The organism is Aliikangiella maris (genome assembly GCF_040719265.1).
In the GTDB taxonomy this organism is placed as follows: Bacteria; Pseudomonadota; Gammaproteobacteria; order Enterobacterales; family Kangiellaceae; genus Aliikangiella; species Aliikangiella maris.
This window is the reverse complement of record NZ_JBFDAH010000020.1, coordinates 1-57,671: the sequence shown is the minus strand read 5'-3', so window position 1 is coordinate 57,671 and position 57,671 is coordinate 1. Positions and strand designations below refer to the sequence as shown.

Sequence of the window (57,671 nt, the reverse complement as noted above, 5' to 3'; positions counted from 1 at the left end):
AACCGCGGCAACATTTCCTGACCCATCGGCCACGAATATTTTTTGATAGGCATAAACCGGTGACAATTTTACGGTTTTATCATTTGTGCCATCACCAATACTGGTTTTCCATAATACTTTAGTTTCAAACTGGTTATCTAAATCAACCAGCGGATCGGGCTCGTAAATATCAACTTCATCACTACAACCGGCAACAATCAACGCAGTCAGTAACAATAAGCAGCGTATTACTGAATTGTTAACCAACGCCATTACTGCAGCTCTCCTGCTTGCGCTTGAGAATTAGCAGTTTGTTGCTCAGAAGCACTCTCATTATTGCTGTCTGAGTCAGTAGTTTCTTCTGCCGATGAGGGGTTCTCGCTGGAATCACTGTCAGTTGGAGTAGTAGTCGCAGCAATTGAAACCATCACCGCTTCTGTCGACGGCTGGCTGAGTTGATCAATTTTAAATTGTAAGCTTGGGTGACGTGAAACAACCTCTTCATCAGTTTTGGCTATTTTATACGCCGTTAATGCTTCATCTTTTTTGCCAAGCGCCAACAGAGCATCACCTTTTACCAAATGAGCCAATTCGTAATAACCGGACTCATTATTCGCATCAAGCAGTTTAAGCGCGTCGTTGGCTTTATCTTGCTGAATATAAATTCTTGCCAAACGGATTTTAGCGATATTGGCCAGCTCATTATCAGCATGTTCTTTGATAATCCAGTTTAACTCATTGATTGCTTCATCTAATTCTTCTTTATCAATCGCCAATTTTGCTAAATGCAAAGCTGATAAAACCGCATAGCTTGAATCTGGATATTGATCTTTTACCGCTTGGGCGCGCTCGGTTAATCCATCTTTTGTGTCAGTTTTCAGTGTTTCTGTCACTTTAATATACATGTCAGATGCAGCAGCCTGATAGGTGCTTTGTTTTTCATCCCAGAATTTCCAACCAGCAAAACCAGCCAGCCCTAATACGGCACCTATAACCAGTGGTGTACCATTTTCACTCCACCACTCTTTTAATTTTTCAATTTGTTGTTCTTCTGTGTCGTAACTCACTTGAAACTCCCACGCTTAATCAATAAATTCATTAAATAACAACGGCAGCTGCTCACTTAACAAGGACTGCGCTATAGTTTGTTGCGGCTTTTCAACTCGCAAACATTTGACACTAACCGCTTGATTAGTTGCCTCTTCGTCACCAATAATCAGTGCAATTGTCGCTTGTGATTTGTCTGCTTTTTTCAACTGCTTTTTAAAATTACCACCACCACAATGCAGTTGAATCTTCAATTCAGGTAAATCATCGCGTAATTTCTCAGCTAACATACTGCCCTGCGTTTCGGCATTTTCACCCAAAGTGCAAATGTAGACATCAACCGGCGCAGAAAGTTTTGCAGCTAAATCAGGCTGAGACTCTAACATTAAAATAATTCGTTCTAATCCCATTGCAAACCCACAGCCAGGTGTGGCCTGTCCACCAAGCTGTGTTACCAGACCATCATATCGCCCACCAGCACATATGGTCCCTTGAGATCCTAAGGTTTGAGTTACCCACTCAAAAACCGTACGGTTATAATAATCAAGCCCACGCACCAGGGTAGGATTGACCGTATAGTTTATGCCAAGCTGCTGAAGCTTTGCACACAAACGCTTAAAATGTTCTTGAGATTCGTCATCTAAATGCTCGGTTAATTTAGGTGCATGACCAATCAGCTCTGCCATTTGCGGATTTTTACTATCTAAAATACGCAATGGATTTGAATTTAAACGACGTTGGCTATCTTCATCCAACGCTGAAAAATTAGCATTAAAATACTCAACTAACAGCACCTTATAAGCTTCACGAGCTTGGTTACTGCCTAATGAATTAATCTGCAACTCAACTTGATCAGCAAATCCAAGCTTTTTCCATAAACGAGCGGTTAAAGCGATTAACTCAACATCAATATCCGGTCCGTCAAAACCAAAGGCTTCCGCACCAAACTGATGAAACTGACGATATCGCCCCTTTTGAGGTTTCTCGCGACGAAACATTGGCCCCATATACCACAAGCGTTGTTGCTGGTTATACAACAGACCATGTTCAATACCTGCACGCACACACGCCGCAGTACCTTCAGGCCGCATTGTCAGGCTATCTTCACCTTTATCCACAAAGGTGTACATTTCTTTTTCAACAATATCAGTTACTTCGCCAATTGAGCGGCAAAACAGCTGAGTATTTTCAATAATCGGCGTTCTGATTTCTGCGTAACCATAACTGGCTACCAACTCACGCAGGCAATTTTCTAGGTAATGCCAAATGGGAGAAGTTTGTGGTAGACAGTCGTTCATGCCTTTTACGGCCTGAAATGCTTTGCTCAATGTACTATCCTGACTGATTAACGATAAGGTTTAAAAAATGCACTCAAAATCGAACGCGCAATTATAGCCTAATTTCTACTCGGAAACAGGGGCAATTGGGGTTTATTTCGCGAAAAATTCCCATAATTTAGTTACCGACAGGCCAACTATCATCCACTACAAAGCCAAAGCCAATAGATACGAAGGATTCATCTGGAGTGGTGCAGAGTAAATCCTCGATTGGTTTGGCATGATTTTCAACCAGTTTCAGTGGAATAAAAAGGGCAATAAATTGAGGGATAGTCGATTTACTAAAATGTGTAATCAGGTGTTGCAGTAAGGTGTCGGTCGTTAACAGCTCATCGTGTTTTTTTCTATGTGGCGCCATCCAGTGTGGCTTGGCAATTACGGCCCATCGCAAATGCGTGTTGGCAGAAAATGCATGAAAATTTTGTATCATCAGATATTTTTCAATAGCGATGCGGCCTAATGAGGTTAATTCTGAGGATTTTAGCTGAGAAGCCTTTAACCAAAACCCTCGGTTGTGCTGACTATGACTGGATTGCGGCGGTAACATGGGGGCGGTGAAAGCAACATTTTTATCCCACTCTCTCGCAGAAGTTTTTTTGTTTATCCGATGAGGATAAAACAAATAGCCCAATAAGCAAATTTGTGGGCTAATTTGCTTGATGCCCAGCATTTTAAGTTGTTCACGCCCGGCGCTAGTGGTTGATAAACGCGCTTGTTTTATTCCCAGTTTATGGAATTTTTTATCCAGCCTATCAACCAAACCAGGGCCTATCCACTGGTTCATTCGCGAATAATTGACCTTCTCGCTGATTGTCGGTGAGGATAACAGTCCATTAAGTTGCTTTTCAGTATAGCCATTATTATAACTATGATTATTATAACCATGATTATCGCCATTATTGGCTTGATTTTGACTAACAGCAGACGCAGCCAACACTCGCTCAATCCCCAAATAATATTTAACCGCGACCTCAAGGTGAAAATATTCATCCGTAGGTTCAAAGTAGACAATAAAGTCAAACTCACCAATTGTCGACTGACCATCTCTAACTTGTAAATTTTTAGCAATTAGCTGAAAACCAGGATAATTTAAAAAAAAGAATTCCCACAGTGCTTCAAAATAAGGACCAAGCATTTTTAAATTTTTATCACTCAAATGAGCAATAAGTGGCTCGGGAAAGCAATCAAGTGCGGTTATCCACTGATTTATATTGTGTCTGGCAATTTGTGCAAATGGCGGTGTAAAAATCGCTTCATCTATCATTGCTGGTGAATTGAATATCCAGGCCAGTTCTCTGACCCACGGATTTTTCAATGACATTAAAAAGCGGTGCATCAGCCTTAAAAACTAGTATTCTGCGGTTACTTCATACGAAGTAAACTTGCGAATATTAATAACGCCAGTGTCAAACAATAAGTACTGTCCTTTGATGCCCTGTAAAATACCTGCCACTTGTGGATTTTTATCAAAATTATGCGAGACAATTTTGCTAGGAAAAACATTCACTGGATAATTAATTTCAACCACCGACTCATCAACCACTTCGATTTCATCTTGCCCAAATTGCGATATCAGCTTTTGGATACTCTCGGTGAGTGTTTGCTGTAAAGTTTGTGCCTCAGCCTTTAAATCAACAGGCTCGGGATTCCCTTTAAGCAGCGCACGCCAATTTGTTTTATCGGCAATTAACGACTTGAAGGCGGTTTCCACAAATCCTGACTGCTGGCGAGTATTTACTTTAAACATAATTACTGCCTGTGTTGCGCCTTGATCAATCCAGCGAGTAGGTATTTGAGAATGGCGGGTAATACCAACCTTAAGACCAGAAGTGTTTGACAAATAAACATAATGCGGAACAAAACAATTTCGCTCGCCCCATTCTGGTTCGCGACAAGTACCTAAATGATAATGACAAGTTTCAGGCTTCATAATACACATATCGCAACGAGCCAACTTTTTCATACAAGGAAAACAGTAACCTTGAGAAAAGCTTTTTTTTGTCACGTTTCCGCAATGCTGACAAAATATCCGACCTGAAAAATTTAAATTTAATGACTGGCCAATTAAATCATTTAACGGCAACTCATCTTCACCAAGTGGTAAATAATAATCTACCTGAGTATTTAATTCTGAACGCATTTTGTCTAGACAACCCGTTAGCATACTTGTTTAACCTGTTTTTTTGTGGATATTATTCATGCGGCTAATTGTAACAGTTGCAGCAAATAATTTGAGAATTCTTTTGACTGGTAAGCTTGATTCAGTTCAAATTCAGCTTAATGTCGTTAAGCTAGCAAGTAATTGACCTTAATCTGTCCAAAACACCAAGCGCATCAACAGACAAAAAGTTTCCCTTCATATACTAAGGTGGAATACTCTGTTGCACAAACAAGCGAGCGCTTTGTCGGTAGATTTATTGTCGGCCAGTATTTACTAAACAGGTGAGTCATTTCATGAAATTATACTCGTTCAATCTAGCCGTATCGATTTTATTGTTATCATGCTTGAGTTTTACACGACAAACCCAAGCAACAGAAATCCCCCAAGGTATGCTCTATTACAGCTTTGAAGCAAATGGAGAGGATTATATTGCAGGAATTGGAACGGGTTTAAAACTTTATGATGAGGACGCGCCGATTGGCGTCATTTTAACCACTTCGTTAAATTATGCCGAAGTTACCACAGAGCGAGGCTATACTGAAAACTATACGGCTTGGGAAGCCGCCTTTAAGGTAGGTCACTTTTCAGATTTTTCAGTTTACCTTGAAGCAGGATTCGATCTGTCAGAATTAATTTTTCATGATTTGCGCTACTCAGATGATCATATTTTCTATACCAACGATTCTCATCATGATCATGATCACTATGATGACAATATAGACGCTTATGTGGGTATTGGTGCAGGCTTTCGACTGGGCGGCCTAGGTATTGAAGCGTTCAGTAAATTGCGTGAAATTGACAGCCGCAATTGGGAAGCTGAAGCTGAAGTTTTTAGCGGCATAACATTTTCTATAAACTTTTAATCGACTTCTCGACCATTTCCTTATCTCTTAAAGTCGGTTATTGAAAGACTATTTTTGTTGTCAGATTAAATAACCGATTGAACCATTTCAATCTCCAAACTGATTTAATTTTAAACAACGCATTCATTTAATCACTTTGCCTTTGATTCACCAAACTAATAGTAAAATACTTATTTATATTAGCAATAACTAAATTTTTTACTCTGTTTCACAAATTTGTCATGTTATTCCACCAGACTAAAACCATATCCGTGTCCCTATTTACTGCAGTTAAAATTGTTTGATGTAGCCCAATGAATGATTCATTAATCCGCCTTGAATTAGAAAAAATACTCAGCCGTCAAAATATCACTTCTGTTTTTCAACCCATTGTTAACGTGAGAAGTAAAAAGATATTAGGATTTGAAGCATTGACTCGTGGCCCCTCAGATAGCCCATTACATTCTCCAGAACAACTTTTTCAAGCGGCAACTCGGCTTGGTCGCTTGCCAGAACTCGAATTGCTGTGTCGTGAAAAAAGCATTGATGCCTTTATTGAGCGGCAGTTCGATGGCTTACTGTTTATTAACATCAGTCCAATGGCACTCCTAGAGCCTAATTATCCTAAAGGTGAAACAATTCGCTTGGTAGAAGAGACGCCGCTCTCCCCTAATCAGATTGTCATAGAGGTTTCAGAAAAATACCCAACGCTCGATATTGGTGCGCTCAGACATGCACTTAACTATTATCGTTCACAAGGTTTCAGAACGGCAATTGATGACTTGGGCGCAGGTTATTCCGATTTAAGATTGTGGTCAGAGCTGCGTCCTAATTTTGTCAAAATTGATCGCCATTTTATTAGTAGCATCGACCGCGACTCAGTAAAAAGAGAATTTATAAAAGGCATCAGCGATATTGCCAAAAGCCTCGGATGTGAAGTCATCGCTGAAGGAATAGAAACAGAAGATGAAATGACAACCGTAAAAAATATTGGTATTGAAATTTGTCAAGGATATTACATTGCTAAACCCAGCAACAATCCACCGGTAGAACAAATTACGACTAATTTGGTTGAGATGCCTGAAAAAATTTCCCCCAAAACTTACTACGAAACAATACAAAGTCTTTGCCAGCAGGTTGAACCACTTAACAAAGAAGAAAAACTCGCCAATATCTGGGAGCTATTCCAAAATCCATCAACCCATACGACCTTACCCGTTGTAGATCAGGGTAAAGTTTTGGGCCTCATTCATAAATCAAGAATTATGGAATTATTTTCTACCGATTATGGTCGGGCACTACATTTTAAAAAGCCAGTTGGCGCCTATGTTTTACCTGCTGCAATCATTGTCGACAAAGAAACCTCTCTTGAACAAGTGAGTGAATTATTAACGAATGAAGATGAAAGTTATGTGAGACAATATTTTGTCATAACGCATAATGATCATTATATTGGTATGGGCAGTACTCGCCAGTTATTAAAAAAAATCACCACAATCAAATTAAATAATGCGCGCTATGCCAATCCACTGACTATGTTGCCAGGTAATGTGCCAATCAATCAGCATATAGAACAACAAATCAAATTAAAGCGGGATTTTTATCTCGCCTATTTTGATATTGATAATTTCAAGCCTTTTAATGACGTTTATGGATACAGTAAAGGAGATCAAGTCATTCAGACTTTAGCGAATATCATTCTAGAAAATAGCAACCCCAATATTAACTTTGTGGGTCACGTTGGTGGAGATGACTTTATTGTAATTTTCCAGGAAAGCAATTATCACACCAGTTGTCAGCAGGTAATCGAACAATTTAATGCCAGTCAGCATTTATTTTATTCCGAAGAACATATTAAACAAGGCGAGTTAACGGGCTATGATCGCTACGGTATTAAGCGTCAATTTCCCCTGGCCCAGATTTCAGTTGGTATTGTTAAATCAGATAAATCGATTAACTCGGTTGAACACTACTCGGCATTAGCCAGCGAAGCAAAAAAACGTGCCAAACAAGATCAACAGCGTAGTATTCATGAATATAACCAGTCAAGCCAAACAAAACGCGAAGCCAGCTTAACCCGATGATGTTTTCATTTATTGGTCAGTTCCAGTATATCAACCGATATCATTAATCTACCAATATTTACGATCTCGCCTGATTAGCACCTTATCGAGATTAACCAAACAAGTGTCTACCGAATAAACGCCAATCGTACAAGTGCCAATAGAACAAATAACAAGCAATTAATAGACAACTCGACAAAATGAACGAGCTTTCACCACAGGAAATCCCAAATTCCCCACAAATTCGGCATAAGTTACTTGAACTTAGCCACAAACTATTGGTATTTTGTCTATCGTCTAAATAGAGTATGCCTTGATCGCGGCTAGTCGGGTGTAATAGCGAGAACAAATACCACTTTTTTTAGTTAGTAAACAGGCCATTCACAAAATTAGTTGAGTAACACTTTGTACAGATAACAACCATGCACAATTATCCTATTCGTATTCTCTTCGTGCTATCGCTCTTCTTAGTGGTCCTGTCTGGCTGTACCAAAGAAAATACCGTCACCCCGAGTGAATCGGAACAAAAATATCAATACCAGATTCCCGAAGCCACCAATGACGGATGGACAATTGGTCATTTAGCCGATTTTGATATTGAAGAACCCCGCATCAGTCGAATGGTTCAACAAATTATTGATGGTGTTTACCCCGGCATTGACTCTATTTCAATTGTACGCCACAACACCTTACTGCTTCACCAAGACTTTCGAGATGAACTCAGCCAATATGACGATTGGGTAGGTAATCGCGATTTAGAGCGTCATTTAATGCATTCAACCAGTAAAAGTGTTGTCTCAGCCTTGTTTGGCATTGCCCATGATCAAGGCTTCATACCCGACTTATCCGCTCCCTTATTAAAGCAATTTAACTATTCCTTTTACCAAAACTGGAGCGAGCAAAAAGAAAATATCACTCTCGAAGATACGCTTACTATGCGGTTAGGATTGCAGTGGGATGAATGGAGTTACCCGTTTGCTGATGCCCAAAACAGCTTGACTGACCTTTCTGAAAATAACAGTGACTTTGTTAAAGCACTGCTCGACTTACCGATGGATTCATCGCCAGGCACAACCTACGCCTATAATACGGTCGCTTCAATTGCACTGGGAGCGGTCATTCAAAATAAAACAGGCATTCCACTGAAAGACTTTGCACAAACCTTTTTATTTGATCCACTGCAAATCAATCGAGCAGATTGGCATATGACGCCGACCGGGCTTGCCAATACCGGAAGTGGGCTGTTTTTAAAAACTCGTGATATGGCTAAATTTGGTCAACTTTACCTTAACAATGGTCAATGGAACGGCATGCAGCTTATCAGTAAACAGTGGGTTGAAAAGTCGCTACGTAAGAGCGTCGATCTGCATCTCGACTATGCCTCCGGTTATGGCTATCAATGGTGGCTTGGTGAGTTTGACGATACCGACCATAAAACAAGTTTTTATTCGACTCGTGGACATGGTGGCCAGTTCATTATCATCATTCCTAACTATGATTTAATTATTGCCTTTACCGGACATAATTACACAAATGATTTGCAAAACCTGCCGTTTAAACTGGTGGAGCAATACATATTACCTAGTATTCAGTTTTAATATGAGAGTGTTAATTTTGTTTTACCACAAGATAAGTTATGTTCATTCACTTTAAGAAAAACGACTCAAAGCCAAATTAAATATTCTTCTTTAAATCACTCATTTTTATTCATTAATTACTTGGGCATACCCAATTAATAAATCCGCCTCCTTCATTGACCTACACAACCTCCGTGTAACAAAAATATCGACTGCCAGCCAAAAATAAAAAATTCAATTTTTTTCACTTTATTTTTAAATAAAGAATCAATATATAAAAATTCCAGCAAACAACATAAAAACAATAACAACACAATCGTCATTTTTATTTTTTTCAAAAAATATTTTTTTCTATTTTTAAACATAAAAAACGCCAACAATAAAAACGCCAATTCTCAGCAAACTCCAATAGCGATTAAAACAAAAACAAAAACTCTTAGACAAATAAGCAATCGAAACCTTTTGTGAACCATTTCGCTCTATCAAAAATCAAACATATTTAGATTAAAAATAAAAGTTAAAAACATTTACACGACCAACCTGTCATGCAAGTCGTCAAGAACACGAAACAGCAACGCCTTATTTTTTTGGATTTAAAAATCAAACTTTTTGAAATAAAACATTTCAATTAAAAAATTTAGTAATCACAAATTTTAAAAGGTTAACAATCGACGAGCAACTTAAAATCAAAAATTTACAATCCAACATTTAATATTATTTAGCTAAACATAGCTAACACTTGCGGACTAATTCATATATGACATTATTAAAGAGGTTATCAATGGACAATTTAGCTGAAGCCGCAGAAAAACTGGGCTTACGTATTACCAATCAAAAAACAGAAAGAAACAAGCTGGTTAAACTAAGTGAAAATTTAATTTCTCAGGATTTAGAGAGCATAATCATTACATTTAATAATGGATTTACGCCAGTTTATAATCATGCGGAACAAAATTTGAGTTTACAAAACCGAGCTATCGATGAATTTCCGCTTAGTGATATTCAATATGCATTTATTATTGGCAGGACAAGCAGCATCGAGTTAGGCGGTATACCTAGCTGCATGTACCAAGAAAAATACTTAAACAATATTGATATTGCAAAACTTGAGTCAAGCTTAAGACAACTTATTCAATTGCATCCAATGCTTAGAGCTGCAGTACATAACAATCAGTCACAACGCATACACAATAACTTACCTGACATATCCGTCGAGCTTATTCCTATCGAAGACTTAACTGAAATCGAACAATCATTAAGCCTACAAAAAACTCGTTATGAAATGGAAAATCAAGTGCTATCGCTTGAGCATCCGCCATTAATTCAAGCTAAAGTATCCAAATTAACAGCACAAAAGGTTTGTTTGCATTTATATTTTGACTTAACCATGATTGACTTTAGGAGTATTCAAATACTGTTAAGAGATTGGCATCAACTTTATCAACACTCTCGCTTGGTGCCTATTAATCGAGCTAACTTCTCACATTATATTGAAGAAGAAAACACTATTAAAAACTCTGTGAAATATCACCAAGATAAAATATTTTGGTTGGAGAAGCTAAGTCAAATTGGCCAATCACCTGAGCTGCCAATCAGTCAGGCCGCTGAACAAATTCGCCAGCCTGCTTTTTATCGAAAAACAAAAAATTTATCCAACCAGCTTATTGAAAGACTTTCAAAAGTATGTGCTAAAAAAGGCATCACCCTCGAAGTTTTATTTTTAGGTTTATATATTGAAGTCATTCGCCAATGGTCAAAAAACCAAAACTTTACCATAACCTGTTCACAGTTCAATCGACGAAATGCCATTGATGGAATTGAAAATACCGTAGGTAATTTTTTATCACCTTTATTAATCACTACCAATGCTCAAGCAGAAACTTTGTTAATTGATCGATTAATTCAATTACAGAGTGAATTATTATTAAATCGCTGGCACTCCAGCTTCAATGGTATTGAAGTTATTCGAGAGCTTAATAAAAACAGTGACAGCAATCGCACCATTGCATTTCCAATTGTTTTTAGCAATACGCTGGATGCCAATTTGAAAAAAATTATCGATGATTATGAGTGGCCAGAAGAATTTGCCAGTACCGTCAGCCATAAAACCCCCCAAGTCTGGATAGAAAATCAGTTATTATCAATTAACAATCAAACCTGTATTCATTGGAATTTTATTAACGGTTTATTTCCTGATGAAATGATTGAGCAAATGTTTGATAGCTATATTCAACTCATTCATCAATGTGGTTTAAATGATAATATTTTTGAGCAACACAACCAATTTATAAATTTACCATTAAGTGATCAAATTGAGCAACAATACGCTAATGCAACAAGCCAATACATTAAACCGCAACTATTGCAAAACCTGATAAAATCTGCATCAATTAAATATCCAAACGCCACCGCGATAGTTCAAGGTAATGAGTCAATTACTTATAACGCGCTCGTTGACCGAGCCAATCAATTAGCTAAACGTATATTGACTGAAGTCTCAATAATACCCGGAGATATTATCGCCGTTTCTTTTACCCCCGGCATTGATTTAATTGTATCAATATTAGGCGTACTTAGTGCAGGTGCAGCTTATGTTTCAATTGATCCGTCACACCCATTAGAACGCAAAGATACCATTTTACAACAATGTGAAGCGAAAGCCTTACTCGTTAATCAGCCTCAAGATAACGCCCTATACAATAACCAATTTCCTATCATTAATATTCAACACCCTGTCACACTTGATCGAGTTGACGAAGTCATTTTGCCTATTCAACATCAGGATGATTTGGCCTATGTAATTTTTACATCCGGCTCAACCGGAAAGCCCAAAGGCGTAATGGTTTCCCATCAGAATGCCGCCAATACGATATTGGATATTAATCAAAAGTTTTCGGTCAACGCTAATGATGCCGTTCTTTCATTGGTACCATCAGGCTTTGATTTATGTGTTTATGATTACTTTGGGTTGCTCAGTGTCGGTGGAAAACTGGTTTTTCCTGATCCCGCAACAAAAAATGAACCTTACGGCTGGTTGTCTGAACTGGTACGACACAAAATCACGATTTGGAATACGGTTCCTGCACCAATAAAAGCAATGGTTGATACTTGTGAGCAGGCTATTGCCGAAAGCCAACTTCGTCTAGTGTTATTAAGTGGTGACTGGATCCCAGTTGATTTACCCGAACGAATTAAAAGCTACTTACCACAAACTCAGGTCATTAGCCTTGGCGGGGCAACCGAAGGTTCTATCTGGTCAATCTATTATCCAATCGAATCAGTAAGCACAGAATGGAAAAGCATACCTTACGGCAAGCCACTCGCCAATCAACGGTTTTATGTGTTAAATGAATGGTTATCCAACTGTCCTAAATGGGTGATTGGTGAGCTTTATATTGGCGGAGATGGTGTTGCCAAGGGTTATATCAATGATCCGGCCAAAACGGCTGAACGTTTTATTTATCATCCGGTAACCAACGAATATCTATATCGAACCGGCGACTTAGGACGCTACATTGAAGACGGTTATATTGAAATATTAGGACGTGAAGATGGTCAGGTAAAAATTAATGGCTATCGCGTCGAGCTGGGTGAAATAGAGTCAACACTCTTAAAAACAGATAGTGTGAATCATGTTGTCATTCATGCCCCTATTCATCCCCATACCAAACAACGCCATATAGTTGCCTATTATGTTGCTAAAGACAGCAATGCATCTGAAGAGGCTATTGCCGAGCGTTTAAAACAGTTTTCAACAGAATTTTTACCTTCCTATATGGTACCCACTTATTTTGTCGCTATGCCAACTATCCCATTAACCAATAACGGCAAAATTGATCATAAGTCATTCCCTTCACCGTGGACACTTAATCAAGACAATTCAGGCGGTCAGCAACCAGGTAATCCTGTTGAAGAAAAACTACTTGCCTTGTGGCAAGCGCAACTTAAACATACCGACATTAACATTCACCAGGGATTTTTTGATGTTGGTGGAGACTCACTGCATGCGGTTAGTATTTTAGGCAGCATTCGCACCGAGTTCGATATTCCCTCTTCTGCCGAACAGGAAATTATTGAGGGATTATTTATTAATGCCAACATTCGCGAGTTTGCACAAATAATTATGCGCTTAAAGCCCGATTATGCAGACTTAACAACTCAAGCGTCACAACTTGAGCAAACGCCTGACACAGAGTTTGCCTAATGGACATTTCAGTGAATCAAAACTCGGTTACCGAATACGACTATATAATTATTGGCGGCGGCTCGGCAGGCTGCGTAGCTGCCGCTCGCTTGTCGGCCAATCCAGCGAAAAAAGTACTTCTGATAGAGGCTGGAGGTGCATCTGATGTGAATCATCAAAGCAGTCCGTTAAGAGATGCCTCACGCTTGGTTTTGGAGGGGTACAACTGGGACTACACCGCTAATATTCGTGACAAGCATTTAAATATCGAAAGTTTTACAGAATTTAAAAATCAACTAACCCAAAACTCATCGAGCAAAAAAATATTTAACTATCGACTTGGTAAAGTGATGGGCGGTTCATCGGCAGTTAATGGTGCTGTTGCGCTGCGAGCCTTTCCAAGTGACTTTGCTTTGTGGGAACAGCAAATAGGAAAACAATGGTCTTGGGAATCCGTTCTCCCTTGGTATAAACAATTAGAACATGATTTGGATTTTGCCGAACATCAACTGCACGGCAGCCAGGGACCAATGCGCTTACGGCGTCCACAACCTGAAGAAATTCATCCTCTGGATGCCACTTTCGCAGATATCAGTGTTAAACAAGGTTTAAACTATGTTGACGATTTAAATATTGGTGAAGCGCCAGGTGTTGGGCTGGTTCCTTCAAATGTTGCACCTAATGCCGAACGAATTGATGTATACCGGGCATATTTAGAGCCGCTCAAATCACGCGAGAACCTAAGTGTCATCACCGATGCACTTGTCGATAAAGTCAAACTCGAAAATCAGCAAGTCATTGGAATTACCATTAAGGTTGATGACAAAGAATATTACTTACAAAGTTCTGAAGTGGTATTAAGTGCTGGCGCAATTGGATCAGCCGCAGTATTACAACGTTCAGGTATTGGCGATCCGGATCATCTTGGCGCGTTAAATATTCCGTTGAATCAAGCGCTGCCCGGAGTTGGAAAAAATCTGCAAGACCATTCCTCACTGGTAGTATGGTCAGTACCTAAGCCAGGCGTATGTCAAAGCGGTATGCCGTGGCGGCAATTTGCAACACGTAGCCAAAGTGGTGTAGATCAGCAAACAGATATTCAAATTGGTCTATTAAACAGTATTGACAGTACGACAGTTCCCGGTTTTCAGGACATCGCCCATCCCGCTTTAGTCGGCATCTCGGTCATGCTTATGCGTCCTCAGGCAAGAGGCAAAATAAGTATTCAATCCACCAATCCCCAACAGCGACCGCTTATTTATTTACCCATAGCTCAAGACCAGCAAGATATTTTGCGCATGGTAGCAGGCGTTAGAAATATTTGGCAGACACTACAAGCACCTACTATTCGCCAATATTTACAAGAAACCTTATTTTGGTCTGAAACCATCATTAACAACGATAAGGTAATGCAAACTGTTGTCAGTAATTTAATTAATCCCGGCTGGCACGCCAGTGGCACGCTAAAGATGGGCCGCAAAGAAGATCCGGATGCTGTTACTGATGAAAATGGATGCGTTCATGGAATAAACGGGTTAACCGTACTCGATGCTTCAGTATTTCCCGCTATTCCTTCGATGCCAACAAATTTGACCACTATCATGGTTGCTGAAAAATTATCAGATCAGCTAATTCAAAGGAGTCAATCATGAATCAACCGCGACGTATCATTTATGCTTTTTCACATGCTGGTGCAAGTGCTTCAAGTTATCAGCCTTGGATAAATCAACTGGCAAGTGATTCGCTCATTCGGTTTATTCCGCTGGAAAGAGCGGGCCGTGGAAAACTCATTCGTGAAAAGACATTTGCGTCATTATCTGAACTCAGCAAGTCACTGGCAGATTATATCTATCAGGATTTTCAACATCAGCAACCCAAAGGAGTAAAAGACTGGATTACTTTTGGTCATAGCTTTGGTGGCGTACTCAGCTTTGCGGTCACGAATATACTCCAAAAACTTTATAAGCTGACTCCCACTTACAGTATTATTTCAGGGTCGCTTGCGCCAAGTATTCAACAGCCAGATGATATGCATCTTTGGAGTGATAAAAAAATTCTTGAGCGAGCCAAAGCCGATTCAGCAACGCCAGACAAATTACTGGCAAACCCCAGCTTTGCTAAAGTCATCATTAATCAACTTAGAGCAGACTATACCATTCGCGAGCAGTTTTTAAATTTAAAATCATGCAAAGTTAACCAGCCTTTCGTTCTATTTAATGGTACACGAGACCCGCATGTCAGTATGGATATGATTAAAGCCTGGCAAAATCATACGACTAGTCAAACAAGACTCATTGAGATAGAAGGTGGGCATTTTTCAATTTACCAACGATGGGATCTGGTTTATCAAGCTTGCCTTAAAAACCTAATCGAGCCCCCACTTTCTGTCAGGTCATCAATGTTTGATTCGTTATCGGCTCAATCCGCAACTCAACTCAAAACGCATACAGTATGAAACCAAAGGACCTCATTCGTGAATAAAGAAACTGAAAAACAACAAATATTTCGTAATGCTTGCCGTGACTTTTTACATAAAGAGGCCATTCCGCAAATCAATGATTGGGAAAGCAATGGAATTATTGATAAGTCATTTTGGTTAAAAGCCGGTAAAGCAAAAATGTTGGGCATAGGTGTTGCTGAAAATTTTGGTGGTCAAGGTGAATCAGATTATCACTATCCATTAATTGTAATCGAAGAAATGCTTAAGTCGGGCGTCGATGTACCAGGTTTTGTATCCCATAATGATGTGACTGCAAGCTACATTGCAACTTTAGGTAACGATAGCCAAAAGCAGCGCTGGTTACCAGCATTATGTAGTGGCGAACTCATTGCCGCAATTGCCGTCACAGAACCCGATGGTGGTTCTGATACAACGAACATAAAAACTCAAGCCGTTTTACAAGGTGATCATTATCTGGTTAATGGTTGCAAGTCCTACATCACCAATGGCATCAACGCGGACCTGGTTGTCACGGCGGTTAAAACTTCTCAGCAAGAGCAAGGTCGCGGAATCAGTCTATTAGTGATTGAAAGAGGACTTGATGGATTTACCCGTGGTGAAAATTATAAAAAACTCGGCTGGCCTGCCAGTGATAATTCAGCGCTGTACTTTAAAGATTGCCGCGTACCTAAAGAAAATCTGCTTGGCAGAGAGAATCTGGGTAACGCTTACTTTATGGGGGCCATGCCAAGAGAAAGATTAAGTATTGCCTGTGTTGCCGTCGTTTTTGCAGAATTAATTTTTCAACAAACACTCAACTATGTTAAACACCGACAAGCTTTTGGGCAAGCTATCGGCCACTTTCAACACAATCGCTTTTTACTGGCCCAATTAGATACCGAATTAAAAATTGCCCGTATTTATTTAGAAAGCTCAATTGATAAATTTAATAAAAACCAACTCAGCGTAGTAGAAGCCGCGCAAGTAAAACTATGGACCACTGAATTACAATTTAAAGTCGCAGATCATTGCCTGCAACTTCATGGTGCATCGGGCTATCTTCAAGACTCACCTATAGGAAAAGCTTGGTCAACCAGTCGAGTACAAAAAATATATGGTGGCACCAGTGAAATTCTCAAAGAAATTATCAGTAAATCTTTAGGGCTATAACAACCAATTTAATCGAACGGGAGAAATAAATGAGTACCTCAGTATTACAAAACGAAGAATGTCAGGTAGCACGATGTACCTTTGAACAATGGAAAGCTCCTTTACAATGGGCAGCCTATGAAAAGTGGGATCTGGGTCATAACGATCATTATTGCTTTTATCATACCGACCCTGATGGCTTTTTTGTTGGCTTTGTCAATGGACAACCTGTCGCATCAATTTCCTGTGTTCGATACGGTGATCACTATGCCCATATGGGACATTATCTTGCTGAGCCCAACCAGCGAGGTAAAGGATATGGACTTAAAACCTGGGAGTATTTTCTAAAGTTTTTCGATGATTTTGTACTCGCACTAGACGGTATGCCAGAGCAAACTGAAAACTATGCCAAGTGGGGATTTACCACTTATTACAAAAACTTCAGGTTTAGCGGTCAAATTAGACAGCAATTATTAGAAGACTACCCGATTAATAATAAACATATTTCAACAATTAACTCCACCATGCTGCCCGGCATTTATGAATACGATTTTCAATGCATGGGATTAAGACGCGAAAAATTTCTGCAACATTGGTTTACCTATGAAGACAACACCGGATATGTTTATCAGACGCCAGCAGGCATTCAAGGATTATTAGGCATACGTCCATCGACTGATGGCTACCGCCTTGGACCAATTTATAGTGATAACGAAGAAATCGCCAACAGTCTGGTTATAACCGCATTAAAATCACTTCCAGACAATAGTCGAGTTACCGTTGATATTGCTGAGCGTAGTCACTCATTAATCGCTCTGTTAATTAAACTCGGAATGTCAGAAATATTTTACACTAATCGAATGTATCGAGGCACGCCCCCAACAGGCACGCCAGAAAAGATAAAAGCAATCGCTTCATTAGAGTTAGGCTAATCAGAAACTAGCTTTACTTGACATTAATTAAATAAATGAGGATTGAACTGTGGAACAAGCAACAGAAACTGATGTAAAGAATGAAAATTCAGAACCTATATTAGCACAAGAATTTGATGAAAAATCATTTCCAACCTTATTCGAATGGTTAGGAGGAAGAGATGTATTAAGAAATCTAATGAAAACATTTTATGCCAAGGTTGTCGTGGATGATTTGTTAGAACCACTATTTACCAAAATGAAAGATGACCACCCCGATCACGTAGCGATGTGGTTTGAAGAAGTGTTAGGTGGTGCCAAAATTTATACAGAAGTACGTGGTGGTTTCAAATCAATGATTGCTCGACATAGAGGTCGTAGAATACGAGCCGATCAAAGAGAGCGTTGGGTCAAGTTAATGATCGATGCAGCAGATGAAATTGGTATGCCCAGCGACCCCGAGTTTCGTTCAGCGTTTGTTGGATATCTGGAATGGGGCTCACGTCGCGCATTTAGAAACTCTCAACCCGATGCGCCGCCTTCAAAACGTACAACGATGCCCAAATGGGGTTGGGGTGAAGCGCCTCCAGGCACCTTGTAACTCAACTTCTATTAATGCATATTAAAATTATTTTCGGTAAGGGCAAGTGGTATGTGCATTGTAGATATACACCCACTTGCCAATACACTGCCAATAAAAGACAAACAATTTTTTAGTGTCAAAATATCAGTGTCAAAATAAAAGAGACAAAACAACTAGCATCAACAACATTGAATTTATCGACATTCAAGGATCATTTACCATGCAAGCAACTGAGAAAAAGATGAGTAAACCAAGAATTTTAATCGGTACTACAGGGTCAATTGACATTGTAAAACTGCCCGAATATTTAAATGCGATAAAAGAAGAAATTGATTGTCATCTTAGCGTATTAATGACTCCAACAGCACTTACATTTTTTCCTGCAGAAACGATGGCAATCTATGCCGACAGAGTGATCAGCGGCGACCAACCTGTAGACTGGCCGACAGATAAACCCTCTAAAATTGTTGCCGATCACGACATTTTACTGGTAATACCGACTACGGCGAATACACTTTCAACTGTTGCTAATGGCGGTGCGACAAATCGACTCACCACTGTCATTTTGGCAGCCGAATATCCAGTTATTTTTTTCCCTGTTATGGGCACCAGCATGTGGAATAAACCCGCCGTAAAAAGAAATATCAAGCAAATTAGAGAAGATGGTTATGAGGTTGTTGAGCCAACTAGACATGAGCATTTTGATGCAGCATTGCAACGATATGTTGGCTACCCTTCCCTGCCAACAAAAAAAGATTTCCTTGACTTAATTAATAAACGATTAAATAATCTTCGCGCGAATACATAAATATTGATAATGTATCTAAGCGTTATTAAATTAAAATTAGTTTTTAAAATGTATAATATATTTTTTCAATTTATGTAGTGCTCAATTTAAATTGTTTATGGAGGAGTAGAGTGATCTTTAATTCAGATCTATTGTTCGATACAGTCATTATTGGTGTCATAGCTACCATCGTTATGGATTTATGGGCTTTTTTACAAAAAAAAATCTTTAATATTCCCTCACTTAATTATGCCTTGGTTGGACGCTGGTTTTTATATTTTGGAAAAGGTAAATTTACCCACAATAAAATTATAGACTCAGCACCAATGCCGGGCGAAATGATTTTAGGTTGGATCATTCATTATTTAACAGGAATTATTTTTGCGGCAGTCCTGTTAATACTGGTTAATCAGTCATGGTTAAGCCAGCCAACCCCCATATTGCCGATTACCTTCGGCATTATGACCGTATTATTTCCCTTTTTAATTATGCAACCTGGATTTGGATTTGGTGTCGCAGCATCTAAGACACCAGCCCCTAATACCGCTCGGCTGCGCAGTTTAATTGCGCATACATCGTTTGCCGTGGGTTTATATCTTGCTGCGATTTTAAATAGCCTACGTTACGCAGCATAAATTCGTCCACACTATAATACACTGCACAGAATGAAGTTGCATTTTCATTCTGTGTCACCAAACGAATACCTGAATAATTTATGTGAATAGTTGAATATTTTTAGTGTAATTTTTTACGCTTTATTTTTATTCTCAGCAAATTTCAAATCAATGCTTTTTATTTCTAGTATCACTTCAGATTTATAATTTGACCTCTACATTAAAGATTATTACATGCGTATTAAATAGTTTAGCCTTCAACTATTTTATCTAATCAAACTGTAGTGTATTTTTTTAAGCTAGATTAAATAATGTATCCCCGATAAAAAAGTGGTTAATTTCAAGTAAGTTATGGATTTAAATAATTTAATTAGAAATCAATAAAATCTCGCCTAATTCAAATGTACAAATACACAAAAATAATGTGAAAGACGACACCTTTTGTCGTTATCTTACTTGTTAGACTTTTTGGAATATTTATTCTCTCTTTTCGATATTTAAAATGGAGTTAAACGTGCAAACAATCGGTCACTTTATTCAGGGGAAAATTCATCTTAATCTGGAGCAAAACAAATTACCGGTATTTAATCCAGCGATAGGTGAGCAGGTTTCACAAGTTATAATTGCCGACGAACACCAGATTCAAAGCACTATAAAAACAGCTCAGCAGGCTTTTGCATTATGGTCACTAACCAGTCCAGCAAAGCGTGCACGTGTTTTATTTAAATTTAGAGAACTTCTAGAAAAAAATCTCGAGCGTTTAGCGGGAATCATTACACAAGAGCATGGTAAAACATTTGCCGATGCGAAAGCAGAAGTGATTCGTGGACTCGAAGTTATCGAATTTTCATGCGGCATATCGTCGCAGCTTGGCGGGCAGTTTTCAGATAATGTTAGCACTCAAGTTGACTGCACTGGTTTCCGTCAGCCGATCGGGGTTTGTCTGGGCATAACACCATTTAACTTTCCGGTAATGGTACCATTGTGGATGATTCCGGTGGCGATTGCCTGTGGTAACTGTATGATACTAAAACCCAGTGAAAAAGTTCCTTCTGCCAGTTTGGTATTAGCCGAACTATTACAGCAGGCGGGATTACCTAACGGTGTATTTAATGTATTACAAGGTGATCATACAACCGTTAAACACTTATTAGCACACCCCGAAATTAGCGCTGTCAGTTTTGTTGGTTCCACCCATGTTGCACAATCGATTTATCAACAAGCAACCCTTAGCAATAAGCGAGTACAAGCACTCGGTGGTGCTAAAAATCATTTAGTTGTTATGCCCGATGCCTCTCAGCATGAAGTTGCTGACGCGCTAATTGGTGCGGCATTTGGTTCAGCAGGTGAACGTTGTATGGCTATTTCTGTCGCCGTTGTAATCGGAGAGGACAATGCCAATACGCTAAGTAAAATATTGGTTGACAAAATCAATCAACTGAAAGTTGCTCCAGGAGATCAGTCAGATACCGATATGGGACCATTAATTACTGCGGAACATTTAAACAAAGTCAAAAACTACATTCAGTCGGGTGTTGAACAGGGAGCAAAACTAGTCGTCGATGGTCGTCAAAAAACTTTTGCACCAACCAATACCGGATTTTTTATTGGCGCTACGCTATTTGATGAAGTGACAAGCGACATGTCAATTTATCAAGAAGAAATATTTGGCCCAGTATTATGTCTTGTTCGTGTTAACGATCTGGATGAAGCAATTACACTGATTAATCAACACCAATATGCCAATGGTACTTCAATTTACACCCAAAGCGGACAAGCAGCCCGACATTTTTCGCGGAATATTCATGTTGGTATGGTGGGAATTAATGTTGCTATTCCGGTTCCTGTTGCCTTCCACTCTTTTGGTGGCTGGAAAAGTTCACTATTTGGCGATCATCACATTCATGGCGAAGAAGGCGTTCGCTTTTATACTCGATTAAAAACAGTTACCAGTAGGTGGCAAACTGCTGGTATCGCATCATCAGAAGAACACTCAGCTTTTATTATGCCGACATCCCGTTAAATAAATTGAGAAAACATCTTCTTTTAAAAATAGATAACAATAAATGACAATGAATAGCATAGCAGCCAGTTACGATTATATTATTGTTGGTGCAGGGTCAGCAGGTTGTCTGCTGGCTAATCGCTTAACAGAAGATGCAAAGACTACCGTACTGCTAGTTGAAGCTGGTAAAGATGATCGATATCCGTGGGTGCATATTCCTGTAGGCTATCTGTATTGTATGAATAACCCGCGAACTGACTGGCAATTTAAAACAGAAGCCGAACCAGGTTTGAACGGACGTGTTTTAAATTATCCACGAGGAAAAGTGCTGGGTGGCTGTTCATCAATTAACGGTATGATTTACATGCGCGGACAATCTGAAGATTATGATCATTGGCAACAACTGGGTAATCCAGGCTGGAGCTGGAAAAATGTTTTACCTTACTTTATTAAATCACAAAATCATTTTTTAGCTGATGACAAATATCAGGGAACCGATGGTGAACTAAGAGTTGAAAAGCAACGCTTGTCATGGGAGATTTTAGATGCGTTTGCCAATGCTTGTGAGTCTATTGGTATTCCCAAAATTGATGACTTTAATCGAGGAAATAATGCTGGCGTAAGCTACTTTTTGGTGAATCAAAAATCGGGTTGGCGCTGGAGCTCTGCAAAAGCCTTTTTAAAACCAGCCGCCTATCGTGACAACTTAACTATCTTAACCCAAGCTCAAGCAGAGAAAATATTGTTTGATGGTAAATCTGCTCGCGGTATCCAAATCAATCAGCATAATCAGCGACGAGAATTTTCGGTCAATAAAGAACTGATATTATCTGCAGGTGCAATTGGTTCACCGCAATTATTAATGTTATCGGGCATTGGTCCCAGCCATCATTTACAATCGTTTAATATCCCGGTGGTTCATCATTTACCTGGTGTAGGTGAAAACCTGCAAGATCACTTACAAATTCGCTGTAGTTTTCGAGTCTCTGGTGTAAAAACGCTCAATCAGCAAGTAAACAGCTGGTGGGGAAAATTGAACATTGGTCTTGAATATTTAATCAAACGCTCAGGCCCTATGTCGATGGCCCCCAGTCAACTTGGTGTATTTGCCAAATCGGATCCACAACTGAGTAGACCGGATCTGGAATATCATGTCCAACCATTATCCTTAGAAAAATTTGGTGATCCGCTTGATCCATATCCCGCATTTACCGCGAGCGTTTGTCACCTTCGACCAGAAAGTCGGGGCAACATTCAATTACAATCAGATTCGCCATATATACAACCCAAAATAAAATTAAATTACCTGTCTGCCGAACGGGACCGAGTAGTTGCCGCCAATGCAATACGTCTTACCCGCAAAATTGTTGCTCAACCCGCACTGTCAGCCTATCGCCCAAAAGAGATAAAGCCAGGCATCGAATTTTTAAACAATGAACAGTTAGCGCAAGCTGCTGGTAATATTGGTACAACAATTTTTCATCCAGTGGGTACAGCCAAAATGGGTGATGATCCCATGGCTGTCGTTGATAGTCGCTTAAGAGTCATTGGCATTGACAAGTTGCGTATAGTTGATGCTTCGATTATGCCCACCATCACTTCAGGCAATACACACGCCCCAACAACGATGATAGCAGAAAAAGCAGCGGATATGATTCGAGCCAGTAGTTAAATAAATCGGTATTTGATATTCAGCGTAACAATGATACTTGTATTAAAGATTGATGATTGAGGCTTCAACTCGCGAATAACTTTATCGCTAATCTGAGCATTTACTTTTTATTAAATCATACATATTGATTAGGTTATATGCTTTAATTATTTTAGTTGTGTTAGATTCTTTACTAACAGCTTATACCAGAAATTTTAAATTTTCTGGCATAAGTTTAGTAAAAAATTAAGCCCACTTAAAAACGATATTTGTATTCAACAAAAACTTCTCGTCCAAATGCATTGTAAACTCCGGCATTGAAATACGGAACCACCACCGAGGTTGTATCAACGGGCGCTTCTTCATCGGTCAAATTATTAATAATCAACTCCAACTTGGATTGTGCATCTATCTGATATCCCAAGTTCAAGTTATAAGTTGTCCAAGGATCTATCATTCCAGTTTCATCAAATAAAGCCGTCTCACCTATACGATTGACAAACAAATTGATATCAAATGAGGCCATTGCCCATAATACTGAAAAACGCAATTTTTCATAAGGTTCAAATTGTTTGCGAATATCTTCAACCGGATCATCAGAAAACTCTTGTATATTGTAATCCAGAATATAACTGTAACTCAGTTCTGCACGCCATAGTCCCGAGTCGGCAGTTGGTAAGGTGTACCGAATATTGGCATCAACACCATTTTGTTCTAAAAATGAATTATTGATCGGCTGCAAACTAACACCAGTTAAAAACCCATCATTCGTGCGAATAGTTCTATTGAGCGCATCGGTACATTCTGCTGAGGAGCTATCAACCGAATCACCATTTTCTTTTTGACCAATTAAACAATCGGCTTCACGCGACAAGAGCTTTTCAACATTCATAGAGACGACAATATCTTCTAATTCTAACTCATAGTAATCGAGAGAAACCGAAAAGTTTTCGTTTGGCTGTAGCACTAAACCGACACTATTTGACTTCCCTTCTTCTTCTTTGAGCTGTTTAGATCCACCTGAAATAATATCCACCGATTGACGAAATGGGCAATCATCTCCAAAACCATTTAAGCGACATAAATAGGTATCTTGAGAAACACCAAATAACTCGGTTTGCTCAGCAAAAACATAGTGCATGTCAGGAGCTCTAAAACTGGTTGCCGTTTTAGCCCGCAATAAAAGCATTTCCGATGGACGAAACTCAACACCGACATTATAGGTTAATGCATCATCAACATCGGTTTCATCATCATACTTATCGTAACGCAAAGCGCTGGTTAAAATGACTTGCTCACCAAGCGGCGATCTCACTTCAAAGCCAACAGCATAACGATCACGTTCGCCACCGCCAATAGTTGACCCCATAAAATAAAATGGGTCATCACCAGTACTAAATAAATTAGGATCTGGGTCAATATCATATTTCTGGCTAGCATATTCTACCACTAAAGCATATCCAGCAGGTTCCGTCGCACTCTCATACAACTCACCAGAAAGAATTGCTTGTAGCGTTGTCGAGTGTGAATCCGCATCATTATAATACTCACCCGATAAAGTCTGATAAATTTCAGGGGTCAGTGGTTTATCAAAATTTTCTCGATTAAGTGGATAATAGGGATCAGTGACGGTGTCATTTGATAAAAAATATTGATTAACCGCATTGGTTTTAAATGCAAAGCCCGTATTTTTAAACTTGGCAATACTATGCGAGAGATTAATTTCATAGTCATTAGTCTCACCAAAAGTACCACGCATCCCCGCAGAAATATTAAAGCTGGATTCATCAAATTTCTCACTGCGCGTACCTAATTCATTAATTGAAAATAAGCGACGTGCGTCAATTTGTGGTGTCTGAAAAAAATAAAACCGCTCCCAAGGAATCGATTCAGAAGTATTATCCCATAACATAATAGTCGCATAAATTTCGCGATATTCGCCTAAGTTATGGCTCACGTTAAAAAACGCATTAAGCCATTCTCTTTCGTTACGTAAACTATTTTCACCAATATTGTCATAATCACAATAATACCCACCATAGGGTAATGGTTGACCGGGCTCACCTGGTGCTGGAAATAATACACGGTTGAACGAGGAAAATTGCTCACAAATTCCAGCAGGATCAACAAAGGGATACCCGTCACCATCTGCATCTTGAAAAGGCGTATTAATCAGCCAGCCCAAGCCATAACCGTCGTTAGCATTAATCGCAGGAATATCATCGATACTATCAAGATAATCTCGATCATCACCCGTGATCAGCCCGGTATTAAAATACTCCAGTGCATAAGTCATATTGGTTTTAGCGAAATTTTTTCCACCAGAAAATTGAATACGATAAGTGTCACCACCACCTTCAGTTGTAGTACCAGCTCTTAAACTGATTTGATGGTCACTCACGGCAGTTTTGGTAATAATATTAATAACCCCTGAAATAGCATCCGATCCATAAATAGATGATGCGCCACCGGTCATTATCTCAATACGCTCAATGATCCCTGCAGGAATTTGTGCCAGATTAACAAAGTTACTCTCGCCACCAAATGGCATTGGATAGTCAGAAATACGCTGACCATTAAGTAAAACCAGGTTTCGTCCTGGCCCAAAACCTCTTAAATTGACCGCATAAGCATTTTGTACTGTTGCGGCAGCCTGTTCAGATTCAACAAACCCAGTTGCCTGCGAAAGTGAACGCAACGCTTCGGCAACTGTTGAAAACCCTTGTGCTTGAATATCTTCAGCGGTCAAGGTAATGACCGAAGAAGATCCTTCAAGTTCGGTTCTGGCTATCCTTGACCCCGTAATAATGATTCGTGAGTTCTCATCCGATACGTTAGTATTATCTTGCGCAACTATTGAACTTGGTGTAAGTGTACTTAGCAACATTAAATGTGCTGCACTATATGTGAATATATTTGTTTTCATTGTTTTATGAATACCTCTAATCAATCTTTTAGAGTAAACCGCTTGTTACTCCACCCAAAATGTTAAAGCATTTTACTGATTGAAGACCAATGAAAAACCATACTGATAAAACTAAACAAGTTATACATTTTAAAATATGACTTGCTTATCAAAAACTTACCAGTGCAATAAAAATGAAAAAATTCTCAGCATAATTTTACTTTTTTGCAAACCCAAAAATTAACAACATATCTGTGTAATAACTCCCTCAACAAAAATGATTTATCTCAAAAACAGATTGATGCGCTCAATATAATTGATATTGAATTTTTCCGTTCAGGCCGCAAAAAACAAAATTTAACTTTAAATTTATTTGATCTGATTGATTTAACACACACCTCAAATCGGTTAAGATGCCGAGTCATAATAGCAAGATGTTTTCATCAAGCTATTGACAATCATAAGTTTGACAAAAAGCTCTGTTTAATAAAAAACATCAAAGGAAATGGAAAAATGAAATTGCTATACGATTCAAAACTGTTGCGTACCCTACTCACAGCTTCAACTTTAGCATTGTTATCAAACACTGTCGTCAGTAAAACCGGTGAAAATGCTCATAACCAAACAGAAAAGCACCGACCAAAACAAGCACATCAATTCACTCAATCGGCCAACTTGATTGAAACACTGTCTCCTCAGCTACAACTTTTACTCAAACAAGAGATGCAAGCCATCCAAAAAGGTGTACAAACAATTATCTCAGCGTTTGCCGCTGGTGAGTTTGCAACAATCAAGCAGACGGCTCAACAGATTAGCGATAGCTTTATTTTTAAGAAAAAACTAACGGCATCACAAATTGACGAACTACACAACAATTTAACTCCTGCCTTTATCCAACTAGACAACAACTTTCATTACTATGCTGGCATGTTGTCACATGTTGCCGAAAAGGAAAAAGCGGAACTCGTTAACTTTTACTTGGGTAAACTGACCGAATCCTGCTTTGCCTGTCACTCCCAATTTGCCACACACCAATTTCCAGCTTTTAAGAACAGTCAAACCGACGAAAAACACCATCACCAAAATAATAATCAATCACACCATTCCCATGAATAATGAATAGGTTAAAGTTGATTACAAGATAGACAGTTTATTGGCGGATATAAATAACTGATTGATAACCTCAAAATCCTTATTGAGGTTATCACAAGAAAGTGATTAGCTACTAATCATTAAAATCCAGGAAAAGCAGTAAACCAGTCAGTCGCGGTAGCAGATTTTCCTTTGCTGTTAGTAACGGTTACTTTAACGCGAATGGTTTGCATCGAAGCAGGATTAGGTACCACAATATCAATTTCTTCCAAATTAGGATTTGGAATACTCGCATTACCACTAACAATCTCCCAACGATAAGTTAAAGCTAAAGGCGGATTATTACCGTCACTAGAATTAGCGGCACTGGCGTGAATTGTGTCTGCACCAAATGTAAAAAAGCTACTTAACCGAATACTGGCCGTTGGCGGATTAGCAGGACCATCATCTTTTGGCTTATGCACCACAGAAACGGTAGTAGTATCTGATTTACCAGCACTGTTAGTAACAGTCAGTTCAAGAACAACTGTTTGCTGAGTTTGTGTATCACCAAAGCTCACATCAACAATCTTATTTTCGGGACTACTAATTTTTGCGTCACCCTGAGAAACTCGCCAAGCATAAGTTAAAGATAAAGGCGGATTATTCTGATCACTTGATCCTTCAGCGCTAGCTTGAATAACACCCTCGCCAATAATTTCACTTTGACTAACACTCGCGTTAGCTATCGGAGCTTCAACTGGCGTATCATTATTGGGTTTGTGAACAACCGTTGCAGTTGCGGTATCCGACTTACCTTCACTATTAGTTACAGTAACCTCTAAAATAACCGTCTGTTGAGTCTTGGTTTCAGCAAAATTTACATCGACTTGTTTTTGATTAGGACGATCAATACTTGCCAGACCTTGAATAACTCGCCATGAATAAGATAACGCTAATGGCGGATTATTTGGATCAACAGAACCTTCAGCGTCAGCTTTAATTGTTCCCGTACCAATAATTTCACTTTGACTGACACTGGCTTTAGCAATAGGTGCCTCGACAGGCGAGCCATCTTTTGGTTTATGCGTGACTTCAACCGTTTCAGTTGAGGTACGAGGATCATTAAAGACAAATCCATCATATACCGTAACTTCCAATACAACTTTTTGGGTCACATTGGTATCCGAAAATTCAACCGTTGTTGTCATCGATTCAGGTGATAAAATTGTTGCCTCTCCTTCAATCACTGCCCAAGAATATCTTAAGAAAAAGTCAGTATTTCTTTCTCGATCTTCAGATCCCGCAGCAGAAGCAATAATAGAACCTTTGCCTTCAATAACTTCTTGATCAACACTCGCCATAGCGATAATTCCATTCGCTGGAATTTCAGAAGATGGCTTATGCTTGATACGTGCAGTAGCAACGGCAGACAGCCCCTTGCTATTGGTTACCGTGAGCTCAGCAACAACACTTTGCTCAGTTTGGCGATCTTGAAAAATCACTTCAACATCCTGTTGATTCGTATTGCTTAATGTCGCCACACCTTCTGTAATACGCCAGCTATAACTAATATCAAGATCGGGATAATTTGTATCAGTAGAACCAGAAGCACTTACTAATACTTTACCAGCACCATAAACTTTACTTTGGCGAGCTTTAGCAATCGCTAACGGTTTTAGTACGGTATCAGACGTTTGTACAACAAATACTTCATCGCCAGATACCTTATTATCACTATTAGTCACTATTAAACGAAACAGAATTCGTTGACCACCCAAGCGTTCATCGATTTGTACATTTGTCGTTTCTGCGGTTGGATTGTCAATCGTGACATTTTCGCCTTCAATCACCGACCAATTGTAACGCAGTGCTAAATTATTAGGATCAGTCGAAGCGGAACCACTTAAACTGACGGTTGCACTCCCATGAATTGTATCAGGCGTTGCTGTTGCTTTTGCTACAGGCGCATCGGGATCGGCTTCACCAGGACCAGTGTACAGTAAGCGGTTCGGAGAGTTGGCACCAATTCCCGTTAACTTATCTTTAGCCGACATGGCAATCATACGATCGATGATTTGATGTACACTGTCATTAGGATATCGTTGCCATAATAAAGCCGCCGCACCAGCGATATGAGGCGTAGACATTGAGGTGCCAGTCATACTGGTATTGCTGGAATTATCACGAAAGTTAGCCGAAACAATATAAGTGCCAGGTGCCCACATATCAATACACGCACCATATTGCGAACTACTACTGCGTTGATCATCTGCGGTCGAATTTCCTGCGGTAACTATTTTACGCGCACTACCAGGCGAATCGCAGCCTTCGTGCCCGGCATTACCCGCCGCAGCAACCACAAACACACCAGCATCAATAGCGGCATCCGAAGCATCATCAAGCGCCTGATCATGCTCAGAGTCACCTAAACTCATATTAATAATGGCAGGTCTTTCACCATTTTGTACTACCCACTGAATCGCATCAATGATTCGATCATTGGGTCCTGAGCCAGCACAGTTTAATACACGAACAGCGTGAATTTTTGCTTTTTTGGCAACCCCATATTCAGTCCCTGCGGCAATACCAGCAACATGCGTTCCGTGGCCCTGACAATCAATACCATTTTGGCCATCGTCAAATACATCTAAATCAATCTGCACCCGTCCAGTAAATTCTTGGTGGTTTGGATTAATACCAGTATCTAATACATAAATATGAACCCCAGTACCATCATCACCATACGTATAAGATTTTGATAGTGGCAAATCTTCCTGATCGATTCGATCTAATCCCCAGTTTTTTGGATCAGTTTGTGTTTGAGGTGCTAACGTTGTAGCATTATTCACATTAACATCATACTTGTAGCTATCAGAAATTCTGGAAGTCCCATTAGCTTGAATATATGCAACATTAGGATCATTGGCCAGCGTTTTTAACCCCGCTTCATCTACAGTTGTTGAAAACCCATTAAATCCAAAGCTATAAGTACTACCAAGTTTACCACCTGCTTTTTCAGCCAGACTCGATGCCATTGCACTAATACTGGCACCACCACTGGCGGTGGCCTCATTTTTCTTGAATACAACAATATAGCTACCGGGTACTTTGTTGGTTTTATTTAATCCGTATACCGGTGTTTCTCCCATAATAGTGACAGAGTTATCTGCACGAAGTGTGAATGAAAATATGAGTGCAATAAAAATTGCAAACAAAGTGATATTGTTCCTTAAATATTTTTTGCCATACATAATATAGGCCTCTTTAAATTTTTGATTTGTTTATGACGTATTAACTTTTATATTGCCAATATAATTTCATTAATAGTTTTTATTTTTTTAAAGCTGCGTCCGTATGCACTAAAAAAGCCGTTCAACTACAACCAATAGTCTGATTAGCTTTTTCGGGCGTTAGATTACTCGGTTATAACAGGCGTTTCAAGTTAATTAGTTACTACTAATTATTCTCTAATTCTCTTCGTCAACCAAGCAAATCCCACAAAAATAAGAAAATAGTTTTCAATAAAATTTAAAACTACTCACATAAAACTTTAAAGTACACAACTACCTTACTAAAATATTTTTTAACCCTTTTATTTAAAACTTAATCAAACAGAATTGGCACCACACTCAGTCCCACAATAATTGCAAATGCAAAAATGTATTTTTAAAGCAAGTGATTTTTTAATATTGAGAAGCAAGAATATGCAAGCAAGCAGCGCTTGAAAAATCGGACAGAAAAATCGCTTTTTCTTTCAAAAAAACAATCAAAGATAAAAGACAGAATCAGAAAGTAAGACAGGTTTTTACTGCAAAAAAATAAAAACCTGTACATAAAAGTTAAGCAAATTAATCATCCATGAGTCATTGTAAACAATTCGCCTAATCCTATTGGACTACCTGAACAGGTCTATTGCTGAGAAGATTAGCAACAACATCATCAAGCAAATAAAGCAAATCTGCTTGAGGCATTACGGCTGACAAATATTGATGCATGTTGATACCTTCTTCCGGAATCCCAAACTGTTGCCATATTTGAATCAACTCTTTATTTCCAATTTGTTGTTGCGAAAGCGATATGGGATTATGCCGCGAAGAAATAGCTGCCAACTGTGCAATTTTATCGCGCCAAATAATGAACTGGCTGTCAATCTGATCAACTGCCTCTCTGAGTTTTTGTTCGACCGACTCGATGATGTTAACTGCTTTGAACCGTTCTGCTTTTCTTTTACTTAAACCAGGATTATCTAAATTGCCGCCTTCAACAGTCGCTAACAACTTACCTCTCTCAGCGGCAATCATACTTGATAACGGATGTCTTAGCCGAGCTAATTCATCATCGATTTTGATTAGCCATTTTAAAGTACTGGAAATAAAGTTTGCACTATTGGTTTGATATTGATTTATTAATTTTTGGCTTTCAATTAATGCATCAACAAGTTTTTCTCTGATATAAGCTTGCATAATGTTAATAGCCTCAAGTTATTCTGGTGAGAGAAGATTACTTGTACTACCATCATCATGCTCAATTACCCCCCACTCCAAACCTTCTTCGCGCAAAGTCAGTTTAATACGCGCAGAGTTAGCTGGGGTACTTTTATCTTTGATTTCCGAAGTAATAACATTAACGTTTAATTTAGAAATCCCGGCTTGTCGCTCAAAAGCAGCATCGCGTGCATCATGGCGAAGATTACGTTGAACATCTCTGGTCGACTCGACAGAAAGCTTTAACTTATTTTTTCTAACTAGCTGAATAAATATTCTTTCAGATACTCTGCCAACCGTTTCTTTAGAAATTAACTTACCAGCCCGACTAAACTTATTGAGTTTTTCCAACTCAACCAACATGGTTTTCTGATATTCATTTAAAAAGGCTTTACTCGGATTAAAGTCTTTTTCCTGTTTAGCACTTTCATTAAGACTAGTCAGTAAATCTTTAACAATCAGTTCTTTCGGACGAAGCTCATTGGCTTGTTTTTCTTGGTGTGATTCAATTAATACAGGTATATCGATTATCAATTCTGGAATTCTAAGGCGCGGCACCGACATACCGGCTAATAAAGGGTTTTCTTTATAGTGTTCGGCAATATTTGCACTTTCTTCGTCAGAGATTCGTCTTGCATGTGAAACACCTGACAGTATCATTCCCAAAAAATCGTCTAAATCTGCCATTTTAAGTTCCTTTACTCTTTGCTATTACGCATCGATTTAATTGTTAATTTTTTTAATTATCCATATCTACCACTTTGTTGAATAATCAATTTATATTTCTATGCTAAATATTCGAATTTTTAAATTATAAAAATATATTCAAACAAAATAGACTGCGATAAAAAACGCAGTCTATCTTTTACAATTTATTTTGTTGTAGTTGCGGGTACTTCTTCAATTGCATTTTCTAAAATACCCAGTAGTCGCTCTGTACCTGCAGGCAATTCATCTTGAACGGCACGTACATGAACTTTCATTGAATAAGTCCGTTCAGCTTTAGAACCAGAAGTTGACTGTTTCTGAAAAGAATAACCCACTTTCAGTTTAGCAGAAACAGGTCCCCAACCGCCTTTAGCACTTAAGCTACTATTGAGTTTATGGTTTGATGAAGTAGTGCTTTCTTGAACAGAATTAATTTTTGCATTGAAATCAACAGTCGTTTCTTCAACACGAATAAAAGGAATCGGTAGCATAGTTAACAAAGGTACTGTCAGTTTGAATTTTTTAGGTGTTAAAACCGTGTTACCTGATTTGTCGGTCTCCTCTACAGCCTTCATATATTCAAAGTCGACCATTTGAGGTGCATAGTCAGCTTTACCTTCTTCACCTTGAAACCCAACCGATTTAATAAAATCAACTGAAGTTATCGCCGATTGTGTTTGCGCTCTCACCACTGCATTGAGAGGGCCACCAATCATTGACTCAAAATCTAAGCTTGCTAGTTCTTGGCCGATTGCCATGTTGCATCTCCTTAAAACAGTTGTCCCAACATAAAGTTATTCGACAGACCTGTTGGGAGGATCAAATGTCCGCCGAGCTCTTGAAACGTTGTGGTTAATTACAGCAAAAATTAACTCTCCTGAGTTAAGTATAAAAAAAGAGCCTTTTCAAATCGAATATCTATATACATCTCAATTAGTAGCGATCATCAATATCAACTTAAAAAACTGTTTAAAAAAAATCGAACTCATAATATTTTTATATATCAACGATAATAGCGCTTGCATTTCATATAATTTAATGAGATATCTCATTTATAAATATTTATGTTAGGCAGTATGATATTATGCAAAAAGAAAATTGTTCAGATAAATGCGCAGAGCGTTATGTAGAAATTAGTCCACAACAAGCTGAGTGGTCACAGTCTCACACTTTAGGTAGTCAATTACCTTATGTTTTTGAAAATGGTCTCCAATTTAATGGTTTTAATGCAAAGTGCAGCGGTTGCATGAACCAGGTTGAATCCGCCAACCTAAGAGGAAGCCTCACTCATGTCAGTGATAATCGCTGTGTTCTAGTTGCCAAAGGTTATTGCCAACCTTGCAATGGCATAACCAGTTATAGTTTCATTTTAACCGCTGGTGATGAACTGAAAGCGGAAATATTTGATGCTGATATTATGCCAGGTAGCGGTGGATTGAATTAGCTCAAATAAACAGATACCACGCACGCAGCAAATTAATAAAATATTGTTACCTAAAATGTTAATAATCAGTTTTTATTTGCATCAACCAAACAAGTTATTTATTCATCACAATTGTTATCAGGTTCAATACTAAGGTGAATTAAGTCACCTTAGTCTATAAAAATAAACTCAACATACAATCGAACTTTTGTGAAGTTGATTCTTGTTTTTGTCAATATAATCCTATAACCTCCTACCAGTTTAAATCGACTCAAATATCAACTCGGTTTGGTATAAAGCATAATGAAAAAATATCGCCTGCTTTAAGGTAGGTTTTAGTCATGGATGAATTTACTTATGAATGAATTTACTTATAGACAAATCTCATCATAAGTTAACATAGTGGCGGTATACTTAATTCAAGTTGCATCCACTCACCGCGTCGGCAATAAGCCAGGCCGGTAGAGATAATCAACAAATAATAACGTTGTAAGCATTGTAATTTAGGGCACTACTGCATATGGCATTTTTAGATGGCTTTCAATTTTACTTATTCTCTGCATTAAAAGGCCGAGTTCATAATAATGGCACCCCCTTAATTGGTGCGCGATTAACCCGAACAGCACTAGACACTTACAATAATAAAACTTACACCGATATTACGCAAACCGACGAACAAGGTTTGTTTTCATTTTCACCTGTTAAAATCTGGATTTTTCGCCCGCTGTTACATCATGAGTCTAGGCAAACTATAAACATTGAGTTTCACGGACAACATAAACTTGCCTGGAAAATGACTAAAAACTGCTTGCACCACGGCGGAGAAATTGCTTATCAAGAAGATGCAAAAATGACACCGATTGAAGTAGATTGTAATTGGGCAAACGATGAAGATAAAGAACAAGGCATTATTAAAAAAGTAAAAATTTCAATGGTATTAACTGGTATTGCAACAATTATTAATGTTAAAAACTCAAGCTAAAAATTTACATTAAGGACTGACTAATGGTTAAAAGTAAATTAACTCCTGACGAAGCAGCAAGCGCTGCACAAGCAGCTTACAGCTTTAAAACAACCAGCAACATTAGTGAAGTATTTAAGGAAAGAAGTCTTAAGGAGCTATTTTCTTCAGCGGAAGAAAGCAGCGAAAGATTCAAGGGAAAATCAGGTGCATTCGGCTTTAAAACATTGATTGGCTTTGGGGTGATCGCCATGGGTGTTGGACGATTTGAGAATCATGCTTTATTAGCATGTCGTGGTACGAAGACTTTTCAAGATGTTTTAACTGATATTAATCCTGCACTACGTGGCACGGGTTCGGGCTCATTGGTTCATAGTGGCTTTGTCAGAAATTTTGCCACTTTCAAAGATAATATTCACCGCTTTATTACCGCCAATCGTCCTGAAGTAATTCACTGTGTAGGTCATAGTCTTGGCGGGGCACTGGCAACCTTAAGTGCTGACAGCATTATTCATAGTAATCAAGCCAAACAAACGGTGTTATATACATTTGGTTGCCCAAGAGTTGGAACTCACGGTTTTGCCAGCAAGCTAAGTTCTCACAGTTTATTGGGCGTTAATAACATTCATCGAGTCTATCACTCTAATGATCCAGTAGCGATGTTTCCCTTATGGCCATTTGTCCATGCACCAGTACCAAGAGGCGAATGCTATATTGGTTGCGAAGGATTTTCTTTACATCCTGGTAAACACTCAATGAATGTTTATGAAAGCAGCGTCGAAGGTAAAACTTGGAGCGATCTTCGTCGACCTCATCCAACCTGGAATAGTCGTCATCAAGATTGGGTGGAAGCAATGGAGAGGTCAGGCAACTCAGGCTTGTCGTTGGCAAAATTATCTATTTTAAATGTCGCCTTAAATTATATGTCACGCAAAGTGTTTAAAGTAACGTTTACTGCGCTTCAATTAGGTGTCATGGGCGTAACAACTGTTCTTGACCAGATATCTTATATGCTTGATAAAGCCGCTAATATGTCAACAGAAAATAAGGGGCTCGTTTCCAAAATCGTGAACTTTGTTTTAAGAATATGTGGCCAATCAGCCCGAGCAATTCCAACAATTACCATTGCTACTATTTATCATGCATTCCGTAGTTTAATTAAAATTGCTGCCGGCACAGCCAATTTAGCCTTAAATGCAGCCAGATAATTTTATTCTCATTAATCTAACTAGGAGCCCAAGTTAAAATTTCTATATTGTGATATTTAGCTGGTGGCTTCTGACTTTAGAGATCGTGTTGGAAGATTAATGTTCATCAAATTCAACTCTTCGCGAAAATATAACCGCATTAACACTAACCCAATATATTGAAAAAAATTAATCATTGACAATTAACCCACTAGTTATTAATTAGCAAATATTTATGCAGCTTAGTAGTTTTTTCCCACTTAACTCACCATTTTTCGAATAAAAATAAGTTTCAAAGTAACTCAAATTTATATTTCAACAGTCAAAATAAATGACAAAATTTTCAGTTTTTTTCTCTCGAAGTTCATGGTGGCAATTTGAATGTAGCTTTATTCCAATTGATACGAAAAAACTGTTTCATGGAGCATGATTTTAATGTTTGCTAAGGCAACAACAATCACAAAAACAGCTAATACATAGTAGTTAACTTAAGTACACTCAAGATGTTTATTTAAGCATCATCATAATTAAATAAACTTAAGTTTCAAAGGGGCTTTCATTGACAAGTGTCATTCCAATATCCTTATCCGCTATATTTTTTAATTAATACTATTAAATATATGATGACTTCGTTACAAATCAAAATACCATGTTAACAAACAACAGGTCTTGCCATATAATCTGCTCCATATTTATCGCATAAACTGTTATTTTTAATATCTACTTAAAGCTATATGGCAGAGTTTATCTCTTAATAGTTAAAGCCTTAAAAAATAGCAAATATAGATTTTTTAAATTAGATTAATGCAGGGAGAGAGAAATAGATTGATTGAGTTATCTCATATTTGCTTGGCAGTCAAAATAAAAACTGAAGGCGTTATATATTCATTTCAACAATATATAAACAGTATTTTTCAGTTTAATTAAAAAATATCCATCTAAAAACTGAGGTTTAATTCGATAAGTTTGAAGCAAAAAATATTCATTCTATTTTTATGCTAATTTTTCGAGAATATATTTTTAATAATTAGAAATTTTAAAAAGGAGCGATAACCAGCTATAAAAAGCACTGCTCTATTTCTTTCAGAAGGAAAAACAAAAGCAGCTTCTTTAAAGAGATATTATCTATAAAACTTTCTAAAAAATTTCTAAAATAAAATTTACTTTTTTAAAGTTATTTTTAGGTAATTCCATTTTAAAATTTTTTTATTTAAATGATATTACCTTTAATGATATTGCCTTTAACGATTTTATCTTTAACGGTTTTATTTTTAATCATTTTACTTTAAGAGAGTATCTATAGAATAACAATCTACGTTGCCTATTATAGGTTACATGGCATAAATTTAAAAGTAAAAAAATGCTAACTATTGAGAACAAGCTATGAATACAGAACAGACACTAGATTTAAAGGGTTTTACCTGTCCCATTCCACTTTTAAGAACAAAAAAAGTACTAAAGCAAATGGCTGCGGGCGACGTGTTAAAAATACTTATTACCGATCCAAATACAAAAGGCGATCTCAATCGTTTTTGTCAACGCGGTAATTACGAAATGATCGATGAAATATCGCAGGGAGATCATGATGTATTTATTATTAGAAAATGCGACAAGGAATAACTATGCAAAATTTCATTGAAGAACTCGATTTGACCAGCGACTTTCAAAAACTCAACGAACAGATTGCTATTGCTCAAGCAAATAGCCAACGACCTGAGGTTGCTGTGCTTGCAGGACATTATTGCTTATCGCCAGAACTAACAGATTTATCAAGCGAGGGAGAAGCTGAGATCTTTTCTTTTTGCTTAGGCGTTGCTTTATATAAAAGCCTTAAGACTTCAAACAAACCAGCTAGATTGATCTTGTGGGTTAATGACATCGGCATTGACACTCAACAACGAGAAGAGATCAAGTCAAATTATCAGATCCCAGACAATTATCTTAGAGTATTAGAAGAGCAGACAATCCCATTAAGCGAATTAGAAGTTGTTTTTGAAAGTGCCTCAAGAAATAAGGCCTCAACCTTGCTGCGAAAAAAAATTAAACACAACCCCGAGCGTTTTCAAAAATATGATAGTCAAGATCCCGCGCTAATCCGCTGTATCGATATCGACTTTTGCGAAATACAAACGGGTAAAACCGTATACGCGATCAATGGACCCGAGGGTGCCCCTTTAGTGATGAAGGAAGGCAGTAATCCAAAATGCAATCTCATTCTCGCGACACTATTTTTGCGAATCGCTCAAGATAATCCTGACTTATTATTCGTTAACATATTTAACGACATATATATCGAAAGGATTCGCTTAGGTATGTTTGTTGCACGCCAGGTTTATGAATTACCCCACAAATTTATTAACCTGTTTTGTGATGATGAAAGTTTTTATATTGAGAACTTTGAAACGATGAAAAATTCAAATTCCGAGCTTGATGAAAAGGAGCCTGCTTATGCTTCCTAACAAAATAGGAAGTGCATTTTTAGGTATGGACATCCTTTATCATGATGCACACAATAAACCGCGTACTCGAATTTATTTGGACTCAGCAGCCTCGACACTGGCATTAGCACCGGCTCAACAGGCCACTCAGCAATTTCTAAAATATTATTCAAACACCCATTCTTCTGTTCATTTAACGGCAAAGATCAGTTCCGAAGTAGTAAATTGGGCTCAAAAAAGTATCTTATCTTTTTTTGGTGCATCAGAAGGATACGATGTTGTTTTTCAAGGTAGCGGTGCAACATCACCACTCAACCGACTCGCCAAAGGTATGAGAACGTTACAAAAAGACAAAAAAATTGTTATGGTTTCGTTAATGGAACATCACTCCAATGACTTACCCCACCGAGTCCATGATAATAATGTCATTCATATTCCTGTTTATGACAAAAACGGGGAATTTATTGGGATAGATTTAGACACTATTGAAGCATTGTGCAAAGAATATGAAGGACAAATCAATTATATAGCGGTTACTGCAGCAAGTAACGTTTCAGGACATATTAGCCCAATTCATGATATCGCCGAAATTGCACATAAATATGGCGCTTATATTGTTGTTGATGGTGCTCAAATAGCCGCACATTCACCTTTACAGCTTAACCAGCAAGATCCCGCACGTAGCATTGATTTCTTTGTATTTTCAGGTCACAAAACTTATGCGCCAGGTTCACCTGGTGTACTAATCGCAAAAACCGAATTACTGAATCAACTGGAGCCAGAATTTTACGGCGGCGGTATGGTAGCCGAAGTATCGCAGTACAATTATCAGGTTGCCAGTCAGTCATTCGACAAAGAACACGCAGGCACAATCAATATTCCCGGTATTTTCATGCTTGCCAGTGTGCTGGCATTTTTAGATAAATTGGGAATGGAAAAAATCTATCAAGAAGAATGCGAATTAACAGAATACTTGATTAGTCAACTGACCAATATTCCCGAAGTTAAAGTTTATGCCGACACGTTAAAAAAACAAAGAATTGGTGCGGTAAGCTTCAACTTAAAAGATATGCCTCACGAGCTTTTATCATTAATTCTAAATGATTATTTTGCAATTGCTGTGCGCAATGACTGTTTTTGCGCGCACCCTTTTGTGCGTGAATGCCTGGTTGATGAATTATGGGATATTGAAGACGAAGAAGACTTGCCACTATATCGAGGAATGGTACGCGCGAGTATTGGTTTATATACGACCAAAGAACATATTGATGCCTTATGTGAAGCACTAAAAGAAATAGTTACAAAACGCGATTTTTATATCAGCCAATATGAACGGACAAGAGATAACCACTTTACTCACAAAACATTTTCAATAAATACCAATGCTCATTTTGATATTAGTAAAACGCTAGATCAAATTTTCTCACCCTACTTTGAAAGCTGTGGAGCATAGAATGAAGCTTTACCACGTATTGTTAGCAGTTTTAGTAACCATTATCTGGGGTTCAGCTTTTGCCGTTATTGAAATTGGGTTACAAGGATTTCCTCCTATTTTCAATGCCTCACTTCGCTTTTTATCAGCGAGTATACCTTTAGTCTTTTTCTTCAAAAAACCCGATGTTAGTTGGCGATTTTTAATGCTGTTTGGAATGAACTATGTGCTTATGTTTAGCTTAATGTATGTGGGTATGAAAATAGGTATGCCTTCAGGCTTAACCTCTTTAGTACTACAGACAGCCGTTCTATTTGCATTAATACTTTCGGCCTTTGTACTTAAAGAGCATCCGAATAAAATTCAAATACTTGGCGTGATAATCGGCTTATCAGGTATTGCTTTGATTGCAATTGACAAAGAAAGCTTTAGCTCGATAACAGCTTTTATCTTAGTCTTGGGCGCAGCATTCTTTTACGGTGCCAGCAGTATTATTATGAAGCGAGCTGGTAAAATAGATATGCTAGCGCTATTAATCTGGGGATGCTTAATACCACCATTACCATTATTCGGCTTGTCATTATTGTTAGAGCAAGGTCAATGGGACGCACTAGTGAATATCAGTGGTATGGGCATATTTTCAATTTATTACACTTCAATCTTTGGCACAGTGCTAGCATTTGCAATGTGGGGCAGTTTGCTAAAACATTATCCTGCCAACATGGTTGTGCCATTTAATTTGTTGGTCCCAGTATTCGGTATTTTGACATCTTACTTACTATTAAACCAGCAAGTTACCGCCAAAGCTGCCGTTGCTTGCTGTGTTATATTCATCGGCCTGATACTAGTATCATTTCATAGCAAGATTAGTCAATGGGCTATTTTTAATCGACGAGCAATAAGAGATAACTCATGAACCCCATCGTAAAACGTGGTCGCATTGGTATAATTACTGGCGCCGGACCAGAAGCTGGTATTGATTTATGGCAAAAAATATTAAAACATAACAAAGCATTACACGACAATAACTTTGCCGGAGACTTAAGTGCACCCGAAGTCATTGTGCACTCTATACCCAAGTTGGGTTTAGCGATGGATATTGCGCAATACGAAACTGAACTTTGGCAGGAACTGAAAAAAGCATTACTTCATCTCGACTCTGATGTTGATTTTGTTTGCATTGCCTGCAATGTACTTCACTTCTTTTCTGAAAAAATAAAAGCATTAACGCTAAGTTATGAATTTATTTCAATTGTTGAAGTCGCTGAACAAACGATAGAACAATATGGTAATGCGGCATTATTATCAATTAGTAAAGTTATTGAGTTTGGTCATTATTCACCCTATCGACGTAGTGCTGAAAACTATCCACTCGAAACACCGGATCCCGCCGCTATGGATGAACTGGTACATCACATTAAAGTACATGGTGGCGAACATCCAGATACCGTGAGTAAATTTACTGCTATTGTTAATAATCTAAAGGCAAACACGTTAATCTTAGCTTGCACCGACTTGCCTTTATTACCCCTTGATAAATATAACAAAACTTTTATTGATGCATCTGATATGTTGGCAAAGACGATTGCACAAAAAGCTTTTGATTATGTGCCCGCAAACGCGACATAAAACGATTTGTTATTAAAAAGTATTTTTCAGGCATGAGTATAGTTTTTATTACACTTAGCTCATCCTGAAAAATAATTAACCTGGATAATCTATATTAAATGAATAAAGTTAATACCTAGATAAAATTATTGCATTTCAATCATTAATTTCTCTGAGAGCATACAAATGAAATACTTGACACATTACATTAGAAAAAACATGGTTGTATAAGCATAAATACTTTAATACTTTTTCAAGCAAGCTTTGAATTAACTATTAAAAAGAAAATAGCGCAGCCTGACTTTAAACTTAAGGTAATACAACATAACAATTTCTGCCTTTTCTTTTGGCTTCATACAGGGCTTCGTCTGCTCTTTTAACAGATTCTTCAGCAATTTCATCATAGTCTTGTAATATTGAAACGCCCATACTGAACGTTACTGGTGGACATTTTTCTGGAACATCAATTTTGAGACATTGTTCAACAATTCGATTATAAATTAAAGACACTTCTTCTAAAGTTGTTTGCGGCAAAATAAGTAACCATTCTTCACCTCCAATTCGACCAAAATGATCTACTTCACGAATAACACTTGTGACTGCTTTAGCAAATTTGATAAGTACATAATCGCCTGTGTCATGCCCAAATTTATCATTAACATTTTTAAAAAAATCAAGATCCATAATACAAAATAGACATGATGAGTGGAAACGCTTAAAACGTAAAAATTCTTCTTGAGCTTTTTGAGTAATATTACGCCGGTTAGAAACTTTGGTCAATTCATCTGTCATCGCCATTTTAGCAATTTTTTGCCGAACCTTAACTTCTCTAAAAACAAACAGAATAAGCAGTAAAATAATAATAACTAGAACACTCATGCCTAATATATAAATAAAATTCTTCTGCTTCTGCTTTGATATTTTCAGCTCTTGCAATTGGTTTTTTTGCTCTAAAATCCGATGCTTTTGCTCTTCTATTTGTGATTCAAACTCATTTTGTATTGCGACAACTTCTTGATTTTCACTATGACCATTATTGACTATTTTATTAAACATTAAAAAGACTTTTTTAGAAACTCTAGCAGCCTTTTCAAACTCTTCTAGCTCAATATGCATTTCTGCCTTTAACTTAAGCAAGTTAAATTGAGAAAAATCATCTCCTTGTTTAAAAACCCACTCAAGTTTTTTAAATACCTCTTTGGCACTAAGAAAATCTTTTTGTTTAATATATATTGATAACATTTGAAACAGTGACATGTCTTCTAAACGTTTATTTCCGATTTTTACCGACAGTTGATAAGCCTCCTCTACATAACCTCTAGCAACAGCATAATTCTCTCTTTTTATTTCTAACTCGCTTAATTGCCCAAGTGCATAGCTTTTTACTTCGAACGCCTCATACTCCTTGGCGATTTGCAACACGCTATTTAGATAGTTTTCACCCTCTTCAAGTTGATTAATTTTAACAAATACATAACCAAGGTTATATAGTAGAAATGCTTCTTGTACTTTATTTGTTTCAACATAATTGAGTCCTTTTTTAAAATACTCAATAGCTTTAATTTGATTACCTGTTGCATCATAGATCAAACCAATATTTTGCAGGATGGTAGGAATATGGCGGTTTTTTTTCTCAGAAAAAATATTATATGCTTCCAATAATTGGCGAAGAGCCTCTTTTAACTCTCCATTGTAATAACTAGCCAAACCAAACTGCATCAACGCAATTCCCAGTATCTCTCTTTCTTCGCTATTTTTTAATAAACGGACTGACTCAGCAAATAAGTTTTTAGCCTCTGGCCAACGCGCATTTTGTGAATATACTATTGCTAAACTACCCCGAAACAAGTTAATCAGTTTAAAGTGTTCAAGTCTTTTAGCGCGCGCCAAGCCATCGATGGCAATGGCTTCAAGATTTGACAATTGCCCCATATCCAGCTGAATCATTCCTTGTACATAAAGCAGTTGAAGCAGCTCTTCTTCGCTAAAAGTGCGAGATGCCAAAAACTCTTCTATTGCCTTATTTGCCTTGATGGGATTGATATCAAGACTATCAATAAACTCTGTAACCTCTTCAGCTGCTGCAGAAACCGAGATTGAGGACAAATTAATCAATAAAATCAGTAATATATATAAGCCTTTGTTAAGGAGCATAAACATACCAAGCTATCTATCTATTATAAAAATAGTATAGTTTATAAATAGCTATACTTCTGTTTATATGATCTTTCTATCCTAATTTAACTGACCTAAGGCTATTTACACATTATTATTCATCAATTGACCAACAAAATTCTATTTATAGACTCAGCAAATATTATTTATTCTGCTTACTATTTTATTAACATATTTAATTATTCAGCGGTTAGCTGTACACCTCATCCCGTAAAATATACGACTTACTCAAAGAAGAATATTTTAATGATTTTCTTTTGCCTAACGATCTAAAAAAACCTCATTTATAATGAATTAAATAACTTCCACATATACTTATATCTTTTTAATTCATGTGAAATATTTACCATGAAAATCTTTGTCCAGTAGCGTAAAGTCACATCTTAGATGCAGACAAGATCCACTTAAGAAAACCCCAAGATTTAAAATTATTGCTATCTTAAATTTATCTTTATTCTGTATCTGGGACATTTGTGAAATAAAAATAAATAACTTAAGAGATAATATATGATTAATAAAACATTAAACTATAAATTAGCAGCCAGTTCATTACTGCTGCTCTCTTCAAGCCTAGCGATTAGCCTGCCAGCCAATGCAGGAGAAAGCGGGCTAACCAGCAAGCCATCCATACAACTAAATAAAATGAACGTCCTTTACGATTATGACGAAGTGTTCGGTTTTGACATTGAAGCTTATTTGGAAAAAAATGCACCACATTTAGTTCAACACGCCGAAACGATTTCTCACTTTGCGGGCCGCTCATCAATTAGTCCTCGAGTATTTATTGCATTGATGGAGCAACAAACTGGCATACTGTCTAGATCAGATGCCAACGACGCAGAAATGGCTATGCCTTTTGGAACCATGTCACAAGAGTTTGGCTTTATTGAGCAAATGCGCGATGTATCTGAAAGAATCGCAGAGGCTTTTTATAAAGGACATTCTTATGCTGAAACCGGAAAAAATCAAAAATTCACCACGGATGCGGATGCGGTCAAAGCGGTACAAATGATTTTTTCTCATGGCTTTCCAACCACCGAACTTCAACCAGGTTCAAAAGAGCAAGTTGAGTCTTTCACCGAAATTTTCTTCAGCTTATTCCCAGAAGAAAAAAATGCGAAGCCAGAGCCAAGTGCACCAACAACTATGTCAGTGCCAAGCAGCAATCTTTTGGCCTTTCCATGGCGATATGGTGAAACTTGGTATATTGGTGGAAGCCACACCAATACAGGAAGCGGCAGCTATCCTCAGTCTTCATTAGACGCCAATAATGGTGGATATTGGGGTTCTAACCTAAGCAATATTGTTGTAGCTGCTTCAGCCGCAGGACGTGTCAGAGTGTATTCACGATGTAATATGGAAGTTTTCCATAACGGTGGTTGGTCGACTCAATATTATCATGTTGATAATATCCAATATAATACTGGGTCTTATGTTAATAAGGGTACAGGAATATCGAACTACGCAAGCAATCAAAATGTTGCGTTATGTGAAGGTGGCCGCTCAACTGGGCCTCACTTGCATTGGTCACTAAAACTGAATGGACAGCACTACCACCTGAATGGTGTTACCATTTCTGGGTATACCGTGAATACAGGTAGAAACAGTTATGATACAGACTGTCGTTATTTCTACCTCTATCGAAATGGTTCTAAATATTGCGCAGGCCGCTACACCAACCGTGGAAGTCGACGTGATGCAGAATCAATTAAATTTCCTGAAGCGCAAGCCGCAGCTAAGGAAAATGATTTAGACGCTTTATCTAGTAAGTAGTTTCCTATCTCCAGTTTCATTTTGAGAAAGGGTGTTATTTTTTGCCGAGCTGAAATATTGCTCGGTCTTTTTATCTCCCCCCCTACAATCAGGAAGATTATAAATCTTTTATCAACCATCTTTTTCCTTTTAATAAGCCTTGTATCTTTTCTTCTATGGGACCGGAAGTTAGGCACTTAAGAATAATTATTCACAATACTCTCCGAGGATAAATAGTTTTGAAGCGTAGAATAATTCGAAGATAATTTTTATGGCTAAGAGATTATACTCTGAATTTAGTTCCTAAAGGCTACCATTGCCGGTATCACTCAATGTCAGTAAGCTACCACAATTTCTTCTACGTTGTATTAAACCTAAAGAAGCTTTTATTAATTATACTATAACACTAAATAATAATTCAGATAAAAAAAAGGGAGCAATAATGCTCCCAATAACACACCTAATAATTGATAACTACCCTCTCACTTACAATTGCCAGGTGCCAATACGTCTAAACTTTTCTTACTAATCTTTATTTGGCTTCAATTTTTAAAGTTGCTCCCGTTGCTGAACTATAACCATAAACATCAATATACCAAGTCGCTGCTTGTGGATTATTGAAAGTACAAGTTTCGCTATTACCCGCTTTATATGGTCTGCAATCATATTGACTAGTGGTTGAGGCAGCCCCTTGACGAACATAAAGATCGGCATCTCCATCTCCACCAGACATCGTTACTTTAAGACTACTATAACCGCTTGGTAATTCCTGTGTGAAACGCTGCCATTGTCCTTGATTAACGGATACATTTTCCGTTCGATCAATTGGTGTATTTGGGTCAGGATTGGTGTCCGCATCAGAATATTCAGCCATTATACTTAAACCTGAAAATGCGCTGTATGCTTTAATTCTGACATAATAGGTTCCGCCAGTTTGGTTACCATCACAAGTTTCTTGACTACCGTTTTTAAAAGGCCTGCAATCATAACTTGAGTCTGTTGGCTGGCTGCCAAACTTAGTATATAAATCTGCATCGCCTGAATTGCCACTCATAACAAATTTGATATTCTTAGCGCCAGCAGGTACTTTAAATATATAGTTCAGTTCATTTCCTCGAGACTCACTTAAGCCAGTTATCGCTACGCCATTTTGTAGTTCGTTTGGCGTTGGATCAGGGTCGGGATCAGGATCAGGGTTTGGATTAGAGCCAGTACTTCCTTTAGCCAATTCAGCCGCAAATGCAACAGATAATTGAGCAAACTTGATTGAATGATTGACATCATAAGCAGTATCATTAGCAGTATGGATCTGCCGGTTAGCCTCATTCATTTTTGACTCAAAAGGCATTGAAGCAGCAACCCCTTCATTATGCCAGGATGCATGATCAGAACAGGCATAACCACATTGACTGATACCATGAGTCACGCCAGGCAAATAAGTATCAATTAAATCTTGCATAAACTGGTTTTGAGCATTATTCGTATAATCAGTCATAAAGACAATATCTTGACTCGTAGGGCCTTTTCGTCCACTCATATCAAATTGAACAACGCCAATAACATTTTTATTTCGATAACTTTGTGCAATAGCTTTAGAACCTCGCAATCCAACTTCTTCTGCCGCATATCCCATTAACTTAATGGTTTTCTTTGGTTTAAAACCACTGGCAACAATTGCTTTAAGTGTTTCGGTAATTACCGCGATACCAGAGGCATTATCATCAGCGCCTGGTGCTTGCCCGCTACTTTGATTCGAGCCATTAATTGAATCCAGATGACCACCAATAACAATAATTTCATCAGGACTGGTAGTTCCAGTTATTGTTGCAATAACCGAAGGTTGGCTCCAGCTATGGTTAAAACTTTCTACAGAAATATCTGAGCGACCATTACCTATACTTTGCCATTTATTTTTAATCCAGTTAGATGAATCAACGCCAGACTGCTGTGTATAATACCGATTGTGGTAATTACTCAGAGAATTAACGGTTGAACTCATACTTGAAGTCGAAAGCTTACTCAATAATGCATTTACTGAAGCACTATTATTAATGGTGTAATTAACAGCTACTGATGGAGATAATTGAGAAGGTAACATTGCATAAGTTTGCGCTTGAGCGAAAGACTCATGAAAAACAAAACCGCCACAGCGATTAAACTCATCGTGCATTAATTCACTTAACAAAGGAATTTGTGATTCTGGCACTTGTACTACAGCAACACTGCCATGACTGGCATTGTGAATTTTACTTTGACTAAATTTTATAGTTTCGGAATACTTTTGACTAATAAGCGAGTATGCATCGTCACCAATTGATATCCAAACTTTCTTATCTGATTGACTGGTTAAGTTATTTGAGTCAGCAAGTACCCAAGGTGCTAACGATGTGCTGACTAAACCCAACAAAGCAATTATATTTTTTTTCATTGATTATTCCTACCCGAAGTGGAAAAAGAAAATGATAGCCACTGTGTTAAAGTGCAACACAGAAAACTGATTATCGGTTAGATAAAAAGAGAGGCTGAGCAGCCTCTCTAGATGAACCGGTAAGCTTAAGGATTCGCTTTTAAGTTCAATGTAATACCACTAGCAGGATAATAACCAAACAGGTCAATATACCATATGCCGCCTTGAGGATTGTTAAAGGTACAAACTTCATTGTTTCCTTCTTTGTAAGGTCTACAATCCCATTGATTTTGGGTCGCTTGAGCGCCAAATCGTACATACATATCTGCATCACCACTACCACCAGACATTGTAATAGTCATGCTAGAGTAACCAGCAGGTAACTCATGGGTATAACGAGCCCATTGACCATATGGAACTGAAATGTTGTTAACAGTTTCATCAACAGGAGGGTTAGTTGGATCTGGATCTGGATCTGGATTAGTTCCGCCGTCATAGCTAGCTTTAATCGATACACCAGAGAACGAAGAGTATGCTTTTATTCGAACATAGTATGTACCATTAGTACTATTACCGGTACAAGTTTCGGTATTACCTTCTTTGAAGGGACGACAGTCATAGCTATTATCTGTTGGCTCACTACCAAACTTGGTATAAAGATCGGCATCACCATCTCCACCACTCATTTCAAAGCGAATGTTAGTTGCATCAGATGGAACTTTAAAGGTGTATAGCAATTCTTCACCACGAGCACTGCTCAAGCCTGTTACAGCAACACCGTTTTGTAACTCTTTACCACTTGGATCGGGATCGGGATCAGGATCAGGATTGGGTCCTGTTGGACAGCTACCCACACCAACTGCGCACCAGGCAGTTTCTATAGCATACTTTTCATCTGCACCATAAAGATCAGTCGCCGCTTTAACCGTTGCTGTACGTGCACCAGCAAAGTTAGTATTCTGACTCATGTAAGTAACACCTGCACGATAGAATATTTTTTCAGCTTTAGTCATACCAATTGATGGAACCTGTACATTAGATTTTCCGCGAGGATGCTTACCACCATCAACCAAAAGCACATATGCCAGATTAGCGATACCAGAGTTCCAGTGAACACCGCCATTGTCGGCTTGGCCAAGATAACGCTCTGGATACCAATCTTTTGAAATATTGTCTTTAGTTGGGTTGTTCATATAGCGAAGGGCTTTACCTGGTGTATTATATAAGTCATCACCAAGTAGCCAGGCAGGAGAAGATGTTCCATTTTTGTATGCTTCAATAGTTACCCCAAAAATATCAGACCAAGCTTCATTTAGCGCACCAGATTCATTACGATAAACTAGACCACTGGTATATTGAGTAACACCATGAGTAAATTCATGTCCAATAACATCAAAATCGCTTGTTAAATCGTTATCGAAAGAACCTCCTCGGCCATATAACATTTGACTGCCTGTCCAGTAAGCATTGGCTTCACCTAAATCAACACTTGAGATCATTGTCATACCATTGCCGTTCAAACTATCTCTGCCATGTTTTTGGCTATAGTAATCATAAACTTTTGATGCACCATCGTGAGCACGTTGCGCAGCTTGATTATTCCCACAGCTTTGATTGTTTGTACAAAGTAACCGGCCGGGGGCCTGATTACTAGAACCACCATTGAGTGTATAAGTTTTCCATGATTTTGCAGAGTGCATTAGAGGATAACGGTCAACTAACTCATTAGTTAATGCATCATAAAATGTATACTCATGCCCACCTGGATATTTAACTTCTACTTTCCAGGCTAATCGAGTTTCACCTGATTCTAAAAATATATATGCAAGTTCTGGCTCTGCTGTAATGTCGCCGATAGAAAGGGCTGCAGTTTTTGCTTGTAAACCATTATCGTGGGCGCTAATAATTGAAAGAGAATTAGCTGGAGTTGAATCGACAGCTAAAGATCCAGTCAGTGCATAAATATTACCAGAAATGCTTGTTAATGAGTTGCTTGTTATTTCTGAATGTAAAATCATGCTTGTGCCATAAACTTTTAACCCATTAATTGTTTGGTTAAAGTGTACATGCATTCTGCCTGTTTCATCTTGCCAGGTTCTTTTGATTGAAAATTTTTCTTTTCCGGTATAACCATAGGCAGAGTGATTTGACAAAATATTGGTTAATGCAGAAGCTGCATTTTTTTCTGTCATACTCCCCAAATTACCAGTAACAAAACTGGGAGAACCGTTATTGGTCTGGTTTTGAATGGTTAAATTAAAAGATTCACTTGCGTTAATACCTAAACTCATTGCAGAGAAAGAGGCTCCAACAAGTACAGATAGAGTTTTTATTTTTAACTCATGCTTCATTGTATTCTCCATTGTTATTATTTCTTGCTTCATCTCACTAAACCCATCTTTCCAGTTAAAAAAGAAATCAAAGTATTGAAAATAGTGAGAGTGACTTTTTTAATTTCGACTATTTCTTGGTGTTTTAAAAAGTCAAAATGATTTCTTAGAAAAAAATGAATATCTAAATCTAAAAAACTTATTAGATGTTATGGGTTAGAATAATAAAAATCAAACTGGCCCTGTGACATATTTACATAAAATAATGTGACTAATTCACGGTATTTTATAAGGTGATTTTTTTTACATTAGGTACCCTAACGCCAAACCAACTCATCCAACCAGAGCAAGAACAATTATTTAATCGCGTTACATTATATGTATTTTAAAATTTTTAGAGAAACACTTAATGCATATCAAAGTATTTTGAGGTCAACACTAATACACTAGCTAGAAACAAAAAGCATACCTATTGAAGCGAACTAACGTGAGCGTCCGGTCATTCACACCTTCCTAAGGATTTATACCCGTTATCACTCAAAATGCAGGATTTAGCACCTGAAAACTATCATTAATTCTAGTTGCTAGAGAATCAGCAATTTCAGGCAATGTATTCTGAAAGAAGTTGTCAATTTTATCTCTAAACTCTTTGGCACTTGAGAAATACTGATTATTCGTCACATGCTCATTCATCACTTTCCATAATCTTTCTATCGGATTGAGATTAGGGCTGTAAGGTGGCAAATAATTAAGTTTTATATTGAGCTCTTTTGCCTTATCTTTTAAGTGCTTAGCTCTGTGATAACCTACACCATCTAAAATTAAATGAATCACTTTTTTTGATGGATATTGTTTTCTGATAACTTCAAAGAATGCTTGCATCGTTTCGCTATTAACTTTGTTATATCGGTTGACAATAGCAGAGCCAATATCATTTAAATCAATGGCTCCAACAACGTTTAATCGAGTTCAGCTACCCGTTGTTTTAATACGCTTGTCATGACCCATTTTTATCCAACCATGACTCACATTTGTAGCCTGCGTTGGGTGCACTGCATCTATAAAAAGTATAGGCTCATCAATCACTTGCTTTTTTAATGTATCATACACCTCAACAAATTCTGCTTGCATGGCTGGGTCGAATTTATGCGGAACACCTTTCGGTTTCTTGTAACTAAAACCCTGTTGATGAAGCCACTTATTTAGGCCGGGAACACTAAACTTCACATTATGATTTTCCCTGAGGTAATCAATTATTTCATAAGAACACTGATAAGTATTCACGATTAAGTGCTATACAACCTCAGCTGTTTAGCTCACTGACAGATAACTATTAGAGCCACCATTTTCAGGTTTCAATTTTTCTTTTTCAAGGTAATCATTAATGTGTCTAATAATGGTCGTTTCATGCAAGCGTAAAGCTTGTGCAATTATCGGTGTGGACCAGTTTTCTGAGCGTAATAAAACGGCTTCTATTCTATCGCATACTCGACTATCACGCGTATTGGCATGGAGGCGCTCTAAATAAACTCTTTGCTCATTTGTTAAAGTGATTTTTTGCATCCGCTAATCATGATCGTCTTAAACCTAAAAATCAAGCACCTTCATTGATCATGGTATATACATTAGCGTTAGACCAGCTTGCAGGTTGTTGAGTAGACTAGATATTTTTTTGGCCAACACTCACAAGCATTTTTTGTAAATTAAAAAACACACCAAGCTGGTGCGTTTTTTAACTAAGAATTATCTTTAAGCGCTAGCCCATCCCCATCATCATCATCATTGATGAAAAATAAAGAGTAATCGACTCACTGATTGTTGATGTTATATTTCCTTGCTGATAAGTAATCGAACCTCCGCCACTATCAGTGATCACCGCCGAACCATTATTAAAAGTTACATTACAGGTATTGGTACAACTGTATGTAGTCCCATTTATAATGACATCGTCCGCAACAGCTGCACCCGAAATAGCACCTATCATAGCCATGATAGAGAAACGCTTTTTATTAAGTTTAAACATTGTTAATTCCTTACTTTAATTAAATATTTTTGGTTATTATCGGCATGATATTTAGTTACCAAACCAACAATTTGTTTAGATATCAAATCTAATTCTGCTTTATATCCAGCAATCGAGAAAGTTCACTTTTATTAGGTCCATTCAGTTTCTTTTTTACCTTCTGCAAGTTATTTCTTTTGCCTTTAAACATATACATCAGTACTTTTATGACGGTGCCAATCTCTCTTAAATGAGTGTTATATCCCTTTATCAAATGGTTTTCTTCAATAATTCGTCTCATTAAAAAAGGGTTACTCATTACCGCTACTTTATAAGCTAACCAATACGAGCTTAAGAACCAATACTTTAAGCCTTGCTCTTTCTTGTTTAATACTTGCAGGTTTACGTTATTTTCAAAATTAACATAATCAGATTCTGCGAGCTCATTGAAATAATCACTTTCTTTTTTAAGCATTACAAATATATTACCTAAGTGATTTAAAGTCGTTTGATAAAAAAAGTTAGCCCGCATTTTTAAGTCAGTATATTTTTCAAATGATTGCCTTAAGAGTTGAGCCTGGTGCATTGCATAAGCACAACCTTTTCCTGCCCACGGGTTTGTCATCACATGAGAATCACCAACAGCATAGAAGTTCTTTACTCTCAAACTACCGTTCTCAACAAAAATATTCCAGCGGTTTTTCATTCCTCGAAAATAAAGCGGTTCTGACACAGGAACACTTTTATCACTTTCAAGCCAAGGTGCTATTTCAGGAATCGACAAACACGCCTTATGGAATAATTCAGGCATTTTCAAAGCATCAAACAGCTCTTTTTCACGTTCATGAATTAATATACAAATAGAGAAATATCCTTTTTCATTTGGGAACAAGTTAAACCTTATATAGCCTAAATCAGTACCATAGCTATAATTTCTATTACCTTTAAACAATAATTCAGATTGACCATTTCTCAATCTATAATGTCGACTAATGTAGATTGTATTACATAGTTGTTCATCTTTTAGAAAGGGCTTATCTGTCATTTTTTCAAGCCAAGAGACAAATTTACTAGACTGTCCCATTGCATCTATAACCGAACCTAAAAATTCTTTTTTTTCACCATCTACTATTGTCACTACACCTCTAACATCAATAGAAGATCCATTGCACTCTCCCAGCACATTAATAACTTTTACATTATGAAGTATATTAATACTGCTAATTGATTTAGCGTAATCATATAGTAGGGATTCCAACGTAGGTCTACGGCAATTAATTTTCTTCATATCGAGATCAGTATCAGTCTTTCTGATTAGTTTGCTTCTCAGCTCAGCAGGTAACATTTCATTAATATGATATAAATTAACCCCGTGTTTTTTAAACTCAGACACTAATTCAGGATGTTCATTTGAGAAAAATTTGTACATCGATAATAAATATGTATGATTATGCTTAAACTGTGGCACACCTTTTCTTTTCCAACTTTCAAAAATATTTACATTATTTAGACGCTCATCTTTTTCTTGATCACGCTCGATAACTAAAATATGACAGTTCAGTTTTGAAAGACAAATAGCACTAACCAAACCGGCTATACCACCTCCGGCAATAATGATATTTTCCATATCCCCTCGAAAATCAAATATTAATAGAGTCTTTACAGTTTCTATATTTTTTATTATTGCGTGAAACTTATCGATTGCAATTCTGGATCTATAGTATAAAAAAACCTCATGTTTTTTATACCATTCTCTTCAATAGGCTGAGTTAAAAGTGTATACATTTTGTATTCTTCAGAAGAAGTTATATTTGCCAGGTATTCCTTGTAGACTTCTTCATTTTCATAATTAACTTCAGCCATACAAAATTTCTCACCACACTCCAACCCATTTAAAGAAACATCGCCTGTCCCAACTAAATGCTGATTAACAAACCAGTGTCGATAATTATTTTTATTTTCATAACTCAGATAACTACCATAGTTCTCTTCTGCCAGCTTAAGCATAAGCTGACTAAAGTTTTTATTTTGTAAATCAGCAGAAACGGTTAGTCCATTAATTTCACTATTAACTGTTAGATATTTTCTCTCAAATGAAAGTAAATCTTCTTTTTCTAATGTTATATTATCACCAGGAGTTGAAGATACTGTTTTGCTTTTAGCTTTTTGGTCTACACTTTTTTCATCATTATGCAACAAATAATTTTGAGCATCACTAACACCAACCTTACCGACAACGTTATTAGAAACAATAATATCAGTCCCACTCTCCAATTTTAAGTGCTCATCTTGAAAGGTATTATTTTTATTAACTACACTTTCTCGCTCAGATAGCAATCCACCCAAAATCCCACCAGTAAAAACTAAAGGGTAGAAAAAATAATGTAGATTTATTTTCACGACACATTCTCTTTTGTTTTCTATATCTTTATTAAAACCAAACTTTATCTCGAAAATAATGCCACAACCACTAACATTCTTACAAGCACGAAACCAAAAGAAAAAAGCATTTTATAACACAGCTTAAAGGCATTCCGTCTATCAATTTAGAAACCAAACTAATAAAGAAAAAATCATAATATCAAATAAAAGAAAATAAAAATAAAAAGCAAAAAAAATATAAATATTATTTATAATATTCAGAAACAAGCAATCAAAAGAAGCAGTTCACAAATACAAACTTTTATTCAAAGGCATCCTAAACTTCTACTCATTTTAGACAATAAAATAGAAAACCTTTGCCAACAAACAAGCTTTACTTTCGCCTAAACACCATAATTTTCATCTAATCGAAGATTCAACATTTCGTTAGATTCGTAATGATTAAGAAGATCAATACAGATACTATTTGTCATTCGAGCAAGAAATATTTAAATACTAGCCACTAACGCAATTGCATTATCCTTAACGTTTGACTCTTTTTATGTGGTGAAGATAGATTAGTAATAGAAATGATATACGTTATCGAGATTAGGTTATGAAACAGTCAGTTTATTTAACTTTCATTTATGCGACTAAAGTGCAAAACTATGCGGAGAATAGGCAACTATTGTCATTCAAAATTGCGAGTTTTTTTAAAGCATAATAAATGCCTCAATAGAATTCTATCTATCGAGGCAACTAAACTGATCAAGCACTTAAAATTAAGATGCTGCAGAATATGAAAAGCGTACAATCCAAATACCCCGATCTAATATCGGGCTTTCTCCGATGATCCACTGTTCGGCTAATGGTCCACTTTTACTTGGAATAATAGTAATTCCAGATTCTCCGCTTAAGCGGCAATCAAATGTTAATAACGTGCTCCCGCCATCTGGTGAATAGGTCCATTTTACTTGATAAGGCGTTCGAGAAGCAGGTGTACCATACCCTCCATCAGTTGAATAACCATCAATTGTTGGAGCAAGCTTTAATTCTTTTTCTGCACTAGAAGCAGTTATTTCACAGCTAATTAAAGATAAATTAACGCCATTATTGTTAGTGAGAATAATTGACATTGGTGAAGTGATATCTGACATAATATTGGCTCCTTTTATTTAACTCATCGATTATCGAGCATTTCTGCTATTTGAGATAATTTATTGAGTTAATAGGTTAATTTTTATTAAACATCAATATTCAATTTAGCAACGTATTTTGTCTTTTAATTAATTTTTTGAGATATTTTTCTAATTTAATTTATCTATGTCATTCTATAATGATTTCAATGTTGTTAACTCTAGGTCAAAATTATCGGAAAATAGTCAGATAGAATAAATTGTAGATGATGTATTATTCAGTTGAATTAGCTTGAAATTATCTTTTAAACTGTGATCTTGCCCTGATTTGACGGACACCTTATTTAATCGGATAAAATATCCGAAGTGGTGCTCTACAACTATTATTGGACATCATTTACTTTTAACTGATACAGCAGTCGGGCTTTTAACTCGACTGTCTTGACTTTTCTCATTCTTTTTTTTGACCACATTCTAAATTCTGTATGTTCTCTTTATCTTCCAACACAAATGCCCAATTTTTATTTGGCTGACTAAATCCTGATACAATATACCTATTATTTCCTAAATGAATAAAACCAGCAGGTTTTCCTGGTAGGCGAATTACTTTATCCAAGAAAACCCCTTTTTCGCTTACTCCTAAAAAAGAAGCTCTCCACCGAACAAGAAAAAGAAGAATATAAAAGGTACCAGGGTCATGAAGAAAGAATTAATCGTGAAGCGGAACTATATGATAAATTAATTGAGCGACTACCTGAAGAAAAGTAGAAAATGAGTTGGTAATGACAATATGATTGAATATCAAAAAAATTTAAAGCCTATTTTAAAGAGTTTTGGTTATAATCCGCTAGAAGCTATAGAGGCAGGAGACAATCAATCAATTCCTTCAGGGCGACATATTTTTGAGGATGCTCTTAAGGTTTTGGAGATGTATGGTGTAGATTTATTAATACCTTTATTAAAATCTGAAAATAGCAATACAGTGACGAATGCGCTCCATGTTTTTTCTGAACTAGGCCGTAAAGGAGAGATATTAATTGATGATGTAGTTCCATATCTTGATTCTGAGGATGAGTCAGCTCGATGGTATGTCTTAGATGGGTTACTCTCTCATCTAGTAGATTTACCTATTCAATATATTGTAATGGGTCTCAAAACGGCAAATGATGAGTCTACAAGAGTCAGAAAGAAAGCAGTTGAGTTCATATCAGCCTTATCAATAAATAAAATAAAAGCCGCGCAAAAATTTTTACAAGAACAGCTTGAACAACATAAAAAAGGGTTAGATATTTTATCAGAGCCTACAAAGGGAGAATGTTTACTTGATAAATATTTAGATGACGAAAGAGTGTTTTCATGTTATTTATTTGCGAAAATAATCAAGCAGGCTAAATTAGGAGAACTTATTGAAATTAAAGATAATCAAATTACAGATACTATTGTTGAATTTGTCGTACTCAAATTGGAGTTGCTAAAAAAGAGAGTTAAACCAGACGATAAATATGACTAACTGCCAAAACACAAACGAGGACACCCTTGATTTAAATTCGAAAAAATAAAGATATTTGGTAGCGATTAAGCCATCAATTCACTCAATATTTTATAAAGTAAGATGTAATGGTTGTTTTTAAGGAATATTTTATGGAGTGTAATTGTAAAAAAGAATTTTAAGAACAGTTAATTCTCAGTCAAGACTGATAAGCTATTGGTGAATAGTTTTTTTAATTCTAGCTAAAAATCTGCCGGCTTAAATTTATTCCCTCAATAAATTAATTGTCCAATTTTTCTAAATAATGAGATAGTGTGACAGGAGAACCAATAGCCGTCAGTTTAGATAAATCATCTTTTCTTTAAGCATGTCATTCTTTTATGGAAAGTGGCATTATCCATCACAATAACTGATTTCTGGGGGACTTTAGGTAGAAGATCTTGAGTCAGCCAAGCAAAAAACACATCTGA

Annotated in this window: 43 protein-coding genes and 1 pseudogene (1 of these 44 running past the window's edge); 24 read left to right on the top strand and 20 right to left on the bottom strand. The window is 37.4% G+C overall.

Annotation, left to right across the window (positions count from 1 at the left end; translation table 11 throughout):
- The 5 genes from bamB to ABVT42_RS16250 all read right to left on the bottom strand — a co-directional run.
- Positions 1-252, bottom strand: the 5' end (the start) of a protein-coding gene (gene bamB, locus ABVT42_RS16270) for an outer membrane protein assembly factor BamB (RefSeq protein ID WP_353896845.1). It extends 900 nt beyond the left edge of the window; only the first 252 of its 1,152 coding nucleotides appear in the window; it begins with the start codon at positions 250-252; its stop codon lies off the left edge, out of view.
- Positions 252-1,046 (bottom strand): YfgM family protein, encoded by a 795-nt coding sequence (locus ABVT42_RS16265; RefSeq protein ID WP_353896846.1) that lies wholly within the window; start codon positions 1,044-1,046, stop codon positions 252-254. The genes bamB and ABVT42_RS16265 overlap by 1 nt, the downstream gene beginning before the upstream one ends.
- A 15-nt stretch (positions 1,047-1,061) precedes the next feature.
- The gene (gene hisS / locus ABVT42_RS16260; protein ID WP_353896847.1) at positions 1,062-2,354 is read right to left on the bottom strand and encodes a histidine--tRNA ligase; all 1,293 of its coding nucleotides are present in this window, start codon (positions 2,352-2,354) and stop codon (positions 1,062-1,064) included.
- A 127-nt stretch (positions 2,355-2,481) separates the two neighbouring features.
- A complete protein-coding gene (locus tag ABVT42_RS16255; protein WP_353896848.1) occupies positions 2,482-3,684 on the bottom strand; it encodes a DUF1853 family protein in 1,203 nt (400 codons plus the stop codon).
- A gap of 27 nt (positions 3,685-3,711) precedes the next feature.
- Positions 3,712-4,527 (bottom strand): DUF2797 domain-containing protein, encoded by an 816-nt coding sequence (locus ABVT42_RS16250; RefSeq protein ID WP_353896849.1) that lies wholly within the window; start codon positions 4,525-4,527, stop codon positions 3,712-3,714.
- Between the two features lie 290 nt (positions 4,528-4,817).
- Here ABVT42_RS16250 and ABVT42_RS16245 point away from each other — a divergent pair, with 290 nt between their 5' ends.
- The 3 genes from ABVT42_RS16245 (at position 4,818) to ABVT42_RS16235 (ending at position 9,027) form a co-directional block, all read left to right on the top strand.
- On the top strand, positions 4,818-5,387 hold the full coding sequence (locus tag ABVT42_RS16245; protein ID WP_353896850.1) for a hypothetical protein: 570 nt from the start codon (positions 4,818-4,820) through the stop codon (positions 5,385-5,387).
- 293 nt (positions 5,388-5,680) lie between these two features.
- Positions 5,681-7,450 (top strand): GGDEF domain-containing protein, encoded by a 1,770-nt coding sequence (locus ABVT42_RS16240; RefSeq protein ID WP_353896851.1) that lies wholly within the window; start codon positions 5,681-5,683, stop codon positions 7,448-7,450.
- 401 nt (positions 7,451-7,851) lie between these two features.
- The gene (locus ABVT42_RS16235; protein WP_353896852.1) at positions 7,852-9,027 is read left to right on the top strand and encodes a serine hydrolase domain-containing protein; all 1,176 of its coding nucleotides are present in this window, start codon (positions 7,852-7,854) and stop codon (positions 9,025-9,027) included.
- Between the two features lie 152 nt (positions 9,028-9,179).
- Here the strand turns inward: ABVT42_RS16235 and ABVT42_RS16230 are convergent, their stop codons facing one another.
- Entirely contained in the window at positions 9,180-9,371 is a 192-nt protein-coding gene (locus ABVT42_RS16230) for a hypothetical protein (RefSeq protein ID WP_353896853.1), read from the bottom strand.
- 416 nt (positions 9,372-9,787) lie between these two features.
- Between ABVT42_RS16230 and ABVT42_RS16225 the strand changes: the two genes are divergently transcribed.
- The 10 genes from ABVT42_RS16225 (at position 9,788) to ABVT42_RS16180 (ending at position 23,350) form a co-directional block, all read left to right on the top strand.
- Complete coding sequence (locus ABVT42_RS16225; protein ID WP_353896854.1) at positions 9,788-13,210, top strand: non-ribosomal peptide synthetase; 3,423 nt, start codon at positions 9,788-9,790, stop codon at positions 13,208-13,210.
- Positions 13,210-14,841 carry a GMC family oxidoreductase gene (locus ABVT42_RS16220; RefSeq protein ID WP_353896855.1) on the top strand — a complete coding sequence of 544 codons (1,632 nt, stop codon included), beginning with the start codon at positions 13,210-13,212 and terminating at the stop codon, positions 14,839-14,841. The genes ABVT42_RS16225 and ABVT42_RS16220 overlap by 1 nt, the downstream gene beginning before the upstream one ends.
- Positions 14,838-15,644 (top strand): thioesterase II family protein, encoded by an 807-nt coding sequence (locus ABVT42_RS16215; protein WP_353896856.1) that lies wholly within the window; start codon positions 14,838-14,840, stop codon positions 15,642-15,644. The genes ABVT42_RS16220 and ABVT42_RS16215 overlap by 4 nt, the downstream gene beginning before the upstream one ends.
- 18 nt (positions 15,645-15,662) lie before the next feature.
- The gene (locus ABVT42_RS16210) at positions 15,663-16,799 is read left to right on the top strand and encodes an acyl-CoA dehydrogenase family protein (protein ID WP_353896857.1); all 1,137 of its coding nucleotides are present in this window, start codon (positions 15,663-15,665) and stop codon (positions 16,797-16,799) included.
- A 29-nt stretch (positions 16,800-16,828) separates the two neighbouring features.
- The gene (locus tag ABVT42_RS16205; protein ID WP_353896858.1) at positions 16,829-17,710 is read left to right on the top strand and encodes a GNAT family N-acetyltransferase; all 882 of its coding nucleotides are present in this window, start codon (positions 16,829-16,831) and stop codon (positions 17,708-17,710) included.
- 49 nt (positions 17,711-17,759) lie between these two features.
- Complete coding sequence (locus tag ABVT42_RS16200; RefSeq protein WP_353896859.1) at positions 17,760-18,290, top strand: group II truncated hemoglobin; 531 nt, start codon at positions 17,760-17,762, stop codon at positions 18,288-18,290.
- A 223-nt stretch (positions 18,291-18,513) separates the two neighbouring features.
- A complete protein-coding gene (locus ABVT42_RS16195) occupies positions 18,514-19,080 on the top strand; it encodes a flavoprotein (RefSeq protein ID WP_353896860.1) in 567 nt (188 codons plus the stop codon).
- 110 nt (positions 19,081-19,190) lie between these two features.
- On the top strand, positions 19,191-19,694 hold the full coding sequence (locus ABVT42_RS16190) for a DUF2938 domain-containing protein (protein WP_353896861.1): 504 nt from the start codon (positions 19,191-19,193) through the stop codon (positions 19,692-19,694).
- A 493-nt stretch (positions 19,695-20,187) separates the two neighbouring features.
- Entirely contained in the window at positions 20,188-21,696 is a 1,509-nt protein-coding gene (locus ABVT42_RS16185) for a CoA-acylating methylmalonate-semialdehyde dehydrogenase (RefSeq protein WP_353896862.1), read from the top strand.
- A gap of 43 nt (positions 21,697-21,739) precedes the next feature.
- Entirely contained in the window at positions 21,740-23,350 is a 1,611-nt protein-coding gene (locus tag ABVT42_RS16180; protein ID WP_353896863.1) for a GMC family oxidoreductase, read from the top strand.
- 235 nt (positions 23,351-23,585) lie between these two features.
- Here the strand turns inward: ABVT42_RS16180 and ABVT42_RS16175 are convergent, their stop codons facing one another.
- Positions 23,586-26,255, bottom strand: coding sequence for a TonB-dependent receptor plug domain-containing protein (locus ABVT42_RS16175; protein WP_353896864.1), 2,670 nt, complete (start codon positions 26,253-26,255; stop codon positions 23,586-23,588).
- A 492-nt stretch (positions 26,256-26,747) separates the two neighbouring features.
- Here ABVT42_RS16175 and ABVT42_RS16170 point away from each other — a divergent pair, with 492 nt between their 5' ends.
- Entirely contained in the window at positions 26,748-27,350 is a 603-nt protein-coding gene (locus tag ABVT42_RS16170) for a hypothetical protein (RefSeq protein ID WP_353896865.1), read from the top strand.
- A gap of 116 nt (positions 27,351-27,466) precedes the next feature.
- On the opposite strand, the gene ABVT42_RS16165 is transcribed toward ABVT42_RS16170, so the two are convergent.
- From ABVT42_RS16165 to ABVT42_RS16150, 4 genes are all read right to left on the bottom strand, one after another.
- Positions 27,467-30,559, bottom strand: coding sequence for a S8 family serine peptidase (locus ABVT42_RS16165; protein WP_353896866.1), 3,093 nt, complete (start codon positions 30,557-30,559; stop codon positions 27,467-27,469).
- 636 nt (positions 30,560-31,195) lie between these two features.
- Positions 31,196-31,771, bottom strand: a complete 576-nt coding sequence (locus tag ABVT42_RS16160) for a hypothetical protein (protein WP_353896867.1) — start codon at positions 31,769-31,771, stop codon at positions 31,196-31,198.
- Positions 31,772-31,789: 18 nt separating this feature from the next.
- A complete protein-coding gene (locus ABVT42_RS16155) occupies positions 31,790-32,479 on the bottom strand; it encodes a hypothetical protein (RefSeq protein ID WP_353896868.1) in 690 nt (229 codons plus the stop codon).
- A gap of 185 nt (positions 32,480-32,664) precedes the next feature.
- Complete coding sequence (locus tag ABVT42_RS16150; RefSeq protein ID WP_353896869.1) at positions 32,665-33,258, bottom strand: DUF2589 domain-containing protein; 594 nt, start codon at positions 33,256-33,258, stop codon at positions 32,665-32,667.
- A gap of 326 nt (positions 33,259-33,584) precedes the next feature.
- Between ABVT42_RS16150 and ABVT42_RS16145 the strand changes: the two genes are divergently transcribed.
- From ABVT42_RS16145 to ABVT42_RS16110, 8 genes are all read left to right on the top strand, one after another.
- A complete protein-coding gene (locus ABVT42_RS16145) occupies positions 33,585-33,944 on the top strand; it encodes a hypothetical protein (RefSeq protein ID WP_353896870.1) in 360 nt (119 codons plus the stop codon).
- 499 nt (positions 33,945-34,443) lie between these two features.
- The gene (locus ABVT42_RS16140; protein ID WP_353896871.1) at positions 34,444-34,905 is read left to right on the top strand and encodes a DUF6795 domain-containing protein; all 462 of its coding nucleotides are present in this window, start codon (positions 34,444-34,446) and stop codon (positions 34,903-34,905) included.
- 23 nt (positions 34,906-34,928) lie between these two features.
- Positions 34,929-36,092, top strand: a complete 1,164-nt coding sequence (locus tag ABVT42_RS16135) for a lipase family protein (RefSeq protein WP_353896872.1) — start codon at positions 34,929-34,931, stop codon at positions 36,090-36,092.
- 1,362 nt (positions 36,093-37,454) lie between these two features.
- Positions 37,455-37,691 carry a sulfurtransferase TusA family protein gene (locus ABVT42_RS16130; protein WP_353896873.1) on the top strand — a complete coding sequence of 79 codons (237 nt, stop codon included), beginning with the start codon at positions 37,455-37,457 and terminating at the stop codon, positions 37,689-37,691.
- A gap of 2 nt (positions 37,692-37,693) precedes the next feature.
- Entirely contained in the window at positions 37,694-38,530 is an 837-nt protein-coding gene (locus tag ABVT42_RS16125; RefSeq protein ID WP_353896874.1) for a hypothetical protein, read from the top strand.
- Positions 38,520-39,962, top strand: a complete 1,443-nt coding sequence (locus ABVT42_RS16120) for an aminotransferase class V-fold PLP-dependent enzyme (protein WP_353896875.1) — start codon at positions 38,520-38,522, stop codon at positions 39,960-39,962. Before ABVT42_RS16125 ends, ABVT42_RS16120 begins: the two co-directional genes overlap by 11 nt.
- Before the next feature lies 1 nt (position 39,963).
- Positions 39,964-40,857 (top strand): EamA family transporter, encoded by an 894-nt coding sequence (locus ABVT42_RS16115; protein ID WP_353896876.1) that lies wholly within the window; start codon positions 39,964-39,966, stop codon positions 40,855-40,857.
- Positions 40,854-41,570: an aspartate/glutamate racemase family protein gene (locus ABVT42_RS16110; protein ID WP_353896877.1), complete on the top strand. Its 717-nt coding sequence runs from the start codon at positions 40,854-40,856 to the stop codon at positions 41,568-41,570. The genes ABVT42_RS16115 and ABVT42_RS16110 overlap by 4 nt, the downstream gene beginning before the upstream one ends.
- A gap of 288 nt (positions 41,571-41,858) precedes the next feature.
- Here the strand turns inward: ABVT42_RS16110 and ABVT42_RS16105 are convergent, their stop codons facing one another.
- Entirely contained in the window at positions 41,859-43,703 is a 1,845-nt protein-coding gene (locus tag ABVT42_RS16105; protein WP_353896878.1) for a diguanylate cyclase, read from the bottom strand.
- A 528-nt stretch (positions 43,704-44,231) separates the two neighbouring features.
- On the opposite strand from ABVT42_RS16105, the gene ABVT42_RS16100 reads away from it, so the two are divergent.
- Positions 44,232-45,497, top strand: coding sequence for a M23 family metallopeptidase (locus ABVT42_RS16100; RefSeq protein ID WP_353896879.1), 1,266 nt, complete (start codon positions 44,232-44,234; stop codon positions 45,495-45,497).
- A 511-nt stretch (positions 45,498-46,008) separates the two neighbouring features.
- Here ABVT42_RS16100 and ABVT42_RS16095 read toward each other — a convergent pair.
- From ABVT42_RS16095 to ABVT42_RS16060, 8 genes and pseudogenes are all read right to left on the bottom strand, one after another.
- A complete protein-coding gene (locus ABVT42_RS16095) occupies positions 46,009-47,904 on the bottom strand; it encodes a M20/M25/M40 family metallo-hydrolase (RefSeq protein WP_353896880.1) in 1,896 nt (631 codons plus the stop codon).
- Between the two features lie 125 nt (positions 47,905-48,029).
- The gene (locus ABVT42_RS16090) at positions 48,030-50,234 is read right to left on the bottom strand and encodes a M4 family metallopeptidase (RefSeq protein ID WP_353896881.1); all 2,205 of its coding nucleotides are present in this window, start codon (positions 50,232-50,234) and stop codon (positions 48,030-48,032) included.
- Positions 50,235-50,750: 516 nt separating this feature from the next.
- Positions 50,751-51,776, bottom strand: a pseudogene (locus ABVT42_RS16085) (IS630 family transposase).
- A 193-nt stretch (positions 51,777-51,969) separates the two neighbouring features.
- Positions 51,970-52,236, bottom strand: a complete 267-nt coding sequence (locus tag ABVT42_RS16080) for a hypothetical protein (RefSeq protein WP_353896882.1) — start codon at positions 52,234-52,236, stop codon at positions 51,970-51,972.
- An 88-nt stretch (positions 52,237-52,324) separates the two neighbouring features.
- The gene (locus ABVT42_RS16075) at positions 52,325-53,842 is read right to left on the bottom strand and encodes a hypothetical protein (protein WP_353896883.1); all 1,518 of its coding nucleotides are present in this window, start codon (positions 53,840-53,842) and stop codon (positions 52,325-52,327) included.
- Between the two features lie 53 nt (positions 53,843-53,895).
- Entirely contained in the window at positions 53,896-54,615 is a 720-nt protein-coding gene (locus ABVT42_RS16070) for a hypothetical protein (protein ID WP_353896884.1), read from the bottom strand.
- Between the two features lie 743 nt (positions 54,616-55,358).
- Positions 55,359-55,733 carry a hypothetical protein gene (locus ABVT42_RS16065; RefSeq protein WP_353896885.1) on the bottom strand — a complete coding sequence of 125 codons (375 nt, stop codon included), beginning with the start codon at positions 55,731-55,733 and terminating at the stop codon, positions 55,359-55,361.
- Between the two features lie 430 nt (positions 55,734-56,163).
- Positions 56,164-56,328: a hypothetical protein gene (locus ABVT42_RS16060; protein ID WP_353896886.1), complete on the bottom strand. Its 165-nt coding sequence runs from the start codon at positions 56,326-56,328 to the stop codon at positions 56,164-56,166.
- Positions 56,329-56,502: 174 nt separating this feature from the next.
- Between ABVT42_RS16060 and ABVT42_RS16055 the strand changes: the two genes are divergently transcribed.
- Positions 56,503-57,222: a HEAT repeat domain-containing protein gene (locus tag ABVT42_RS16055; protein WP_353896887.1), complete on the top strand. Its 720-nt coding sequence runs from the start codon at positions 56,503-56,505 to the stop codon at positions 57,220-57,222.
- Positions 57,223-57,671 lie beyond the last annotated feature (449 nt).

What these genes read in the sequence shown, in the direction of transcription:
- ABVT42_RS16255 (WP_353896848.1), bottom strand. Translation starts at nt 3,684, where the DNA reads ATGTCATTGAAAAATCCGTGGGTCAGAGAACTGGCCTGGATATTCAAT.
- ABVT42_RS16250 (WP_353896849.1), bottom strand. Translation starts at nt 4,527, where the DNA reads ATGCTAACGGGTTGTCTAGACAAAATGCGTTCAGAATTAAATACTCAG.
- ABVT42_RS16245 (WP_353896850.1), top strand. Translation starts at nt 4,818, where the DNA reads ATGAAATTATACTCGTTCAATCTAGCCGTATCGATTTTATTGTTATCA.
- ABVT42_RS16240 (WP_353896851.1), top strand. Translation starts at nt 5,681, where the DNA reads ATGAATGATTCATTAATCCGCCTTGAATTAGAAAAAATACTCAGCCGT.
- ABVT42_RS16235 (WP_353896852.1), top strand. Translation starts at nt 7,852, where the DNA reads ATGCACAATTATCCTATTCGTATTCTCTTCGTGCTATCGCTCTTCTTA.
- ABVT42_RS16230 (WP_353896853.1), bottom strand. Translation starts at nt 9,371, where the DNA reads ATGTTTAAAAATAGAAAAAAATATTTTTTGAAAAAAATAAAAATGACG.
- ABVT42_RS16225 (WP_353896854.1), top strand. Translation starts at nt 9,788, where the DNA reads ATGGACAATTTAGCTGAAGCCGCAGAAAAACTGGGCTTACGTATTACC.
- ABVT42_RS16220 (WP_353896855.1), top strand. Translation starts at nt 13,210, where the DNA reads ATGGACATTTCAGTGAATCAAAACTCGGTTACCGAATACGACTATATA.
- ABVT42_RS16215 (WP_353896856.1), top strand. Translation starts at nt 14,838, where the DNA reads ATGAATCAACCGCGACGTATCATTTATGCTTTTTCACATGCTGGTGCA.
- ABVT42_RS16205 (WP_353896858.1), top strand. Translation starts at nt 16,829, where the DNA reads ATGAGTACCTCAGTATTACAAAACGAAGAATGTCAGGTAGCACGATGT.
- ABVT42_RS16195 (WP_353896860.1), top strand. Translation starts at nt 18,514, where the DNA reads ATGAGTAAACCAAGAATTTTAATCGGTACTACAGGGTCAATTGACATT.
- ABVT42_RS16180 (WP_353896863.1), top strand. Translation starts at nt 21,740, where the DNA reads ATGACAATGAATAGCATAGCAGCCAGTTACGATTATATTATTGTTGGT.
- ABVT42_RS16175 (WP_353896864.1), bottom strand. Translation starts at nt 26,255, where the DNA reads ATGAAAACAAATATATTCACATATAGTGCAGCACATTTAATGTTGCTA.
- ABVT42_RS16170 (WP_353896865.1), top strand. Translation starts at nt 26,748, where the DNA reads ATGAAATTGCTATACGATTCAAAACTGTTGCGTACCCTACTCACAGCT.
- ABVT42_RS16165 (WP_353896866.1), bottom strand. Translation starts at nt 30,559, where the DNA reads ATGTATGGCAAAAAATATTTAAGGAACAATATCACTTTGTTTGCAATT.
- ABVT42_RS16160 (WP_353896867.1), bottom strand. Translation starts at nt 31,771, where the DNA reads ATGCAAGCTTATATCAGAGAAAAACTTGTTGATGCATTAATTGAAAGC.
- ABVT42_RS16155 (WP_353896868.1), bottom strand. Translation starts at nt 32,479, where the DNA reads ATGGCAGATTTAGACGATTTTTTGGGAATGATACTGTCAGGTGTTTCA.
- ABVT42_RS16150 (WP_353896869.1), bottom strand. Translation starts at nt 33,258, where the DNA reads ATGGCAATCGGCCAAGAACTAGCAAGCTTAGATTTTGAGTCAATGATT.
- ABVT42_RS16145 (WP_353896870.1), top strand. Translation starts at nt 33,585, where the DNA reads ATGCAAAAAGAAAATTGTTCAGATAAATGCGCAGAGCGTTATGTAGAA.
- ABVT42_RS16140 (WP_353896871.1), top strand. Translation starts at nt 34,444, where the DNA reads ATGGCATTTTTAGATGGCTTTCAATTTTACTTATTCTCTGCATTAAAA.
- ABVT42_RS16135 (WP_353896872.1), top strand. Translation starts at nt 34,929, where the DNA reads ATGGTTAAAAGTAAATTAACTCCTGACGAAGCAGCAAGCGCTGCACAA.
- ABVT42_RS16130 (WP_353896873.1), top strand. Translation starts at nt 37,455, where the DNA reads ATGAATACAGAACAGACACTAGATTTAAAGGGTTTTACCTGTCCCATT.
- ABVT42_RS16125 (WP_353896874.1), top strand. Translation starts at nt 37,694, where the DNA reads ATGCAAAATTTCATTGAAGAACTCGATTTGACCAGCGACTTTCAAAAA.
- ABVT42_RS16120 (WP_353896875.1), top strand. Translation starts at nt 38,520, where the DNA reads ATGCTTCCTAACAAAATAGGAAGTGCATTTTTAGGTATGGACATCCTT.
- ABVT42_RS16115 (WP_353896876.1), top strand. Translation starts at nt 39,964, where the DNA reads ATGAAGCTTTACCACGTATTGTTAGCAGTTTTAGTAACCATTATCTGG.
- ABVT42_RS16110 (WP_353896877.1), top strand. Translation starts at nt 40,854, where the DNA reads ATGAACCCCATCGTAAAACGTGGTCGCATTGGTATAATTACTGGCGCC.
- ABVT42_RS16105 (WP_353896878.1), bottom strand. Translation starts at nt 43,703, where the DNA reads ATGCTCCTTAACAAAGGCTTATATATATTACTGATTTTATTGATTAAT.
- ABVT42_RS16100 (WP_353896879.1), top strand. Translation starts at nt 44,232, where the DNA reads ATGATTAATAAAACATTAAACTATAAATTAGCAGCCAGTTCATTACTG.
- ABVT42_RS16095 (WP_353896880.1), bottom strand. Translation starts at nt 47,904, where the DNA reads ATGAAAAAAAATATAATTGCTTTGTTGGGTTTAGTCAGCACATCGTTA.
- ABVT42_RS16090 (WP_353896881.1), bottom strand. Translation starts at nt 50,234, where the DNA reads ATGAAGCATGAGTTAAAAATAAAAACTCTATCTGTACTTGTTGGAGCC.
- ABVT42_RS16080 (WP_353896882.1), bottom strand. Translation starts at nt 52,236, where the DNA reads ATGTTTAAACTTAATAAAAAGCGTTTCTCTATCATGGCTATGATAGGT.
- ABVT42_RS16075 (WP_353896883.1), bottom strand. Translation starts at nt 53,842, where the DNA reads ATGGAAAATATCATTATTGCCGGAGGTGGTATAGCCGGTTTGGTTAGT.
- ABVT42_RS16065 (WP_353896885.1), bottom strand. Translation starts at nt 55,733, where the DNA reads ATGTCAGATATCACTTCACCAATGTCAATTATTCTCACTAACAATAAT.
- ABVT42_RS16055 (WP_353896887.1), top strand. Translation starts at nt 56,503, where the DNA reads ATGATTGAATATCAAAAAAATTTAAAGCCTATTTTAAAGAGTTTTGGT.